The organism is Acinetobacter sp. YH12249 (assembly GCF_013417475.1).
In the GTDB taxonomy this organism is placed as follows: Bacteria; Pseudomonadota; Gammaproteobacteria; order Pseudomonadales; family Moraxellaceae; genus Acinetobacter.
This window is the reverse complement of the sequence record NZ_VPDX01000007.1, coordinates 1-56,455: the sequence shown is the minus strand read 5'-3', so window position 1 is coordinate 56,455 and position 56,455 is coordinate 1. Positions and strand designations below refer to the sequence as shown.

General features: G+C 42.8%; 65 protein-coding genes and 1 tRNA gene (1 of these 66 cut by a window edge). 33 read left to right on the top strand and 33 right to left on the bottom strand.

Going from position 1 to position 56,455, the window contains the following annotated elements; translation table 11 throughout:
• The 7 genes in view from FTV25_RS05845 to FTV25_RS05815 are tightly spaced (at most 51 nt apart) and all read right to left on the bottom strand, a layout consistent with a single transcriptional unit that may run on beyond the window.
• Positions 1 to 399, bottom strand: the 5' portion of a protein-coding gene (locus FTV25_RS05845) for a phosphoadenosine phosphosulfate reductase family protein (protein WP_180003390.1). It extends 387 nt beyond the left edge of the window; only the first 399 of its 786 coding nucleotides appear in the window; the start codon lies at positions 397 to 399; the stop codon falls past the left edge of the window.
• Entirely contained in the window at positions 396 to 995 is a 600-nt protein-coding gene (locus tag FTV25_RS05840) for a restriction endonuclease (RefSeq protein ID WP_180003392.1), read from the bottom strand. Before FTV25_RS05840 ends, FTV25_RS05845 begins: the two co-directional genes overlap by 4 nt.
• The gene (locus FTV25_RS05835; protein ID WP_180003394.1) at positions 995 to 1,780 is read right to left on the bottom strand and encodes a DNA-binding protein; all 786 of its coding nucleotides are present in this window, start codon (positions 1,778 to 1,780) and stop codon (positions 995 to 997) included. Before FTV25_RS05835 ends, FTV25_RS05840 begins: the two co-directional genes overlap by 1 nt.
• A complete protein-coding gene (locus FTV25_RS05830; RefSeq protein WP_180003396.1) occupies positions 1,777 to 2,037 on the bottom strand; it encodes a hypothetical protein in 261 nt (86 codons plus the stop codon). Before FTV25_RS05830 ends, FTV25_RS05835 begins: the two co-directional genes overlap by 4 nt.
• On the bottom strand, positions 2,034 to 2,717 hold the full coding sequence (locus FTV25_RS05825; RefSeq protein WP_180003398.1) for a phage antirepressor KilAC domain-containing protein: 684 nt from the start codon (positions 2,715 to 2,717) through the stop codon (positions 2,034 to 2,036). The genes FTV25_RS05830 and FTV25_RS05825 overlap by 4 nt, the downstream gene beginning before the upstream one ends.
• Positions 2,718 to 2,768: 51 nt before the next feature.
• Positions 2,769 to 3,233 (bottom strand): phage regulatory CII family protein, encoded by a 465-nt coding sequence (locus tag FTV25_RS05820; RefSeq protein WP_180003400.1) that lies wholly within the window; start codon positions 3,231 to 3,233, stop codon positions 2,769 to 2,771.
• A gap of 51 nt (positions 3,234 to 3,284) precedes the next feature.
• Positions 3,285 to 3,488, bottom strand: coding sequence for a helix-turn-helix domain-containing protein (locus tag FTV25_RS05815; protein ID WP_179992044.1), 204 nt, complete (start codon positions 3,486 to 3,488; stop codon positions 3,285 to 3,287).
• Between the two features lie 110 nt (positions 3,489 to 3,598).
• Between FTV25_RS05815 and FTV25_RS05810 the strand changes: the two genes are divergently transcribed.
• From FTV25_RS05810 to FTV25_RS05730, 17 genes are all read left to right on the top strand, one after another.
• Positions 3,599 to 4,264: a S24 family peptidase gene (locus tag FTV25_RS05810; RefSeq protein WP_218947800.1), complete on the top strand. Its 666-nt coding sequence runs from the start codon at positions 3,599 to 3,601 to the stop codon at positions 4,262 to 4,264.
• Positions 4,265 to 4,478: 214 nt separating this feature from the next.
• Complete coding sequence (locus FTV25_RS05805; RefSeq protein WP_180003402.1) at positions 4,479 to 4,814, top strand: hypothetical protein; 336 nt, start codon at positions 4,479 to 4,481, stop codon at positions 4,812 to 4,814.
• Entirely contained in the window at positions 4,804 to 5,157 is a 354-nt protein-coding gene (locus FTV25_RS05800; RefSeq protein WP_180003404.1) for a hypothetical protein, read from the top strand. The genes FTV25_RS05805 and FTV25_RS05800 overlap by 11 nt, the downstream gene beginning before the upstream one ends.
• Positions 5,157 to 5,408 (top strand): hypothetical protein, encoded by a 252-nt coding sequence (locus tag FTV25_RS05795; RefSeq protein ID WP_180003406.1) that lies wholly within the window; start codon positions 5,157 to 5,159, stop codon positions 5,406 to 5,408. Before FTV25_RS05800 ends, FTV25_RS05795 begins: the two co-directional genes overlap by 1 nt.
• Entirely contained in the window at positions 5,405 to 5,911 is a 507-nt protein-coding gene (locus FTV25_RS05790; protein ID WP_180003408.1) for a hypothetical protein, read from the top strand. Before FTV25_RS05795 ends, FTV25_RS05790 begins: the two co-directional genes overlap by 4 nt.
• Before the next feature lies 1 nt (position 5,912).
• A complete protein-coding gene (locus tag FTV25_RS05785; RefSeq protein WP_180003410.1) occupies positions 5,913 to 6,929 on the top strand; it encodes a hypothetical protein in 1,017 nt (338 codons plus the stop codon).
• 11 nt (positions 6,930 to 6,940) lie between these two features.
• Positions 6,941 to 7,780 carry a RecT family recombinase gene (locus FTV25_RS05780; protein ID WP_180003412.1) on the top strand — a complete coding sequence of 280 codons (840 nt, stop codon included), beginning with the start codon at positions 6,941 to 6,943 and terminating at the stop codon, positions 7,778 to 7,780.
• Positions 7,761 to 8,378 (top strand): lambda exonuclease family protein, encoded by a 618-nt coding sequence (locus tag FTV25_RS05775; protein WP_180003414.1) that lies wholly within the window; start codon positions 7,761 to 7,763, stop codon positions 8,376 to 8,378. The genes FTV25_RS05780 and FTV25_RS05775 overlap by 20 nt, the downstream gene beginning before the upstream one ends.
• The gene (locus FTV25_RS05770) at positions 8,375 to 8,608 is read left to right on the top strand and encodes a hypothetical protein (protein WP_180003416.1); all 234 of its coding nucleotides are present in this window, start codon (positions 8,375 to 8,377) and stop codon (positions 8,606 to 8,608) included. The genes FTV25_RS05775 and FTV25_RS05770 overlap by 4 nt, the downstream gene beginning before the upstream one ends.
• The gene (locus tag FTV25_RS05765) at positions 8,605 to 8,901 is read left to right on the top strand and encodes a hypothetical protein (protein ID WP_257218944.1); all 297 of its coding nucleotides are present in this window, start codon (positions 8,605 to 8,607) and stop codon (positions 8,899 to 8,901) included. The genes FTV25_RS05770 and FTV25_RS05765 overlap by 4 nt, the downstream gene beginning before the upstream one ends.
• A gap of 65 nt (positions 8,902 to 8,966) precedes the next feature.
• Complete coding sequence (locus FTV25_RS05760; protein ID WP_180003418.1) at positions 8,967 to 9,200, top strand: hypothetical protein; 234 nt, start codon at positions 8,967 to 8,969, stop codon at positions 9,198 to 9,200.
• Positions 9,193 to 9,402 carry a hypothetical protein gene (locus FTV25_RS05755; protein WP_180003420.1) on the top strand — a complete coding sequence of 70 codons (210 nt, stop codon included), beginning with the start codon at positions 9,193 to 9,195 and terminating at the stop codon, positions 9,400 to 9,402. The genes FTV25_RS05760 and FTV25_RS05755 overlap by 8 nt, the downstream gene beginning before the upstream one ends.
• On the top strand, positions 9,395 to 9,646 hold the full coding sequence (locus FTV25_RS05750) for a hypothetical protein (RefSeq protein ID WP_180003422.1): 252 nt from the start codon (positions 9,395 to 9,397) through the stop codon (positions 9,644 to 9,646). The genes FTV25_RS05755 and FTV25_RS05750 overlap by 8 nt, the downstream gene beginning before the upstream one ends.
• The gene (locus FTV25_RS05745) at positions 9,615 to 9,926 is read left to right on the top strand and encodes a hypothetical protein (protein WP_257218945.1); all 312 of its coding nucleotides are present in this window, start codon (positions 9,615 to 9,617) and stop codon (positions 9,924 to 9,926) included. The genes FTV25_RS05750 and FTV25_RS05745 overlap by 32 nt, the downstream gene beginning before the upstream one ends.
• Before the next feature lie 19 nt (positions 9,927 to 9,945).
• Positions 9,946 to 10,332 (top strand): hypothetical protein, encoded by a 387-nt coding sequence (locus tag FTV25_RS05740; protein WP_180003424.1) that lies wholly within the window; start codon positions 9,946 to 9,948, stop codon positions 10,330 to 10,332.
• Positions 10,319 to 10,678 carry a hypothetical protein gene (locus FTV25_RS05735; RefSeq protein WP_180003426.1) on the top strand — a complete coding sequence of 120 codons (360 nt, stop codon included), beginning with the start codon at positions 10,319 to 10,321 and terminating at the stop codon, positions 10,676 to 10,678. Before FTV25_RS05740 ends, FTV25_RS05735 begins: the two co-directional genes overlap by 14 nt.
• On the top strand, positions 10,665 to 10,952 hold the full coding sequence (locus tag FTV25_RS05730) for an HTH domain-containing protein (RefSeq protein WP_180003428.1): 288 nt from the start codon (positions 10,665 to 10,667) through the stop codon (positions 10,950 to 10,952). Before FTV25_RS05735 ends, FTV25_RS05730 begins: the two co-directional genes overlap by 14 nt.
• A 10-nt stretch (positions 10,953 to 10,962) precedes the next feature.
• Here the strand turns inward: FTV25_RS05730 and FTV25_RS05725 are convergent, their stop codons facing one another.
• From FTV25_RS05725 to efp, 8 genes are all read right to left on the bottom strand, one after another.
• Complete coding sequence (locus FTV25_RS05725; RefSeq protein WP_180003430.1) at positions 10,963 to 11,976, bottom strand: site-specific integrase; 1,014 nt, start codon at positions 11,974 to 11,976, stop codon at positions 10,963 to 10,965.
• Positions 11,977 to 12,118: 142 nt separating this feature from the next.
• Positions 12,119 to 12,195: transfer RNA gene (locus tag FTV25_RS05720), tRNA-Val, on the bottom strand.
• Between the two features lie 47 nt (positions 12,196 to 12,242).
• On the bottom strand, positions 12,243 to 14,240 hold the full coding sequence (locus FTV25_RS05715; RefSeq protein ID WP_180003432.1) for a DUF3488 and transglutaminase-like domain-containing protein: 1,998 nt from the start codon (positions 14,238 to 14,240) through the stop codon (positions 12,243 to 12,245).
• An 11-nt stretch (positions 14,241 to 14,251) separates the two neighbouring features.
• Positions 14,252 to 15,157: a DUF58 domain-containing protein gene (locus FTV25_RS05710; protein ID WP_180003435.1), complete on the bottom strand. Its 906-nt coding sequence runs from the start codon at positions 15,155 to 15,157 to the stop codon at positions 14,252 to 14,254.
• A gap of 12 nt (positions 15,158 to 15,169) precedes the next feature.
• Positions 15,170 to 16,120 carry a MoxR family ATPase gene (locus FTV25_RS05705; protein ID WP_125278423.1) on the bottom strand — a complete coding sequence of 317 codons (951 nt, stop codon included), beginning with the start codon at positions 16,118 to 16,120 and terminating at the stop codon, positions 15,170 to 15,172.
• A gap of 390 nt (positions 16,121 to 16,510) precedes the next feature.
• A complete protein-coding gene (locus tag FTV25_RS05700; protein WP_004782606.1) occupies positions 16,511 to 16,813 on the bottom strand; it encodes a YbdD/YjiX family protein in 303 nt (100 codons plus the stop codon).
• Between the two features lie 10 nt (positions 16,814 to 16,823).
• Positions 16,824 to 18,923 carry a carbon starvation CstA family protein gene (locus FTV25_RS05695; RefSeq protein WP_034702078.1) on the bottom strand — a complete coding sequence of 700 codons (2,100 nt, stop codon included), beginning with the start codon at positions 18,921 to 18,923 and terminating at the stop codon, positions 16,824 to 16,826.
• A 171-nt stretch (positions 18,924 to 19,094) separates the two neighbouring features.
• A complete protein-coding gene (efp, locus tag FTV25_RS05690) occupies positions 19,095 to 19,664 on the bottom strand; it encodes an elongation factor P (RefSeq protein ID WP_004782608.1) in 570 nt (189 codons plus the stop codon).
• 378 nt (positions 19,665 to 20,042) lie between these two features.
• Here efp and epmB point away from each other — a divergent pair, with 378 nt between their 5' ends.
• From epmB to FTV25_RS05675, 3 genes are read left to right on the top strand one after another with little or no spacing between them, the layout of a single operon-like run.
• Entirely contained in the window at positions 20,043 to 21,065 is a 1,023-nt protein-coding gene (epmB, locus tag FTV25_RS05685) for an EF-P beta-lysylation protein EpmB (protein ID WP_004782609.1), read from the top strand.
• 9 nt (positions 21,066 to 21,074) lie between these two features.
• Entirely contained in the window at positions 21,075 to 22,820 is a 1,746-nt protein-coding gene (locus tag FTV25_RS05680) for a GTPase (RefSeq protein WP_180003437.1), read from the top strand.
• Positions 22,802 to 24,967, top strand: coding sequence for an EAL domain-containing protein (locus tag FTV25_RS05675; protein ID WP_180003439.1), 2,166 nt, complete (start codon positions 22,802 to 22,804; stop codon positions 24,965 to 24,967). The genes FTV25_RS05680 and FTV25_RS05675 overlap by 19 nt, the downstream gene beginning before the upstream one ends.
• Positions 24,968 to 25,064: 97 nt before the next feature.
• Here FTV25_RS05675 and rpmE read toward each other — a convergent pair whose 3' ends face one another.
• From rpmE to FTV25_RS05655, 4 genes are all read right to left on the bottom strand, one after another.
• Positions 25,065 to 25,289 (bottom strand): 50S ribosomal protein L31, encoded by a 225-nt coding sequence (gene rpmE, locus FTV25_RS05670; RefSeq protein ID WP_004782616.1) that lies wholly within the window; start codon positions 25,287 to 25,289, stop codon positions 25,065 to 25,067.
• Between the two features lie 203 nt (positions 25,290 to 25,492).
• Complete coding sequence (locus FTV25_RS05665) at positions 25,493 to 26,470, bottom strand: bile acid:sodium symporter family protein (protein ID WP_180003441.1); 978 nt, start codon at positions 26,468 to 26,470, stop codon at positions 25,493 to 25,495.
• 144 nt (positions 26,471 to 26,614) lie between these two features.
• A complete protein-coding gene (gene gloA, locus FTV25_RS05660) occupies positions 26,615 to 27,016 on the bottom strand; it encodes a lactoylglutathione lyase (RefSeq protein ID WP_004782618.1) in 402 nt (133 codons plus the stop codon).
• Position 27,017: 1 nt separating this feature from the next.
• Positions 27,018 to 29,189 carry an MFS transporter gene (locus tag FTV25_RS05655; RefSeq protein ID WP_373683620.1) on the bottom strand — a complete coding sequence of 724 codons (2,172 nt, stop codon included), beginning with the start codon at positions 29,187 to 29,189 and terminating at the stop codon, positions 27,018 to 27,020.
• Between the two features lie 178 nt (positions 29,190 to 29,367).
• Here FTV25_RS05655 and FTV25_RS05650 point away from each other — a divergent pair, with 178 nt between their 5' ends.
• Complete coding sequence (locus FTV25_RS05650) at positions 29,368 to 32,022, top strand: Lon protease family protein (RefSeq protein ID WP_180003444.1); 2,655 nt, start codon at positions 29,368 to 29,370, stop codon at positions 32,020 to 32,022.
• Positions 32,023 to 32,107: 85 nt separating this feature from the next.
• Here the strand turns inward: FTV25_RS05650 and grxD are convergent, their stop codons facing one another.
• A complete protein-coding gene (grxD, locus tag FTV25_RS05645; RefSeq protein WP_034702064.1) occupies positions 32,108 to 32,449 on the bottom strand; it encodes a Grx4 family monothiol glutaredoxin in 342 nt (113 codons plus the stop codon).
• Positions 32,450 to 32,609: 160 nt separating this feature from the next.
• Between grxD and FTV25_RS05640 the strand changes: the two genes are divergently transcribed.
• On the top strand, positions 32,610 to 33,821 hold the full coding sequence (locus FTV25_RS05640) for an aspartate aminotransferase family protein (protein ID WP_034702061.1): 1,212 nt from the start codon (positions 32,610 to 32,612) through the stop codon (positions 33,819 to 33,821).
• Between the two features lie 57 nt (positions 33,822 to 33,878).
• On the opposite strand, the gene FTV25_RS05635 is transcribed toward FTV25_RS05640, so the two are convergent.
• From FTV25_RS05635 to surE, 3 genes are all read right to left on the bottom strand, one after another.
• Positions 33,879 to 34,808, bottom strand: a complete 930-nt coding sequence (locus tag FTV25_RS05635) for a LysR family transcriptional regulator (protein WP_034702058.1) — start codon at positions 34,806 to 34,808, stop codon at positions 33,879 to 33,881.
• A gap of 91 nt (positions 34,809 to 34,899) precedes the next feature.
• Positions 34,900 to 35,739 carry a peptidoglycan DD-metalloendopeptidase family protein gene (locus FTV25_RS05630; protein WP_159123134.1) on the bottom strand — a complete coding sequence of 280 codons (840 nt, stop codon included), beginning with the start codon at positions 35,737 to 35,739 and terminating at the stop codon, positions 34,900 to 34,902.
• A gap of 107 nt (positions 35,740 to 35,846) precedes the next feature.
• Complete coding sequence (gene surE, locus FTV25_RS05625) at positions 35,847 to 36,623, bottom strand: 5'/3'-nucleotidase SurE (protein ID WP_125278414.1); 777 nt, start codon at positions 36,621 to 36,623, stop codon at positions 35,847 to 35,849.
• 108 nt (positions 36,624 to 36,731) lie between these two features.
• On the opposite strand from surE, the gene FTV25_RS05620 reads away from it, so the two are divergent.
• The 4 genes from FTV25_RS05620 (at position 36,732) to FTV25_RS05605 (ending at position 39,554) form a co-directional block, all read left to right on the top strand.
• A complete protein-coding gene (locus FTV25_RS05620) occupies positions 36,732 to 37,103 on the top strand; it encodes an MCR_0457 family protein (protein WP_004782632.1) in 372 nt (123 codons plus the stop codon).
• Positions 37,104 to 37,262: 159 nt separating this feature from the next.
• Positions 37,263 to 37,643: an MCR_0457 family protein gene (locus FTV25_RS05615; RefSeq protein WP_004782633.1), complete on the top strand. Its 381-nt coding sequence runs from the start codon at positions 37,263 to 37,265 to the stop codon at positions 37,641 to 37,643.
• A 128-nt stretch (positions 37,644 to 37,771) separates the two neighbouring features.
• On the top strand, positions 37,772 to 38,920 hold the full coding sequence (dacC, locus tag FTV25_RS05610) for a D-alanyl-D-alanine carboxypeptidase PBP5/6 (protein WP_180009794.1): 1,149 nt from the start codon (positions 37,772 to 37,774) through the stop codon (positions 38,918 to 38,920).
• A 103-nt stretch (positions 38,921 to 39,023) separates the two neighbouring features.
• Positions 39,024 to 39,554, top strand: coding sequence for a gamma carbonic anhydrase family protein (locus FTV25_RS05605; RefSeq protein ID WP_180003447.1), 531 nt, complete (start codon positions 39,024 to 39,026; stop codon positions 39,552 to 39,554).
• 39 nt (positions 39,555 to 39,593) lie between these two features.
• Here the strand turns inward: FTV25_RS05605 and FTV25_RS05600 are convergent, their stop codons facing one another.
• Positions 39,594 to 40,109 (bottom strand): DUF1543 domain-containing protein, encoded by a 516-nt coding sequence (locus FTV25_RS05600; RefSeq protein ID WP_180003449.1) that lies wholly within the window; start codon positions 40,107 to 40,109, stop codon positions 39,594 to 39,596.
• 360 nt (positions 40,110 to 40,469) lie between these two features.
• On the opposite strand from FTV25_RS05600, the gene FTV25_RS05595 reads away from it, so the two are divergent.
• Positions 40,470 to 42,053 (top strand): ATP-binding cassette domain-containing protein, encoded by a 1,584-nt coding sequence (locus tag FTV25_RS05595; RefSeq protein ID WP_180003452.1) that lies wholly within the window; start codon positions 40,470 to 40,472, stop codon positions 42,051 to 42,053.
• Between the two features lie 66 nt (positions 42,054 to 42,119).
• Here the strand turns inward: FTV25_RS05595 and FTV25_RS05590 are convergent, their stop codons facing one another.
• Positions 42,120 to 44,054 carry an acyltransferase family protein gene (locus FTV25_RS05590; protein WP_180003455.1) on the bottom strand — a complete coding sequence of 645 codons (1,935 nt, stop codon included), beginning with the start codon at positions 44,052 to 44,054 and terminating at the stop codon, positions 42,120 to 42,122.
• A 271-nt stretch (positions 44,055 to 44,325) separates the two neighbouring features.
• Here FTV25_RS05590 and FTV25_RS05585 point away from each other — a divergent pair, with 271 nt between their 5' ends.
• The 5 genes from FTV25_RS05585 (at position 44,326) to FTV25_RS05565 (ending at position 48,867) form a co-directional block, all read left to right on the top strand.
• Complete coding sequence (locus tag FTV25_RS05585) at positions 44,326 to 44,811, top strand: NUDIX hydrolase (protein ID WP_179992255.1); 486 nt, start codon at positions 44,326 to 44,328, stop codon at positions 44,809 to 44,811.
• Positions 44,812 to 44,815: 4 nt separating this feature from the next.
• Positions 44,816 to 45,955 carry a tRNA 2-thiouridine(34) synthase MnmA gene (mnmA, locus tag FTV25_RS05580; RefSeq protein WP_180003457.1) on the top strand — a complete coding sequence of 380 codons (1,140 nt, stop codon included), beginning with the start codon at positions 44,816 to 44,818 and terminating at the stop codon, positions 45,953 to 45,955.
• 7 nt (positions 45,956 to 45,962) lie between these two features.
• Positions 45,963 to 46,694 carry a high frequency lysogenization protein HflD gene (gene hflD, locus FTV25_RS05575; RefSeq protein WP_004782648.1) on the top strand — a complete coding sequence of 244 codons (732 nt, stop codon included), beginning with the start codon at positions 45,963 to 45,965 and terminating at the stop codon, positions 46,692 to 46,694.
• A gap of 57 nt (positions 46,695 to 46,751) precedes the next feature.
• On the top strand, positions 46,752 to 48,140 hold the full coding sequence (gene purB, locus FTV25_RS05570) for an adenylosuccinate lyase (RefSeq protein WP_034703634.1): 1,389 nt from the start codon (positions 46,752 to 46,754) through the stop codon (positions 48,138 to 48,140).
• A 91-nt stretch (positions 48,141 to 48,231) separates the two neighbouring features.
• Positions 48,232 to 48,867 (top strand): DUF2238 domain-containing protein, encoded by a 636-nt coding sequence (locus tag FTV25_RS05565; RefSeq protein ID WP_125278405.1) that lies wholly within the window; start codon positions 48,232 to 48,234, stop codon positions 48,865 to 48,867.
• 59 nt (positions 48,868 to 48,926) lie between these two features.
• Here the strand turns inward: FTV25_RS05565 and FTV25_RS05560 are convergent, their stop codons facing one another.
• From FTV25_RS05560 to FTV25_RS05525, 8 genes are all read right to left on the bottom strand, one after another.
• Positions 48,927 to 49,166 carry a hypothetical protein gene (locus FTV25_RS05560; protein WP_159123128.1) on the bottom strand — a complete coding sequence of 80 codons (240 nt, stop codon included), beginning with the start codon at positions 49,164 to 49,166 and terminating at the stop codon, positions 48,927 to 48,929.
• A 62-nt stretch (positions 49,167 to 49,228) separates the two neighbouring features.
• Positions 49,229 to 49,651 carry a hypothetical protein gene (locus FTV25_RS05555; protein WP_180003459.1) on the bottom strand — a complete coding sequence of 141 codons (423 nt, stop codon included), beginning with the start codon at positions 49,649 to 49,651 and terminating at the stop codon, positions 49,229 to 49,231.
• A gap of 108 nt (positions 49,652 to 49,759) precedes the next feature.
• Entirely contained in the window at positions 49,760 to 50,722 is a 963-nt protein-coding gene (sohB, locus tag FTV25_RS05550) for a protease SohB (protein ID WP_159123126.1), read from the bottom strand.
• A 138-nt stretch (positions 50,723 to 50,860) separates the two neighbouring features.
• The gene (locus tag FTV25_RS05545) at positions 50,861 to 51,103 is read right to left on the bottom strand and encodes a hypothetical protein (RefSeq protein ID WP_180003462.1); all 243 of its coding nucleotides are present in this window, start codon (positions 51,101 to 51,103) and stop codon (positions 50,861 to 50,863) included.
• A 205-nt stretch (positions 51,104 to 51,308) separates the two neighbouring features.
• Complete coding sequence (gene pstB, locus FTV25_RS05540; RefSeq protein ID WP_218945514.1) at positions 51,309 to 52,226, bottom strand: phosphate ABC transporter ATP-binding protein PstB; 918 nt, start codon at positions 52,224 to 52,226, stop codon at positions 51,309 to 51,311.
• A gap of 13 nt (positions 52,227 to 52,239) precedes the next feature.
• Positions 52,240 to 53,631, bottom strand: a complete 1,392-nt coding sequence (gene pstA / locus FTV25_RS05535) for a phosphate ABC transporter permease PstA (protein WP_180003464.1) — start codon at positions 53,629 to 53,631, stop codon at positions 52,240 to 52,242.
• Positions 53,631 to 55,010, bottom strand: coding sequence for a phosphate ABC transporter permease subunit PstC (gene pstC / locus FTV25_RS05530; protein WP_180003467.1), 1,380 nt, complete (start codon positions 55,008 to 55,010; stop codon positions 53,631 to 53,633). The genes pstA and pstC overlap by 1 nt, the downstream gene beginning before the upstream one ends.
• Positions 55,011 to 55,115: 105 nt before the next feature.
• Positions 55,116 to 56,144, bottom strand: coding sequence for a substrate-binding domain-containing protein (locus tag FTV25_RS05525; RefSeq protein WP_180003469.1), 1,029 nt, complete (start codon positions 56,142 to 56,144; stop codon positions 55,116 to 55,118).
• Between the two features lie 92 nt (positions 56,145 to 56,236).
• On the opposite strand from FTV25_RS05525, the gene FTV25_RS15975 reads away from it, so the two are divergent.
• A partial coding sequence (locus FTV25_RS15975; RefSeq protein ID WP_218947807.1) for a hypothetical protein occupies positions 56,237 to 56,455 on the top strand: 219 nt, incomplete at its 3' end.

Below are 56,455 nucleotides of genomic sequence, written 5' to 3'. Positions count from 1 at the left end.
CACTAATCGCCCCCCTACAATCACACTGTTATTCACCAGCTTGTCTTGCGGTTGGATCTTGAATCGTTGGCTGCATGAATTTCCTTTTCCGTAAACCACACTTGGAAGAGCCTTGCGATCAAAGCAGTCCTTCTCCAGATTGGTATTTGCGTCTCTTACGGTTTTAATTGCTGGATAACCTTTAGATACAAGCCATTTTGAAAAATATTCAACATAGCTGTACGTGTGAGGCTTCTCGGCACCAGTGTCAGCAAATAGGATCATGTCGATACGAATGCCGCGCTTTACGCACTCGATCAGCAATGCCGTTGAATTGGTGCCACCGCCATAGCTACTGATTACAAAATCAGAAACCAGAGTTGGGATTTCTACAGCTTGAATTTTGGTTAATGCATTCACACCCCACCCCCTGCACTTTTCCCTACGCGCTTCACCATTGCAGCCAATTCAGGCGGACACGGCACACCAGATCTCGGCGCATAGTTATGACCAATCGCTTTAACTTCCGGCTTTTTCCAAAGCTCTTGAGCACGGCCTTGATCTTTCGCTTTTTGCAGATAGTCCTCGTAAATGTCCTTAAATGCTCTGTGAGCAGCTTTTTGCCCTTCCACATCCAAGATATGGCGAACTTCATCTAAAGCGCATTTAGCGAGAGCTGTGATCGGTTTTGATGGGTCTGCTTCAAAGTTCATTGCTTTTGCCCAAGCCTGATCAGCAGTCCACCAGTCAGCCGCAATACACCAGCTACGGAATTCTGGTAGCGATGGACACCATTTCTCGGTCAGCATGCGATCCAAACCGCGCTTGATGTCTTTGGGTGTAAGGCCATTCAAAACAGTGCAAGTGGTTTGCTGTAATTGAACTGGGTCAATAGACCCAAACTTTTTGTCAAACTCAGCACCGTAAAGTTGCTGTATGCGACCTAATACCTGATCCGCCACTTCAACTGGAAAATCCACAGCGAAGGCATTTTGAAATAACTGAATACTGTTCATTAGTTCACATCCTTCATTTGTGGTTGAGCAAAGCTTTGACCAAAGCGATGAGGTTTGTTTTGTTGTCCATGAACAGTGTTTTGATTCTTGATCCACTCCGCCATAAATCCCTTCCATGAGTTCACAACACAGTGTTCAAGGACCTGATTTAAAGTGAGACCAGATTTTTGTTGTTCAGAGATAAGAGACTTGAATGCTGTTTCTGAATTAACGGCTTTCTTCGCTTTGCGAACTTCCATGTATTCAGAGATAAGCTTTTGATCTGCTCCTTGAGAAACTAGAGCGTTGGCAAAGTTGAATTTCCCTTTATATATATTGGTATTCTCTGATGTAGTCTCTGCTGTATTCTCTGTATTAGTTTGAGGTTTTCCCTCTGCCTTGTTTGCGGTATTACCACTTTCTAGTTTGTGGGATTCCCACATACTGGATTGATGCTTTTCCGCATACTGGATTAATGATGAATAAAGCTTTTCGTGTTCAACCTTAAAGTGAACTTTGCAAGGCACACCATGCTTGTGTTCAGACACAAAACCTAAGCTGCGTAGCTTTTTACGTGCAGTTTCCTGCTCCCAGCGTGTAAGGCCGGTTTCTTCTTCCCATTCATCCTGAGTCTTGTAGAAAAAACCATTACGGTCTTTGGTGCGTTTAGACCAATACACCATTTGAGACAGCATGAGAGCGCCATTAATACCGCAACCAAGCGCCACATAGTGACGATTGAACGCGATAGGCTTATCGTTCATAGCATCAATTAAGGCGACCATATGGGGGTTAAGCATGTTCATGCAGCACCCCCTATAGTTGCTTTAATCTCCTCTCTAAGGTCTTTCAGCCACACATAATCGAAGTAAACCTTGTCTAAATCCATGTACGGCAAAAACTCATGTTTCTTTTCGTGGTACAGGTACACATGCCCGTCAAGTATGGAAAAGTATTTTTGCAGTTGAGGAAAATAGCCTTCAGGGCATGGAGCATTTGTCAAAACCAAGGCAGCAATCATTTCAGCAGCGCCTTGCCCACCACACTTCTCAATTAAGCTCATTGCACCACCCCTTCACTTACAAGCTGCTCAATTACCCACTGTTCGCCTTTGTTGGTGAATTTGGATTGTGGATAGCCTTGTTCTGTCTGTTTGACTTCGCCATAACCTTTGTCGATAAACCACTGGGCAAAGGTACGTCCGGCAATACGACGGTCATAAACACCCATATCAGCAAGGTATTGATTGAGTTTTACGGCCGACATACCGACCTTTTTACCCACCTGAGAGGCATTTAAAAGATTTTTAGTGTCGGCTACACGGTCAAAGTACTGAACCTTAGGTGCTGCGAGTTCTAATTGACGCGCCTGATCGGCTGCCAGTTGAAGGGCTTCAGAAAAAGATTGGGGGAGTTGTGCAGCGTTTTGGTTTTCTAGTTCATACCAGCGCTTTACTAATGCTGCGGTGAACTCTGGGCAGAGTTGAGCGACTACGGTAATTGAGTCTAATTTGCCTTGTTCGCCAGAGAAAACATAAACCTCAACATCGTAAATTCGGTTATTAGCCTCCTTTTGCACAACCACACTGTGTGGGCATGCTATTACAGCTTCACGTTTTTCTGTTTTGGCAGACAAAATCTCGATAGTGCGCTTAACACTGTCATGACGTTTTTGACAAAGCTCTGAAATATCAAGGCTTGTCATGCTCTGTTGATTATGATTAAATTGTGTCATCATATTCATGTTCATTTTCCTCTCAGTTAGTGAACAATCCAAAACGCTTGATTTCGCAGATCAGGCGTTTTGCTTTTCTGGGTTATCAATACAAGCTTGGATCTGCTTATCCAGCTCAGCCAATGCAACATGCATCTGGTGAATCACCTTAGACATGTCTTGCACTTCACCTTTCGTGATACGGCCATCCGCCATGATCTCTCGGAACAGGCTCATCACATCACCGCCCTTCATACCAATGCACAGCACTTTGTCAGTCAGTGACATGTCGCGGCATTCAGGAATTTCAGGTAGATCAATTGCAACTTTTTCATGTTCAGCAGATAGGGCATGCAAAATGCGGAAATCACCAGTTAAAGCCATAAGCTTTGAAGCCTCGGCCAGTGTTAAGTGGTGAGTTTCAGTATTTGGATTTACTTTGCTATTAAGTACAGCTGGACTTTTAATTCCCATCCGTGGGGCTAGAGCTGAAGCGCCACCCGGGTAGTCATGAACTGTGTTGTACGCTGCATCCGTTATGTTCATTTAAGGTTCCTTTGAACGTGGTTGTTTAAATTCAAATGCTTAATAATTAGATCAAGCAGTTAGGGGTAACTTTTTTCTACTAAGGGGTGTATGTGTTTCTACATTTAAAAATCGCTGGTATCCGGTTGGGACACCGTTGCTTCTCCAGACAGAAATCGTTCCTTTGGAGCAGCCGAGCAATTCTGCTAATTCGGTATCTGATTTGCAGCCATAACGCTCGCGCAAATCATCAACTGTGAATTGATAAACGCTCATAATATTAAACCTAAATCAATTAAAGTTTAACCTATTAAACAATATAGTTTAAGACTCTGTCAATCAATATGTTTAATATTCCAAACATCAACAAATAGGATTCAATTTCCATGATCGAGACCGTGGCCGATCGCATTGACAAGCGAATGAAAGAGCTAAAAATTAAACAGGTCGATCTAATTAATAAAAAAGTGGCAAGCAAAGGGACTATTTCTTTGTGGCTATCTGGTGGGGCTGTTCCAAGTGGCGAACGATTGGTTAAATTGTCTAATGAATTGAAAGTTGATGCGGCTTGGATTTTGACTGGTCAAGGCAGCATAAATGACCGATTGGACAATAATGTTGACTTAAATCCTTTGGCTACAGTAATTTATGCTCCTGTAATATCGTGGGTTCAGGCAGGAGATTTCACCGACATGGAGTCGATAAGCAATTTAGCGGAATGTGAGAAGCTCCCATTAGTACCAGGCGCAGGCAGAAGAAGCTTTTATCTTGAGGTGAAAGGTTTGAGTAATGCGCCATATTTCGAGGAAGGCGAAAAAATCTGTATCGATCCAGATTATCAACTTGAAGACATTCAGACTGGTGAGATGGTTGTTGTGAAGTGCAATGATACAGCAACCTTTAAGGCATTGATTTCAGAGTCAAACGGATACTTTTTAAAGCCTCTTAATCCAAACTGGAATGAGCAGGTAATCCCATTAAATGAAGATTGTATGCTCGTAGGTAAATACGTAGGCTCATTTAAGCCAGCTAAAAAGTTTAACCTGTTCTAAATCTTAAAAGTTTAATAGCCCGCCTAGTGCGGGTTTTTTATTGTCCAGAATTTAAGTATCCAAACATAAAATTAAAAAGTTGTTTAATTTGTCAAACTTTTATATTGACACCCAAGTTTAATTGTTTAAACTAAATATCACAGGAAATAAAAAGCCCCAGCGTAGCAGCAACTACCTGAGGCGTGACCCACAACCCACTGTGAGTGAAATTATTATGAATACAAAAGTTGATGAAGGCAAGTTGATTAGCGGGAAAGAGGCTAAGAAAGCTTGGGCTAATGGCGAGACTATTGAGTTTCATTATGCGGATACGATTTGGGCTGAACTACCTTCCCGTGCTCAATTGTCGATTTTTGATGATGAAGAGATCAAGTTTCGAGTCAAGCCTCGCACCATCACAATCAATGGCATTGAAGTGCCAAGCATAAAAAAAGAATCAGCAATTTATAGAAGCAATGACACAGTAGCAATTGTTTGCGAAAGCTTTGAGGATGCTGAATTAATGTGCCTAGCCCTTCGCCAAGTATTCGGAGGCAGCCATGACAACTAAATCCAATATTATCAAGTCTGCATTCATTGCAGCATCAATCAGTGCGGGGATAGCAGTAGCTTACGCTTTCCAGCCGGCTAAAACTGCTGATGAATTAGCAGAGCCGCAAATCAACATCGCTGCAAAGCAATACGAAGTTCAAAGCGTGAATTGCAATCAGATCTGTGTCGCTACTGTCAAAGCTGACGAATACAGCATTTATGTTGAATATGCGCTTGATAATGGATCAGTCGAATTCCTAGACATTCTGAATGTCGTGCGTCATGAGGAAGCGGTTAATGCCTATGTTGATCGTTATGAGATTGAAAAGATTAATGCTGCGATTGCGAAGGGAGAGCGCTGATGGGACTTTCTAAATTTTCTGCCGATCTTAAATACACCTCTGATGAAGGTTTTGAATATCAATCTGGTTTCAAGCAAAACCCCAAGAACCCTGACGCAAATAAAGTTCTTCTTGATGTGATTGAGCATCTGGCTTGGATGGGTGCTGTTGATGGTCAGGCTGATGAGGCTAAATTGGCCTTTGATCGTGGCCATATGCAGGGCGTTGAACGCAGAGCATATCTGGATTCTCTAAAGGAGTCTGAAGAATGAACACTTACGCTCAATTCTGTGGATGTGGTGCGGCAATGCGTCCTATTCATCACATCGGCAATCAGTCTTTATTCCTGTGCCGTGATGGTCATAGCACCAAGGTAATTGACTGCAAAGTGAATGAAGATTTCACCCGTGATTTGTACTTCTCAGACCTACCAAGTTTCAAGGTTGATCTGGACATTTCGATTGAAGATAACGTGCTGACTTTTGGTTTATATCGCCAGATTGGTGAAAACCTGTGGGCAACGGCTGATTGTTCAATGCCTGTATTACCTCACACGATGACGCAAATGCGTAGCTCGAATGGTGATATGCGATATGCCGAGTCAGTGGATATTGATTCTTGGCTTGTGGTGAAAGATACACCTGTGACTTTGCTGGATGTTTGGAACTTTGAAGCTGAGGAAGGTCAGACATTTACGCTGACGGATGAGCAGATTAAAGAATTACAGCGTCTTGTGAATGAGTACGCGGAACAACTATTTGAAGAGGTGGTTTGAGATGAATGCAAAACTAGAAATTGTTGCCATCGAGCAGCCTGAAATTATCGAAGCCTTCAAGGTTGAAGGTGGCACCAAAGCTTTATTTGGCCGAGTTTCTGAAAACGCACGTTCTGTTGTTTTTGATATGAGCGTTAAAAAGGATCGTGAATCACTTAAATCCTTTGCTTACAGTCTTGCCCGAATCAAAACCACTGTCGACAACCACGGCAAAGAGCTTGTTTCTGGTATTAAACAACAGGCTGCTCTTATTGATGCTGATCGTAAGTTTTGGCGCGACAACATGGAGTTGCTACAGGATGAGATTCGTAAGCCGCTAACTGATTTTGAACAAGCTGAAAAGGATCGTGTGGCGAAGCATGAAAATGCAATCCTGGTAATTAAAGAGCATCTGCAAGAACTCGAAACTCTTGACGCTTCTCGCATTGTCAATCGTATCGAGCATCTGGAAAACTTTGATGTGGATTACACGTTTGAGGAATACGAAGAACAAGCCAAGCTTGCCAAATTTGAAACACTGGAAGTACTACGCAAAGCATTGGTGACACGCGAAAAATACGAAGCTGAACAGGCTGAATTGGAACGCCTGCGTCAGGCTGAAATGCTTCGCCAGCAACAAGAGCGTGATGCTCAAATTGCCCGCGAAGCTGCTGAAAAAGCTACTCGCGAAGCGGAGGAAAAAGCACGTTTTGAAGCTGAACGTGTACAGCGTGAAAAGGCTGAGGCAGAGCAGCGTGAAGCTCGATTAAAAGCTGAAAAAGAAGCTGCTGAGTTACGTGCTGTGCAGGCTGCCGAGAATGAACGCAAGCGTATTGAAGCGGAGCAATTTGCACAGGCAGAAGGTGCACGTAAAGCGGAAGAAGCACGTTTGGCTGATGTTGAGCATCGTCGAAAAATCAATCAAGAAGCAGTAAGCGCTCTATGTTATTGCGTAGCTGGATTAACAGAGGAAATGGCAAAGGATGTAATCCGAGCAATTGCAAAGCCTGCCGTACCCAATGTCTCAATCAAGTATTAAGGAATAGGAATATGAATGCAGTAGCTCAAACAAATCCAGTATTGCCAGCAAATTCACAAACTTCAAACCTTGTGCTTGATCCGGTGGCGATGCAAAACATGGTGTCTTTTGCAAACTTTATGAGTAAGGCAACTATCACCGTACCGAAACATTTGCAGGGTCAGCCAGGTGATTGTCTGGCAGTAACTATGCAGGCCATGCAATGGGATATGAACCCTTTTGCGGTGGCTCAGAAAACTCATATTGTGAATGGAAACCTTGGTTATGAGGCTCAGTTAATTAATGCGGTCATCATCTCTAAAGCCCCTATTGTTGGCCGTCCCGACTATGAGTGGTATGGCGACTGGTCAAAGGTGGACGGCAAGACTTGCAAAGCTCATGACATTGGCGTCCGCACATGGGTAACCATTAAAGGCGATTCAAATCCACGTGTGCTTGATGTGTCATTTGCTCAAGTCGGAAATGTTCGTAACTCACCTTTGTGGGTGAATGATCCGAAGCAGCAAATCGCATATCTAGCGACTAAAAAATTGGCTCGCCTTCACTTCCCAGACGTGATTTTAGGTGTGTATACAGAAGATGAATTGCTGGATCACGCGCCAATGATGGATGTAGGCCCTGCTGAAAATAATGCTGAGTATCTTTTGTTTGAAGCTGAGCATCTGTCGCATTTTCAAAGTGAAGCTGAATACGGATCTGAACGCTTGCAAGCAGCTTACGTAAGCCTGCCAAAGAGTGAACATAAGCGTATTTTCTGGACCACTCATTCAGTTTCTTTAAAACAAGTTGCTGAACTTGCAGACCAAGCACTAGCACGCCAAGGAGAAACCTATGACCATTCACCAGCGTAGTGAAGACTGGCATGCAGACCGGTGCGGAAAAATCACTGCAAGCCGAATCAAGGATATCGATGCCAAGCCAGTTAAAGGCAAAGCACACAATGCCCTAACCTTAACTATTCTGACTGAGCGCCTAACCGGCGTTCAGGAGGAAACCAAAACCAATAGCCTGATGCAATGGGGTATTGATCAAGAGCCTTATGCGATTGCTGCTTATGAAAATGAAACCGGTAATTTTGTAGTTGGAACAGGTCTGATTGATCATCCGGTTATCAAAATGAGTGGTGCTAGTCCTGATGGGCTGGTGGGTAAAGATGGGCAAATCGAGGCTAAATGTCCAAGCTCTCAAACTCACTTAAATACTATTTTGACTAAAGAGGTGCCTGCTGAATATGTGCCACAGATCACCTGGCAATTGGCTTGTACTCGTCGCAAGTGGTGTGACTTTGTGAGCTATGACCCTCGCCTGCCTGAGCATTTGCAGCTGGTGGTTATTCGGGTGAATGCAGAGGATTTAGATATTGCAGGTATTGAGCAGTCAGTGATTCGGTTTAATCAAAAAATTGACCAGATCATTGCTGAGTTGGATCTGCAGAAGGTGGCAGCATGAAATTCTTAAAAATTGAAAACAAGATTTTGAATGTTGAGCAAATCAAATCTGTTACTGAAAACCTTGTAACTGTGGGTTATTCAAAAGAATCTGATGATTTGCCATTTGGTGATCCAATAAAAGAAGTTCGCGGCATCATGGTCCACATGATCAATAGCTCCGAGTTTGAATATTTTGTTTTTGAAAGCGAAACCATTGAATCATTTTATGAAAAATTGGTGGCAGCATGAAAATTAAAGAAGGTGGTGGGATGAAAGATAACAAATTGTGGGCAGTTAATATTCCCGAAGAGCCCGATTCAGAAGAAATTTTATACCCTGTTCCATCAAAAGAATTGGGTGAGCAAGTTGTTCAGCGTTTGCGTAAAGAGGCTATTGAAGCATTTGAAATAGTTGGTGAATGCATTGCTGAAGCGGTCACTCTTGAGGAATGGGATCTTTCCGCTGATGAGCATTCTAAATACTTGGAAGAAAACCCTAATTGGTGGGATGAAACTACCTTTTTAGATAGTGAGGTGGCGTGATGAATTTTCAGAAAGAAAGAGAATTGTTCTTAGCTCACATGAGAAGCATTGGTTCAGCGGGGTTTATGTTTGAGCTAGATGAAGATGGAAATTTTGATGACATGTCTATGGCTTACGCGTGGTCAGCATGGCAAGCAGCCAAAGCCCAAGCGGTGCCGGAAGGGTTTTTACTGATGCCACGAAAGTGCACAAACAAAATGGCACATGCTGCCAAAGCGGTTGATGGTCGTTTATCTGCATTTAAATATGCTGATGTTTATGACGCTATGGTCGAAGCACAGGAGCCAGCCAATGACTGAAATGAATATTGATTGGGGTATGGAATGCCCAAAATGTAATCATAACGAAGCCAAGATTAATTCAACAGCTGAACCAAATAGCGGCTACGAGTTTATGGATGGGGATGTCGTAACTTGCTTAAAGTGTGGCAATACCGGCGAAATGGATGCGCGTGGTGAAGATAGTGATATTTGCTGGAATGAGGGTGAAGCCAATGACTGAATACAAAATTACAAGTCTAAAGGATCTACTAAACATCCCTGTGGATCGAATTGATGATTGCTTGGATGAGTTAAAAGATGGCCTAAAGTTGATGCATGCTCAAATGGCAGCTTTTGAAATCCCTGTGGGTGACGCTGTATTTGATAGCTTCACTTGGAAAGATGATGGTGCGAAAGATATGACCAGCAATGCGCATTTTTCTTGTGGTGGTGTTGTTCAGGTTAAGGTGGATCGAAATGACTGAAATTCAATTAACCAACGTACAGTTCGCCCAGCTTCAAATCGACAACCTTGTGGCCAGAGACAAGCCATATATTGAAACGTGGTCTGCCGGTGATGTTGGTTCATTCAATGCGATTTTAAATGCGGTGGATTATGACAATGAGTTCACGTATCACATGCGCGGTTGGTCACGTCAACGTGTTAAGTCTGGCACTGGCGGGATTATCACGGTAGATGAAAGCAATGCGGATAAGTTGTATCACCTGTTCACCTGCTATTTGAGCAAGTTAGTGGCGTGGTAAAGGTTTTGGGAGAAGTGTCTTGAAAGCGAATGAATTTGTGAGAAAGCATGGTTTAGTGAAAGCAATAGAGGTTGTAAAAAACAAACCTCCCATGAATTCATCTAGATACCGGGCTAGAGATAACAAATACTCAGCCACTATTAGCACTGGCGAGTCTGTATCAACTATCGACCTAAAACGCCTTGTTGAAAGTCATGAGTTGGTAAATGAATTTTTCAACTTAGAAGCCCTTGGCTTTGACAAAGCTATCGAGCTTGCAAAGAAGCAGATCGAAGAACTGGAAGACAACGAGACTGTTGAATTTTGGCACCGCTGGGATGATGACCTATCCTGCACTGTCGCCAGAATGAAACAAGCCATCGCAGATGTAGAAAGCTGTATGGAGGTGACCGGTGAATCTAATTGAACAGTTTGGATATGAAAAAGCAAAAGACGCCCTAGACCAACTTAAGCGAGAGAAGAAGGATTTATTAACGGTAGGCAAGACCGTGCTTGTTAGGGCTGAAATTGAACAAAATCTTTTAGAACACCGCCGCCAGCACAATATTTTTGAGGTTGGGGATAGGGTTGTATTTAAGGATGTGGAGAAATTTAAAGACAATATGCTGCAGGTTGCACATGTTGAGCTGCAGAAAGTCTTGGATATCAAATCTGGATTGAATGGCTATACAAGCTTTGATGAGATTCGACACGCTGAGCCGGAAGAATTGGAAGCAGGTAAAAGATTGGAGGTGAAAAGTGGGAGCACTTAAGTACACCATTACTGTTGAATCGGACGCACCTCCACAGCTTTTCTTGGGTGCAATCATTGGTGGTGCAACGGTAGTGGGAATGCAGCAAGAGAAGGTTGAATTGATCTCTGCTGCTGAGATAGCACAGAGACATGGTATATCGACTGCTACGGTTCGCAGAAAGCTAGCAACCATCAACCAGGGTACGGAAGGTAAGTTTTTATATGATCCTGTGGCAGCATCGCAGTTGCTCAAGGATTCAAAAACTAAGCGTGGCAGGAAGAGAGCTAACTAGGCTCTCTTTTTTATGAGTTAAACATTTCAACTAATTCATCAGCGTCTGGATTGTAATAGACGTTCACCAACACTTCGATTTTCTTATGACCTGTAATTTTAGCCAGCACTTCAACTGGTAATTTCCGCACCTTCACCATTCTTGAAATGGCCTCATGCCGCGTATCGTGGAAGTGCAAATCCTCAATACCTGATTCTAGTTTTCTTCTTTCCCATAATTTACGGAACGCATCTGCCGACTGAGGGATAATTTTTTCATCTTCATGCGGTATTAAGGCCAGTAGGTCTTTTGCGAATTTCGATAGCGGTACATTACGTTTTGACCCATTCTTAGTTTTAGGTAAGTGTACATAGCCATCATAAATTTCAGAGCGCTTCATGCTGAGGATTTCACCTTTACGCATAGCAGTCTCAATGGCAAATAAAAATCCCCATGCAACATAGTGTTGTGGCAAAGTCGGTACCTGCCCTATTTCATATTCCAGCAGTTCAAGCATTTTATCTATTTCATGCTGAGCGATTCTACGGTAGCGTGATTCAGGCTTAATGGGTTTGGTAATCTGCATCCAGGCGTTTACATCAAGCAGGAACATTTCCTTTTGAGCATAAGTAAACATGGCGGAAAATAAAGAGATTTCCTTAAGCACTGTATTTTCTTTCACCTGAGTGCTACGCCGATTACGCCAAGCGGTTAAATCCTGCGGTGTAATGTCGTGAATATTCTTATGGACCAGATCGCCAAATTTGGTTTCAAAGGTTTTGTACTGGACTAGAATCCAATCTTTAGACTTTGAATGTTTACCGACCTTTTCAAAATACTCATCAAATAATTGCTTGAAGGTGAAGATCGGCTTTGCTTCTTCTGCTACCGATTCGCCAGCATTGGCCTTGAGCTCCAGTATCTTTAAAGCAGCCCATTGCTCGCATTCTTTTGGGGTATCTCGGGTGGCTGAATAGCGCTTACCATCAAACATAAGTTCAATTCGGTAAGCATCACCTCTTTTTCTAGGCTTAGGTAATTTCATCGTATGGGTCTTGGCGTAATCTTGGCGTAAATTATGGCGTATTTTCACCAAAATGCACAACATTTGCGCCAACTGCGACAAATAGTAGATATTAAAAAAGGCCTACAAGTCATTGAATTGCTTGTAAGCCTTTGTTTTATCTTGGTAGGTATATCCAGACTCGAACTGGAGACCTCTACGATGTCAACGTAGCGCTCTAACCAACTGAGCTATACACCTAGAATGCTTGGCATATTATAAATTTTTCGATCTCAAAACAAGTCTTTTCATTTAATTTTCAATATATACGTACAAGTTTTAAGCAAATCTTTGAATTGTTTCAGATCTTGGTCTGAGAATTCCCTGCCTGAATAAATTGATTTTTCAAATAGTCTAATTGCTTCAAAGAATACAGTCTGATCTTTGTCCTGAACTTGCTGAGATAGCCTTAACATCCACTGATGAAAAGTTTCCGCAGACTGTTTTCTCAAATCTTTTTTTAAAGACTGATTAAACTGCTGAATGGAATAATCAAAAGGCGATTTTAACTGCCGGTTTTTAAGATAGATTTTTAAAATATAAAGCAATATGAGTATGCCAATACCGGATATGAGAATGATCACACTGGAATAAACTGAACTTAGACCTAGCTTCGCTAACCAGCCTTGTTGAGATTCAGCATTATAGCCCACGACCTTACTTTGCCATTGATAACTTGCATAATCACTCCAGACTCTTAATTTAGTCAGCCATGCATTACGATGTGATGTCCAACCAGAATTACTTGCCCATACTCGCTCATCTTGTGAGATTAAATTTTGCATCCCATCATCAATACGTTGCGGGGCTACCATTGCGGTAGGATCAAAACGCTGCCATCTTTGGTCAATCCAGACTTCTGTCCAGGCATGAGCATCCAACTGACGAACCTCCCAACTTTTCCCATCGGGTGCCAATTGTCCACCTTGATAACCTGTGACCACACGAGCCGGAATTCCCACATATCGCATCAGCATCACAAAACTGGAAGCATAGTGTTCACAAAAACCTTGCCGTGATTTAAACAGAAATTCATCAATCCGGTTTTTACCGAGTACGCCCGGTTTCAGGGTATATACAAAATGATTTTGCTGGTACCAGTTCAAGACTGTTCGGATATAACGTCGTGGATCCTCCTCACTTTGTAGATATAAACGCTGTGCCAACTGTTGTGCCTGAGTATCCAAATGGGCTTGAGTCTGGGTATTAAGTCGCTGAACAAATTGCTCCGGTAAAATACTTTCAGTATTTTGACTACCTAGCCATTGCAGATGAATCGGTTCTACTCGTTGGGTTAAACGCCTTGGTACGATACTCCAGTCCTGACGATTATAATAACGGCGTTCCAAAGGCATTGATTTTTCCAGGCCCATCACCCAGAACACAGAAGGATCAGCAGCCAGATATTGGTAATTCCACCCTGATGTGGATACTGGAACAACTTCTCCAGGCTGACGGATTAAAGGCTGTTGATTAATAAAGCTACTGGTCCAGCGCTGTCCATCATATTCATCTAGCACCAATGCCCGCCAATACAACTCTGAACGTGGCGGCAGTTTACTCACATCACCAATAATCCTGAAAGCTAGAGCATTAGATTGAGATAATTCAGCAATATCGCCCGGTGACATACTGTCACCGATTCCGGTTATACCTTTATTTTCTGGAATTGGGATATGCCAAAGCGGTGGCAAACGCGGAAAGAAAATGAATAACAAAATAAAAAACGGCAGAGCATAAAGCACAAATCTGCCGACATATTTGGCATCTTGCTGTAAGGCTATACGTGGTGATTGCTGACTCTGCTGAAACTCACTGGTCTGAATCCGGTATAAGCCAATTAGACAGCTTAATAAGCATAGAATAATCACAACAGCCATGCCAAAAGATTGGCTATATAGAAATGAACTGGCCGCAACAAAAAGCGCAAAATTAAACAGAATAATCAGATCCCGCCGGTTTTTCGTTTCCAGTGATTTGGCAAATAAAAAAGTGGAAAGAACTGCAACACCTGCCTCCACTCCAATAAAACTTTGGTGGCTAAGATAAATACCACCTAATGCTAAGGCCGTGAGAAGAAAAGTTCCTATTTTAGGAAATGGCTTTTGCCGTTTAAGAAAAATCCAGATACACAGTAAGCTAATGACAAAGATAATGCTGAGCAGCACCGGGATGAAAGCTACTTGGGCAAGGATGATCAAGCCTAGGGTCAAGACGATCGAAATTCGGATTTTTCCATCAATCATAGATTCACCCGTTATGCCTGAGCCAATAATTGTTTGGCCTTACGTAACTGTTCTTCACCTGCTCCCTGCGGCAATTCTGCCTGAGGTAAATGCAGTGCATATGCACATTGCTGCTGCTCACATTGCTCAATCAGTCCCATCATCAAGCCCAGTTTCTCCTCATGCGACTGGCTAGGCATGTGTTCATAATGAATCTCAAAGCTATGTTCATCCTGATACTGTTCAAAGACTTTGACATACAAGCCTTGCCCACGTGCAAACTGTTTCCAGGAAACCGCCTGCAATGAGTCTCCAGATTGATAATTTCGTAATTCACGGAACTCATCCATATCCGGTTCAAAGCTATTCTGATAAATCTTGTTTTCTGAAGTATTGATTTGAGCTTTAGGTGCCACCCAGGCAAACTGATGATGATAAAGATAGGTCCAGGCTCGAACCAGGCCAAAGGGATAAACCGAATAGATCTGAATCACCGGATACTCAAATTTACCGCGACGTTCCGCATAAAATGGTAGCATCCAATGCTGCTTTTGTTCAGTCAGATAAACTTTCTCCAGCTGATTGCCCGCCTTGATATACAGATAACGTGGCTGGGCTGTCGCTTGCTGAAAATAAAAATGCAGATTAAGTGCATGACCCACCTGCCCGACGTCTTCAGCAATCATTTCAATATCCAGATCATGCAACTGTTTAAAGGTCAGATAGAAGCTGACACATAGCACTGCACTAATCAGAAAGCAGAAACCTAAAATCAGGTTATTGGCATAGTTCACGCCAGCGATAAAGGTGATAAAAATCAGAACCAGATACAGATAGCCCTGCTGATAAATAAAGACCAGTACATCCTTTTGAGAAAGTCGTTTTTGCTGTGAAAATTGAAAGCGTTTCGCCAGCCAGTTTTGCCAGGTTTTATCCAAGAGCGGACTCCTTTAACTGACTGCGACCTGTTGCATCACATTTAATGTTTCTGCATCGCTCAGCCCCAGACGATGGGCGGCGACTGCCACAAAAACGGCTTGTACATCGTCCGGAGTTACGAAGCTACGTTGCTGAATAATGGCATTCGCCTGTGCTGCACGTTTAAGCGCCAGCAAACCTCGTGTTGATAAGCCTTGGCGTTTCTTACGGGTTTCTTCCGCAAGATCTAGCATATATTCCTGAACCGCTTCACTGATAAAAATCTGCTGGGTCAACTGCTGTAATTCCAGCACTTCATTTTCAGTAAATACATGTGCCAAGCTAGCGATCAAGGCAAAACGGGATTCTTGCTGTAATAACAGTTTTTCAGCATGTCGGGATGGATAACCTAAAGACAGACGCATTAAAAAGCGGTCTAGCTGAGATTCAGGCAAGGCATAAGTGCCACTTTGAAATAAGGGGTTCTGGGTCGCGATTACCCAGAATGGCTTAGGCAAAGCATAACGTATCCCATCGACAGTGGCATAGCCTTCTTCCATCGCCTCCAGCAAGGCACTCTGAGTTTTGGGACTGGAACGGTTAATTTCATCTGCCAGCAAAATCTGGGTAAAAATAGGCCCCTGCTTAAACTCGAATTGATGTTCTTTCTGGTTAAACATATTGATACCGATCACATCACTGGCCAGCATGTCATTGGTAAACTGAATCCGCTGAAATTTCAGTCCTGCGAGATGGGCTAGGCTGCTTGCCAATGTTGTCTTGCCCAAACCGGGTAAATCTTCAAACAAGACATGCCCGCCTGCAATCAGACAGCATAGTGCTAATCTGGTCTGTGCATGTTTATCCAGAACAATGGCATTAATTTCTTGGAAAAATTTTTGAATCTTGGGTGCATAATCAGCCAGCTTCTGTTCAAGCTCATCATTGTTGTGCGCAATATCCAGCTTTTCTTTTTGTTTCATGCCCCAGATCACAATATTTTCCCTAATAAAACATGCTGTAGGATTAACATACACTGTTTTTTAAAATTCCCCAAAGATCAGTCATCTGCCGACTTTATTTCTGCAGAATAAATTAGGAATTTTAGAAATTTTATATGATTAAATTTCCTATAAGAGCCAATTGAAGCTTTAAGATTAAAGTTTAGAAAAATTACATTTTGATTGGCATATTTATTAGAGAAAACAGGTTATTAAAAACCTTTGAGATCTGAACTTATACCTAAAAGGTAAAGACTTTTAAAAATTTAAATTCCCAATGTCAAAATAGATCATAATTTTGTTTTATCTTGTTTGAATCCTAAAATTTGCCCATAAAAAAGCGCCCCGAAAGGCGCTCATTTTATTCATCCATTAGCATGGACACTTCTTCATATCTCCACCGGCAGAGGGATAACGCGAATCTACACAGTGACGATAAAATGTTTTAGGGTCCATCGCTTCCAGATCAGGATGGTGCTTTTTCATATGCGCCAGATAGGTCTGATAATCCGGCACACCCACCATCAGGCGGAAACTCTGCTGTAAACGCTGCCACAACGTTGCAATCCGTGACCAGTTTTTCGGGTTCAGGATTAAGTCTTTTTGTGACATCACGGTCATCTTGATGATTTTATAGATAACCGCTTTTCCACCTTTAGCAAACTTCAAGTTCATGCGCTGCTCCTTAATGTCCTTTTGCAGGCTGAATTTCTTCAGGATCGCGATATACTGCTTCTGCTTCATTTACGGTTGGTACCGGGCTCGCCAGGGCACGACGGATCACGCCAATCGCAGCAAATAGCATTACAAACGCTACGATCATGAAGAAGCCACAAAGTGCTGCGTTGATCTGGTTCGACATTGCGACAGTCTGCATTTCAGCCAGGGTTTTCGCTGGTGCCAGAATTTCATTATTCGCAATTGCCGTATTGAAACGCTCTGCCTGTGCCAGGAAACCGATCTTTGGATTTTCATGGAAAATCTTCTGCCAGCCTGCCGTCATTGAAGTAATAAACAGGAATACGGTTGGAACAATGGTTACCCACACATATTTCTCTTTCTTCATCTTGAACAGGATGACTGTACCCAGAATCAATGCCATTGCAGCCAGAATCTGGTTACCAATACCGAACAGTGGCCACAAGCTGTTAATACCGCCTAATGGATCAACAACGCCCTGATAAACGAAGAAACCCCAGCCAGCCACAGCAACGGCTGTACCCAGCATATTACCGAAGAAGTTATGAGATTGTTTTACCGCAGGAATCACGATACCAACTGTATCCTGAACCATGAAGCGACATGCACGAGTACCCGCATCTACCGCTGTCAAAATGAATAAAGCTTCAAACAGAATTGCAAAGTGATACCAGAAGGCCATCATTTCACGGCTGTTAAAGATTTCGGTAATGATATGCGCCATACCAATCGCGAAAGTTGGTGCACCACCCGTACGTGACAGAATCGAGTTCTCACCTACTTCCTGAGCCAAGAGAGTCAGCGCTTCAGGCGTTACCACAAAACCAAGATTACGTACTGCTTCAGCTGCAGTATCTACGGTTGTACCTAGTAGTGCTGCTGGTGAGTTAATCGCGAAGTACACACCTGGATCAAGAATCGCGGCACAGATCAAAGCCATGATCGCAACAAATGATTCCATCAACATACCGCCATAACCGATTATCCGGATATCGCGTTCGTTGTTGACCAGTTTCGGTGTCGTACCTGAAGAAACCAGTGCGTGGAAACCGGAAATCGCACCGCAGGCAATGGTAATAAACAGAAATGGGAACATTGAACCAGCGAATACTGGGCCTGTACCATCAACAAATTTGGTAATCGCTGGCAATTTCATTTCCGGCATCGCGAACAGAATACCAATCGCCAGACCGGCAATTACACCAATTTTCAGGAAGGTCGATAAATAGTCACGTGGTGCAAGTAATAACCAGACGGGCAATACCGATGCAATAAAACCATAAATGATTAGTGCCCAAGTCAGCTCAGTACCCGTTAAGGTAAATAGCTGCCCCCAGTATGGATGCTGTGCAACGTTTTCACCATAGATAATGCCAAGCATCATCAATACGAAACCAATGATCGAAACTTCTGCAATTTTACCCGGACGGATAAATCGCATGTAGATACCCATGAAGATGGCGATCGGAATCGTAGCTGCAATACTGAATACGCCCCATGGACTATTGGTCAGTGCTTTGACAACCACTAGCGCCAATACTGCAAGGATGATGATCATTACGCCCAGCGCACCAAGCATCACGATAATACCAGCAAAGGTACCCAGTTCCTGTTTTGCCATTTCACCCAGTGAACGGCCGTCACGACGGGTAGAAATAAACAGTACCAGGAAGTCCTGTACCGCACCTGCCAGTACCACACCGACCAGTAGCCAGATCGTGCCTGGCAGATAACCCATCTGCGCTGCAAGGATAGGACCGACTAAAGGACCCGCACCGGCAATCGCGGCAAAATGGTGACCGAATAACACGCTTTTATTGGTCGGCACATAATCCAGACCATCACCCAGACGATGTGCGGGTGTTAAACGGCGTGCGTTCAGTTCAAAAACTTTATTGGCAATAAATAAACTGTAGAAACGGTAAGCGATGCTGTACACACAGGCTGCGGCCAGTACCAGCCAGACTGCATTCACATGCTCACCACGACTGAGTGCAAGTATCCCGAAGGAGACTGCCCCGACTATGGCTACCAGGAGCCAGATGATTTTCGAAGTCATGGTTGACTTCTGTTGTAAAGTTTCCATTCAATCCCTCATTTTGTGAAGCATATAAATCAGCGTGATTTTTTTATTCGAGGTACTGCTGTTTTCCCTTGCGACTTTACGCTTGTTCCTGTCTAATTCCTCTAAGACTTTGGCATAAAAAAAGGGGATGATTTTAGTCATCCCCTTTGATAATAGTCTATTTTCCGACCATTATGCACGTTCTAAATAGTCACCAGTACGGGTGTCTACGCGAACGCTTTCTTCTTGCTGAACGAATAATGGAACACGTACTACTGCACCTGTTTCAAGTTTCGCTGGTTTACCGCCACCGCCAGAAGTATCGCCACGAACGCCTGGATCAGTTTCAACGATTTTTAATACTACGAAGTTTGGTGGGCTTACTGTTAAAGGTACGCCATTCCATAACATGATAGTACATTTTTCATTTGAATCGTCTTTTAACCATTTTGCAGCGTCGCCCATTGCTGTTTTATCAGCAGCGATCTGTTCAAAGGTTACAGGATCCATGAAGTTCCACATTTCGCCATCGTTGTACAAATATTCCATTTCTACTTCTACGATGTCTGCAGCTTCTAGAGAATCACCAGATTTAAAAGTTTTTTCCAAAACTTTACCACTGCGAAGGTTACGTAATTTAACGCGGTTGAACGCCTGGCCTTTACCTGGTTTAACGTATTCGTTTTCCATGATTGAACATGGGTTACCATCAAGCATAACCTTCAGGCCAGACTTGAAATCGTTCGTAGAATAATAGGCCATGATTGGCTCACTCCAAACTTACTAACTTTAAGCTATTGATGCTATGGGCTGTTGCAATGTCATTTAGCAAGTCTGACACGAACATGAGTTGCCACATGCACATTCATTTAATGTTGCGTATTCTAAATGAGCAATACACCAAGTCGCAACGAAAAAATCGGTTTTAACTTGCTGACACTGCTTAACTTAACATCAGCTATTCCAATACTGGTGCACAACCAGTCTTCCAAGCACATAAAAGTCTCTATGCTTTTGCATACCATAGCAAACTGATCGTGTTTAGAGAAATTTTAGCCAGCTTTCACATTCCCATCTGTAGACAAACTGCTAAACTGCGCACTTCTGGCTATCGCCTTCATCTTTTTTTGATCTTCCGGCATGACACAGTATTTATATCAAGAAGCAAATTGGCAATCGCAACTGAGTGATCTGATCACTGATCCACAGGAATTACTGCAAATTCTACAGCTTTCTCCAGATCAGCTGTTATCTGGTGCTCTGCTGGCCTCTCAAGCCTTTAAACTACGTGTGCCGCGAGCTTTTGTTTCCAGAATGCAGCCAGGCAATCCTTTAGATCCACTTTTATTACAAGTGTTACCACATCATCTGGAACTGGAAGATCATCCGGGATTTGTCACCGATCCCCTAGGTGAAGAACAAGCCAACCAGCAGCCTGGTGTTCTACATAAATATAAGTCACGTTTTTTACTGACCTTAACCGGTGCCTGTGCAGTCCACTGTCGTTACTGTTTCCGCCGCCATTTCCCTTATCAGGAAAATCTGCCTAAAAATGAAGACTGGATTAATATCAAACAATATCTGGAAAGCCAGCCAGATATTAATGAAGTAATTCTAAGCGGCGGCGATCCACTGACCTTATCTAACCGAAAATTAAAAACCTGGATTGAACGACTAGAATCGGTACCACATCTCAAATTTTTAAGAATACATTCACGAGTTCCTATTGTGATCCCAAACCGGATCGACGAAGAGCTACTAAGCATGTTAAAAAACAGTAGGCTACGTATTATTCTAGTGGTACACTCGAACCATGCATCAGAGCTGGATGACCTGACCTGTAAGCAGCTTAATCAGCTGGTTCAGCATCAGATCACGGTACTCAATCAGGCAGTTTTATTAAAAGGGGTTAATGATTCTGCTCAAGTTTTGATTGATTTAAGCTATCGCTTGTTTGATGCTGGCGTGATGCCCTATTATTTACATGTACTTGATAAAGTAAAAGGTGCGCATCATTTTGATTTACCTGCTGAGCACATCAATGAGATTTATACAGAAGTTTTAGCGAACCTGCCGGGGTATCTGGTTCCTAAACTAGTTCGAGAAATAGCGGGCGAGAAGAATAAGACACCGCTTTTTGGGGTTTCAACATTTTTGAGTTAAATAATAAAGATGAGTAAGCATACTGCAGACATTTTTCAGACAACGGCTGAACTCACCATAGAACAGCTAAGTTTTTGTCCCACAAATGCCAAAGCATTGCAGGAATGGGTCGCAGGAATTTCAATCCTGCAATTGGGGAATTCATCCAAGTCTCTGTTCAGTGCTTTACTGGAAATTTCCGAACTGAAATGTGCGGAAACCTTGCGTTTTGACCTGATTCAGGTATTGCACCCTACCCTTGAAAATGTTTTGGCCAGTCTTGAGAAACATTTCGTCAATCAGGGTCTGATCACGACAGATCGCAATGACCAGATTATTGAGCTGGCTATGCTGTTACGCAGCTATTTTGCCAAAATCTATATAGATATTGCCAAACGCTGTAATCATCAGCTGAATCATCAAAAGTTTTCACTATTTTCCTTGGGCAAAAAGAAAAGCCTGCAAAGTGCCCGGATGGTGTCTATTTACTATGGCCTGCAACAGTTAAGTCTCCTGCTCTATCAACAGCATATGCTGTATAGCACACCTGGCGCCGGTCAGTGGTTGGCAGCACATCAGTTGCTTGAATGTGCGATGGAAAATAATTTCTATCAGACCAACATCAATCAGGTTCTTGGCACCCAGCACGAAATCCAGAATATTACCCAAGCCTATGCACGACTGATTTTGCTGGATATTTTCAATACTCATCAGATCCGCCCAGCTGAGATTCAGGGATTATATTTATGCAGTGCGGACTGGGCGAAACTGGTTCAGATTCTGCCAAAAGAAACCACACTGTCACGTTATGTGGTTGATGCCAGCAAAGATCATCCGCCTTTACTGAATTCTCATCAGGGTCAGCATTTCCAGCCAAGTTTCTATATTTCGACACAAAACCTGATGGAACACCTGACCGGCACTCAAAGCAAAAATGCCCAGTATCTGTCACGTAATGAAAAGCTGTTCCTGACACCTGCCCTGCATTTTCATATCTATAACCTGCTTTCGAATAATGTCGAACGCCGTCATGAACGTTATGAATATTCCGCACAGATCAATATCTGCTTTGGCTTAACGGTGGCGCATTTTTATCTGTCTAAGGGTAAAAACTTTAATGAAACGCTGGAACTGGAAGGTAATTATGGTTTCCAGAGCGAAAGCAGTTTTGTCAGCTCAATGCATAATGCCGTTCCAAGCGGATTCAGCAGTATCAAGGCGCTCGATCGCGAAGCCAAACAGATTCATACCGCTGAAGTTCTCGATATCAGTGTCAATGGTTACCGGATTAAATGGTCAGGTATCACGCCTGCCAATCTGAAAACTGGCGAATTTATTCTGGTTCAGGAAAAGTCTCAAAGCCAGTGGCGTGGCGGAGTCATTCGCTGGATCAAACAGTCAGCAGATAAAAGTCTGGAAATTGGCCTGGAAATTCTGGCACAGGAACTGTTTCCTTGCGCAGTTTATGCCCGTACCGACAAACACAGTATCAATTATCAGCCAGCTATTCTGGTACAGATGCCCCAACTCGATCAGGTCTCAACCAGTATTATTGTCTCTGGCTCACAAATGTTTAGGGAAAAACAGACCATTCATTTACGTCTTGGCCAAAAAGAACTCAGAATCTACCTGACCAAGGCACAGCTCATTACACAAAGTTTTATCCGTTTTGACTATGAATTATTAAATGATCAAGAAGAAGATGTCATCGAAAACTTTATACATAAGCAATTGAATGAAACTAGAAATCACGATTTATGGGAAGCATTGAAGTGAGAAATCCATTATTGTCTAAAAAGTTAAAACGTACTGAAACACGTTTACTGATCATTGATGATAATCAAATTAGATATAACCAAATCCGTGATCTCTTAACCAGTAATGAATATCAGGTCGACGCCGTTCTGCTTGATGATCTGCAATCTTTTGAAAAACAGTTAAACTTTAACTGGGACCTGATTATTTTTGGTCGTGCTTATGATCTGAAATATGAACAGGCCTTAAGTCTGGTTCAACTTTCGCAGCAACCTGATCTTCCTATTCTTTTGTTAAAGCCGGAAGATTATCAGGCTGAACAATATGCCCAATATATCCGTAAAGGCATTTTTGACATTCTGAATCTGGATTATCCAGACCGCTTCTTCCTGAATCTGGTGCGTGCCCTTTCCTTTAGCCGTACCATGCAAGCCCAGCGCCATTTAATGGAAGAACTGGAAACTGCACAAAGCCAGGCACAATCACTGGTAGAAGACAGTAACCGTGCAGTCGCAACCATTCAGGAAGGCATTCATATTCAGGCCAATGCCGATTATCTCAAACTGTTTGGACTCAAAAGCGAGGACGATATTATCGGTCTGCCACTTTTAGACCTATTACAGCCGCAAGATTTAAATGATTTTAAATCCCGCTTTAAAAAGATTTCTCAGGGTCAGTTTGATTTAGGCCGTTTTGATATTACTTCTTCGAATCCAAATGTGGCTGCTGCCAACCCGCTAAAACTGGAATTTCTGGCATCTAGCGCTGAAGAAGATGCACTTCAAATCACGATTGATACAGCGACTAATCAGGCGAGTGCCTCTTCTGAAAAAGTTGCAAACAAGCCAAATACCTTACAGTCACTTAAGCGTGAACTCAATCGTGAACCGGCCAAAGCCAATGCATTGATCACGTTCTCCTTTGCTGCGTATGAGCCGCAAGTCCTGAATGGTGATTGGGCGACCTACTTAGGTTATTTCCATGAAGTTAAGAAATTTCTAAAAGAGCAGGTTCGTATTCCACTCTTTAAACTGGAACATGATGTTCTGGTGGGGATCATTCAGGCAGATGCGCAAGACATTCTGGAATCCAAACTTGTTGGGTTAGGTTCATTGACCAAACCACAGCTTATTACAGTGAATCAGCAAACTTATCCGCTCAATCTACGCATCGGTTATACCCTGCTTGACGGTGAGTTGCGTGATGAAAGCCATTGTAATGAATTAGTCGGTCGGGCCTTCTCTACTCCTTTACCACAAGCACAAAAAACGTCTGAATTTGTTCTGGATATTCCTGCAACGACTCAGGAATCGATTTCAATGCCGAGCATTGACTTCACGGTTTCAGAACCCGTTATTCCAGCGTCTGAGTCCATACCGGTCAGTCCGGCAGTCAGCACTGTACCACTCACAACCTCTCCAGTATTAAAAGCACTGCGTGAATGTCTGGAACGTGGTGAAATTCATCTGAAATATCAACAGCTCTATGATAAAGAAGATACCAACCTCTATATGTATGAGGTGACTAGTGGCTTTATCTTTGAAAATAAATGGCAGGATATTTCTTCCTTGATGGAACTCAATGAAGATGATGAATTGTCTATTAAACTCGATCGCTGGATTCTAGTTGAATCAAGCAAACAGTTGCATAACTTCATTACCCAGTATCCGGATGCCCGTTTAATCGTGAACCTGAACCGTGCGGTGCTATTTAAAGACCGTACTTTCCCTGAATTTATTTCCAAACTAATTACCATTATTCGCAGTAAAGTCGAGCATCCTTTAACTTTACAGTTCTCTGAAGAGGATATCCTGATGAACCAGCAGGATGCGCAGAAATATCTACGTACTTTACGTGAACATGGCGCGCGGATTGCGATTCGTAACTTTGGTCACTCAATGTATAGTGAAACCTTGCTACGTGAGTTCGATATCAATGGTCTGAGCCTGGATAGCAAACTAACCAAGATGCTGAACAACGATGCTGAAATTGAACAGCTACAGGAAAAAATCACCACGTACAATGAAATCAAACCAGTGAATATCATGATTCGTGAACTGAATGACATGACCTTATTTGCGAATGCCTGGAACGTGGATGCCCGCTTTATTCAGGGTGATTATTTCCAGAAAAAACTGGATCATCTGATTGATGTACAAGACCACTAAGGTCTTGTACTCGCCTTTCAATCTAGAAACGTGAAATGATTTTCTAAATTGCAGGCACAAAAAAACGGGCATAAAGCCCGTTTTTTCATTTTGGGTATTAACGTTTAACAGAACGTGACATACCAGCAAAACGTTGTTTGAACTTGTCGATACGGCCGCCAGTGTCAACGTTCTTTTGCTTACCAGTGTAGAATGGGTGGCAAGCTGAGCATACGTCTAGGTAAAGAGTTTCTTTACCAACAGCTGAACGAGTTTCGATTACGTTACCACATGAACAAGTAGCAACTAGTTTTTCGTATTTTGGGTGAATATCGGCGCGCATCGTCGATTACTCCATTAAGATGAAAGAAGGTTTTGCTGTCATCGCAATTGATCACTCTCAAATATTGAGGAAGGGCCAGAATCAGGATTCAGGCAGATCAACACCACAACAGACCATTCTTTTGGCCCACCGAGACGGATACCGTCAGAGCTAAGCACAACAAGTTGGGCAGTATTATACGGCAAACAAAAGCAATAAGCGAATTATTCTTCTGTATGTACCGCCTGTTTGGCCCAGAGATTCGCAATCACGCCGCAGGCCATCAGCTGGATTTGATGGAAAATCATAATCGGTAAAACTATCATGCCAAGTGGCTGACCTATAAATAGAATCTGTGCCATCGGTACACCACTGGCCAGTGTTTTTTTGGAACCACAAAAGAACACCGTTTTCTGGTCGGCGCGATTAAAGCCCAGCCAGCGTGGGATAAATAATGACAACAGCATTACGATGGTCAATAAAACCGAACATGCCAGCAGCAGTAAGAGCAAAGTACTTAAGCTGACTTCACGCCAAAGCCCAGCCACCACCGCACTGCTAAACGCCCCATAAACCACCATCAGAATTGAGCCCTGATCGAATACCTTGACGATCTTGGGCATTTGCTGCATTTTTGGGAAAATCCAGGGACGCAGTAACTGGCCTAAAATAAAAGGCACCAATAACAGCAGTGTAATCTGTAGAATCGATGCCGTAGGATCGAAGCCATGCTGGGATTGCCCAAGAATAAAGAATGCGACCAGCATCGGGGTAATGAACATCCCGATAATATTGGAAAAAGAAGCACTACAGATCGCACCGGCAATATTTCCCTGAGCCACTGAGGTAAAGGCGATCGAAGACTGTACGGTTGATGGCAGGAAGCACATAAACAGGAATCCCCAATATAATTCCTGCCCCAGCATTGGTAATAATATCGGCTTTGCCAGCAAGCCTAAAATTGGAAAAAGTGCAAAGGTCAAGGCAAAGACCAAAGTGTGTAATTTCCAGTGCATCAAGCCTTCAATTACGGCTTCACGCGAAAGCTTGGCACCATGCAGGAAAAACAGGATCGCAATGGCTGCTGTCGTAATCCAGCTAAAGACTTCAGCTGCCTGCCCTGACACTGGCAATACACTGGCCAGTAACACCATAACAAAGAGCAAGATCGTAAAGCGGTCCAATGCCAGCAGTTTAAGCATCTGATGTCCTTCCCTCAAAATTTTATTATTCGATAAAAAATACCCGGCTATCTTAACAGATGCCGGGTCCATGTTATGCATTCAGATTGAAGGAATATTTTCATCCATACATGAATACATTTCACATATATCGCTTTATAACACTTAGTTATTACGTGCGTTGTTGTCTTGCTGGATTAGCTCGATTTTATAGCCGTCTGGATCTTCCACAAATGCAATGACAGTGACACCGCCTTTCATTGGGCCAGCTTCACGAACAACATTGCCACCACGTGCCTTGATTTCTTCACATGCTTTATAAGCATCATCTACCGCAATCGCAATATGACCGTAGCCATTGCCCAGGTCATAGCTTTCTGTATCCCAGTTATGGGTCAGTTCAAGCACAGTGTGATTTTCCTCATCGCCATAACCCACAAAAGCCAAGGTAAAACGACCTTCTTCATAATCACGCTTACGAAGTAAAGTCATACCAAGAACTTCAGTATAGAACTTGAGTGATTGTTCCAGATTGCCTACACGTAACATGGTATGCAGCATGCGCATATTAATCATCCTTATTTACAGATTGTTTTTGGTGTTCACCGAGCAATTTTGCCACCCAAACGACCAGAATCAGGATTGGAATCCCGATTAAAGTGGTCATCAGGAAGAAATTCGGATAACCGATATTGGTCACTATAGTACCCGAATATCCACCTAAAATCTTAGGAGTCAAGGTCATGAGTGAGCTAAAAATAGCATACTGAACAGCGGTAAAGGACACACTGGTCAGACTGGACAGGAAGGCAATAAAAGCAGCGCCTGCGAGACCTGCGGCCAGATTATCGACAATAATTGCAAAATATAGCCACCATGAACTATACGGTTTAATCACCTTACCTTGAATTTCAACATTCTCGCCTGTTCCAATTGTAATCGGCTGAATATCAATATCCATCGGATTGGCCTGTGTCTGCGACAAGTCCACAGCATATGAATGCTGCTGGGTCACTATTGGCTGCTCCTGCTGCATTAAGCTTGCATTGATTCGCTTCACAGGTGCAGTAATCAGTTTCTCGGCAGGAATAGCAGCACTAAAGACACGCTCTTCATCCAGCTTGGCATCGAATTTATCGCCATTCAGCTCTAATACAATTTTTTGCTCTGCAGTTAAATCCGGCCCTAGATACTGACCGCGAACCACGATGCTATTCTCCTGCTCATTGGCACTGATCAGGTTATCTGTGGTAACAGGCAGAAGCTGTAATTGTGCTGCTTGCGAAGCATTCTGTTGCAGATAAGGCAGGTTGACTTGTACTGCATCTGCCGGATGATTCAGATAATGTGCACGAACCTGAATCTGTTCGGCCTCTTTAAAAGCAGTAGTGGGCACATTCAGTTTCCAGTAACCGACTTCATCTGTATCTGCCTGAAAGGTTTGCTGGCCTACCTGAACTTCGACCTGTCCCAGCTTTTCACCAGACTTTACTAAGCCAATAAAAATCAGATTGGTTGAACAGGCCAAAATCGCGCCTACAAACATCAGTTTCATGATGTTCATTTTCTGAGCCAGCAAGCCACCTAAAAAACCGCCAAGCAGGGAGAAAATTACCCCATACACTTTCACAGCTTCAGCAATCTGTTCCTTGCTAAAATTCAGATCCTGATAGAACACATTGGAAATCACACCGGCAATAATATCGGAGACCCTATAAAAACCGATCAGCAATAACAACACCAAAGCCAGTTTTAAACCATAGCGATCAAAGAAATCTGCTACGGGATTGACCCAGGTTTCGAATGCCATTTGCTTATTCACAGCACCCATTTTGACCAGAATCGTACCCACACCGAAAGCGACAGCACCTGAACCGATAAAGCGTAAAGCCTCAAAACAGAACAAGGCAAAAGTATCCTGAATTGCCCACTGTGCAGTGATACTAGATACCAAGTCACCGGAATAGACATAGCTCAGAACAAAGCTGATAACTGCCACAAAAAACACGCCGACGAGACGGAAATAATCACTGCGCTGATAATCTTTACGTGCCCGATCCACTTGAGGCTCACGGATGACCAGTGTGGTAATAATCCCGACCAGCATAACCGCTGCCATCGCCAGATAAGTCCATTTCCAGGCATCATAGATATAGTTGCCTTTGGCTGTACCTAAATACGCCGCCAGAAACAGAGCTCCAGCCCCAGCCACAATCATCCCGATCCGGTAACCCGCGTTATAGGTGGAAGCCAGTACGGTCTGCATCTGGGTTTCGGCCAGCTCGATACGGTAAGCATCAATGACAATATCCTGTGTTGCCGCCGAGAACCCTAGCAGTACTGCACCCAATGCCATCTGCTGTAAATGTGCCTGCCCCAATGCCGGATCTGAAAAAGCCATAATTGAAATCGCAGTTACAATCAGGATCTGAGCAATCAATAGCCAGGCTCTTCGTCTACCCAAAGCTTTAGTCAAAAATGGGACAGGTAATTCATCGATGAGTGGCGCCCAGACGAACTTGAATGAATAGCCAAGGGCAGCCCAGCTGAAAAAGGTCACGGCACTTTTACTGATTCCGGCTTCACCGAGCCATAAAGACAAACTGGAAAAAATCAAAAGAATCGGGACACCGGCTGAAAATCCGAGAAACAGCATGATCAGGGCACGTCGATCCAGAAATGCTGTAAATGCGGATTTCCAACCCGTCGTTTGTGTTGTCATTGCCTTGTTATTTTCCACGAAAACCAATTGCTGCTATTCAATCCTTTAATAACGTATCTTTCAACAAAATTTATATATTTCTCGCATGCCCGATTTTTTATTTTGTGGCAAAACTGACATGTTGGCTTGAATTTTTCAAGTAAATCTGTATACCTTAAACCTTATCCACGTCATATTTCGTTTTGGACTTTCAACAGTGACTCAGAGACTCGATCAAATTCATTCTTCAATTTCAAGTAATACAACTATATCTCAACAAAACATCAGCTCCGACCTACTTATCTCAGCCTTTGAACAAAGCGAAATTACACCAACCCTTGAAAAGACATGCCTGAAACCGGTACAACTGACGCGTATTGCCGATCCGGATAAAATCCCGGCATCAACCAAGCGAATCAAGCCTTTAAATAATTTTTTAGGCCAGGACCGTGCCCGTGCTTCGGTTGAAGCCGGTATTGCCCTGCCATATTCAGGCTATAACATCTTTGCCGTGGGTACAGCTGGACTCGGTAAACGCACCATGGTGAAGCGTTTGCTGCAGCAACATGCCAAAACCATGCAAACGCCAAATGACTGGGTCTACGTCAATAATTTTCAGAATCCTCGTCAGCCTATCGCACTGGAATTTCCAGCCGGTCAGGGGCCCAAGTTTCAGGCGATGCTGCATCAAAGCTGGCAATCCATTCTAAAACAGCTTGAACGTCGTTTTACTGCGGAAAGCTATCACAACAGGATTGAAATGATTCGCCAGGAAACGGGTGATGAACAGCAACTCGCCTTGATCGAACTAACCCGTGAAGGTGAAGAACTCGATCTGAAACTGATTTCCCGCAATGATGAACATTGTTTTGTGCCAATTCATCTGAAAGATGACAAAGTACAGGAAATGTCTCAGGAAGATCTGAATGCTTTAAGCAATAAAGATCGTGCTGAGATTGCTTCTAACATGCGTTACATGGACAAGAAACTGGAACGCCTGGGACTTCATTTGGGTGACCTGGAAGATGATGCGCGTGACCGTGTTCAAGTATTGAACCGTGATATCGCTAAACAGGTAGTCATGCCACGCGTTGAGCAGATGCTGACTAAATTCAAGCATGTCGAAGGTCTGGAACAATATCTGAAGCAATATGCTGAAGACATTATTAATAATGTTGAAATTGTACTGGAACAGGAAGAAGACGATTTTACCCCTGCCCAGTTTAGCCGCGTACCAGCGCGCTTCCAGGCCAATGTGATTGTCACCCATAAGCCAAATAGCGGTGCACCCGTTATTTTTGAAGATTTCCCGACGCATTACAATCTATTGGGTCATGTGGAACAGTTGACCCAAAATGGTACGATTACTACAGATTTCACACTGATCCGTCCCGGCTCCTTGCATAATGCCAATGGCGGTTTCCTGATGCTTGAAGCTGAACAATTACTGGAACAGCCATATGCATGGCAAGGTCTGAAACGTGCCCTGAAATCTGGGCATCTCAAGCTTTCATCTTTAGAGCATATGCTGACTCTCACCGGTAGCATTTCCATTGAACCAGCTTCTATTCCGCTGAATATCAAAGTGGTGCTGCTGGCAGAGCCAGAAATTTATTATGAAATTCTGGAACTTGAACCAGAACTAGGCAGTATCTTTAAAATCCGTGCTGATTTTACCGATACCTTGCAACGTAATGATGAAAATGAGCAAGCCTATATGCAGCTCATTGCTGACTATGTGCAATCAGATAAATTATTACCATTTGACCGTTCTGCATTATCTGCCCTGCTGACCGACTCAAGTCGTCAGGCTGAAGATCAGAGTTCCCTGTCACTACATGCATTAACGCTGGGCGACCTGATTCGTGAAGCGCATCATCATGCATTCGAAGCGGGTGATAAGATGGTGTCGGAAAAGCATATCAATACCGCACTGGATCATCGTAAATATCGCTTAGGCTATTTACGTGAGCTATTCTGGCAAGATCTGACCCGTGGCACTCAACTGATTGAAACTCGCGGTCATCGTCTAGGCCAAATCAATGCGCTGTCTGTGATTCATTATGCAGATGTTGAATTTGGTCTACCTTCACGCTTAACTGCTTCTGTATATCAAGGTGGCGGTGATATTCTGGATATCGAACGTAGTGTAGAACTTGGCGGTTCTTTGCATGCTAAGGGCGTGCTATTGATGGCCTCCTTTCTAAAAGCCCATTTTGGTCGTGAACAGACCCTGCACTTCTCTGCCGCTTTAGCTTTCGAACAAAGCTATGGTCAGGTGGATGGTGACAGCGCGACAGTTGCTGAACTTTCAGCGCTGATTTCTGCGATTAGTCAGTTACCGATCGACCAGTCCTGGGCGATTACCGGTTCTATGAACCAGCTTGGTCAAGTACAACCGATTGGTGGTGTCAATGCGAAGATTGAAGGTTTCTTCGATGCCTGTAAGTTGCAAGGCCTGACAGGTAAGCAGGGTGTGATTATTCCACGACAAAATATGCAGCATCTGATGTTACGTAAAGATGTCATTGCTGCAGTCGAAGATGGTCAATTCCATATTCATGCCATTGATAATATCGCGCAGGCTTTGGAAATCCTGATGGCACGTCCGGTCGGGACTATGGACAAGAAAGGTCGTTATAGCAAAAACTCGATCTTTGCTGCTGTGATGGAACAACTCGAATACTGGCAAGCCATTGAAGATGGTGCCGAGTTTGAGGAAGAACCTAAGAAAAAGAAAAAAAAGAAGAAAAAGAAAAAAGATAAGGCGCCTATAAAGGAAGTTCTGACCGATCCAGATACCTTAGCTGAGGCCTTGGTTGCTGAATCAAAAGAACTAGAAAAATCTGAGGGTCAGCAGGCAGAAGATTAATTCTGCCCCCTGCCTCACTATTCACCCATAAAAAAAGCGCTTCTCTCGGAAGCGCTTTTTCACATCTATCAGTTTAATCCAAGGATTAAGCTTCAGGTGCTGGACTGTATTGCTCTACTAAAGGCTGTAATTCACCTTTTTGGAACATTTCGAGCATGATGTCACTACCACCGATCAATTCACCATTGATCCAAAGTTGTGGGAATGTCGGCCAGTTCGCAATTTGTGGCAGAGTTGCACGAATATCCGGGTTTTCCAGAATATTAACATAAGCAAATGGACGACCAATTTGACTGAGTGCTTCTACCGCACGTGCAGAAAAACCACATTGTGGAAATTGTGGTGTGCCTTTCATATAAAGAAGTACTGCGTGCTTGGCAATTTGGTCACGAATTAACGCTTCGGTATCGCGTGCTTGTTCAGTCATTGATAAATCCTCAACTAATCTGTCTCGCATTATACCCAAAATAGAGAAAAACAGTACGTCTAAAGTAATAAATCCATTTTTATTTACAATTACCCTTTAAATCTGACCAAGTTTTTGCTTATATAAGTTTTTCTTTCCACCTAACAGTAAAGAGTTAGTCATGAACAATATTACCCTCGCTCCGGTACAAACTGATCAACCTTCACATTTGATGCCAGTCTTTGGTCGTCAACCGATCAGCTTTGTCCGAGGACGAGGTGCATATCTTTATACCGAAGATGGTACAGAGTATTTAGATGCCTTAACTGGGATCGCCGTTTGCGGTTTGGGTCATGCTCATCCAGTGATTGCTGAAGCAATTGCGGAACAAGCTGCAACCCTGATTCATACCAGCAACCTTTTTGAAGTGCCTTGGCAAACTGCTGCTGCACAGAAACTGGCTGAAGTCGCTGGCATGGAAGAAGTTTTCTTCTCCAACAGTGGTGCAGAATCGAACGAAGGCGCTATCAAAATTGCGCGTAAATTCGGTCATATGCAAGGTATTGCGTCACCAAAAATTATTGTAGCTGACAAATCTTTCCATGGCCGTACGCTGGCAACCCTATCTGCAACGGGTAACAAAAAAGTTCAACAAGGCTTTGGTCCATTGGTTGAAGGTTTTATTCGTGTACCTTTTGGTGATATTGAAGCCATTGAAGAAGCTGCAATTAACCATCCGGATATCGTGGCTATTCTGGTTGAACCGATTCAGGGTGAAGGTGGTGTCAACACTGCACCGCAAGGCTTTAGCTACCTAGAAGAAATCCGTCAGATCTGTAATCAGCACAACTGGTTAATGATGCTGGATGAAGTACAAACAGGTAATGGCCGTACCGGTAAATATTTTGCTTATCAGCACACCAATATTGTGCCGGATGTACTGACCACAGCTAAAGGTCTGGGCAATGGCTTCCCGATTGGTGCCGTGATGACTCAAGGTCGTGGTGTCGGTGTTTTGACTGCGGGTAACCACGGTTCGACTTATAGCGGTACTGCATTGGGTTCACGCGTGGTTTATACCATTATCGATATTATGCAAAAAGAGAATATCGTGGCCAATGCCGCTGAAAAAGGTGCATATATTGTTGAGCAGTTACGTAACCAGCTTGCAGATCATCAAGTGACTGTACGCGGTTTCGGTCTGATGATCGGGATTGAGTTGCCTAAAGACTGCGGTGAGCTGGTGGATATTGCACGCGATGAATACAAAACCATTATCAACGTGACTGCAGGTAATGTCGTTCGTCTGTTGCCTACCCTGAACATTACTCAGGAACAGGCCGATCAACTGATCGAACGTTTAGTGAAAATGATCAAGGCTTATCTTGCTTAAGTCTATCTTGAACAACAAAAAAGCCGCTTTAAAGCGGCTTTTTTGTTTATAGGGAATTTATGATGCGACTTGTAACAAACGTCCACCAGAGATCTGGCTAAAATATTGTTTCAATGCCTCCAGACAGCGCAGGACTTTAGTCGGTTGCTGTTCTCGATTAGGCATAACTGCATAAAGGGTGACTGGCGGAAGTTTCCATTCAGGCAAGACTTCAATCAGTGAACCATTTAATAAATCTTTTTTAACATCAAGATATAAAATCTTAGCAACCCCATTGCCTTGCAGGCACATGGCTTTTGCAACCAGGCTGTTATTGGTACTAAAGCGTGAGCTCAGTTCAAATTCAACCTTTTCTGCACTATGCACATGCTGAAAACTGAAATTCTGATGATTTTTAATATGCGTTAAAGGCAAAACATCATGATGTTTCAGGTCTTCAGGACGCGAGATAATGGCGGTCTGGTTAATATAGCTTGGCGCAGCAACAAGAATCTGTTCAATCTGCATTAATGGCACAACCTGAAGGTTGTGATCATCATCGTTCTGGTCAAATCGCAGGGCAATATCAATACGCCCTTCCAACAAATCAACCTCATGATTGTTTGTTTCCAGGTGGACTGTCAGGCCACGGTGTGCGGACATCCAGTGAGAAAGTGCAGGAATCACATGATTCGCACATACTTCCGGTAAGGATACAATACGAAGTTCACCAACAAGATCATCACGTAACTCGTTAATGCGAACCTTTCCACGCTCAGCAGCAGACAACATTTCCTGGCAGCTGTGAAAAAAAGCTTGTCCCGCTTCGGTCAGACTTAATTTTCTCGTAGAACGATTTAGAAGTACAACTTCCATATCCTGTTCTAAAGAGCGAATTTGTTGACTCACGGCGCTGGTTGTAATCCCTAGCTCACGTGCAGCACCGCTAAACGAGTTCTTTTCCACAACACAAGCAAAGACACCCATTGCTCGAAGTTGATCTAACATAAATTCCCCTCTAAACTTATGAGATGCTTCATCTTTTGATAAAAGCAACTCATTGTATTATACGGTGAAATTTACGTTTTGCATTATTTATTTAATTATTTGGTAAAACTGCTGTTGGATTAATCGGTTTTCCGTCTAAGCGAACCTGAAACTCAAGCATAGTACGGGTTGTACCAGTCGCCCCCATCTCGGCAATTTTTTGACCAGCCGTTACATTTTGGCCACTTTTCACGCTTAATTTACTGTTATGCGCATAAGCGGTGATATAGCCATTAATATGTTTAACTAATACCAGATTACCATATTCCTTCAGGCCATCTGCTGCATATACCACCTGCCCATCTGCTGCAGCAAAGACCGGATCTCCGACATTACCGCCATAACGGGTACCTTTGATATTTGCAGCCAGATCATAGTTTTGTAATACCGGACCATTTGATGGCTTGACCCAACGTAATCCCGCTGCTGTCGATACTGGGGTAATCGGTGCAGAAGTAGTGGTGGCAGGTTTTGGCGTAGTCTTAACAGTCGTTGGAGCTGGAGTGGTTGGCGCTGAAATCGCAATCGTTTGACGCTGAATCGGGGCAGCTTGGGTAACAGGTTGAGTCGCTGTAGTACGGCGCGCAGTAGTGTTATTTTTCAGGCGAATCGACTGACCCACATAAATACGATACGGTGGAGCAATATCATTCATCTCTGCCACACTGATATAGCTCAGACCATAACGTGCTGCAATGCCACTCAAAGTATCCCCAGAGCGTACCGTATAGAAGTCAGGCGCTGCGGCATAGCGGGTCATATTATTGACCTGAGGTTTAGTGGCACAACCAGTAATAATCATTGTGGAAACAACCACAGTGGACAAAACCAGAGTTTTGATGAAGCTGGATGGTGAAGCATGAATGAAGTATTTCGGTGACACCAAGGACATTATCTTCCTCTCTAACATCTATACGGTTGCAAAAACCCAGTAAGATTAGCAAAGTTTTACTACAATATACTTGTAAGCTTTCATTTTTCACAAACTTATAACATTCATTAGATTTTATTTAGAATCTGGGCTTGCAAAGTGTGAAGTGTGTCATAGTTTGTGGCATCCATCTGAATTGGCGTCACGCTTACATAGCCATTGGCAATTGCAAAAAAGTCTGACTCGATTTCAGTTCCTTTATGTTTTGGCATTGCGACTGCTTCACCCGATAGCCCAATCCAGTAAACCTGACGACCACGTGGATCTACATGACTGGTAATCGGCTTGGACTGGCTACGGCGTCCCTGAAAGGTCACTTTAGTTCCTTTCAGCTCAGCCACATCAGGAATATTCACATTAAAAATATGACGCTCAGGCAAAGTCGGCAAACCTGCCGCAATAAAATCATGTACCCATTGCGCTGCAATGCGATAATCTTCTGGTAAGGTATAAGATCGAACGTTTTGCCCACATAGAGAAACTGCTAATGCAGGTTGTTTGGCCAGACGGCCTTCAAATGCAGCCCCCACCGTACCCGAGTACAGCACATCATCTCCCAGATTGGCACCACTGTTAATGCCGCTGACCACCAGATCGAATTCAACATCAAATAAGCCGTTCATGGCCAGATAGACACAGTCAGCCGGCGTGCCATTAACCGCCCATACATCGGGAGAAATCTGGATCGGTCTTAATGGTCGGTCTAAAGTCAGTGCACTGGAAAATCCGCTACGTTCACTTTCTGGAGCTACCACCACAACACGTCCTAAAGGCCTCAAGGCCTGCGCCAGTGCCTGTATACCTGGTGCAAAAACGCCATCATCATTGGAAATTAATATATTCACTGCAAAATCTCGTTGAGCTAAAAAATGACTCGCTAGGACATTTCATTGTATTAGTTCAGGAATTATATATATTTGTAGCACGATATCCATTAATACATATGGCTTAAGATGATGAAAAAATTCTCTCTTTGGGGTACTTTGGCTTTAAGTTTGGCAACTTTTGTTTCTCCTGCAGTTATTGCCAATGATTTGACAGCTGAAGAAAATGACATGATCGTGAAAGAAGATGTCGCATCTGCACAGGTAATGATTGAAGTATGCCCGGGCATTATTGGTCAGAATGCAAAATTCGATACAACGATTCAGCAGCTGATTCAATCTTATCTAAAAGAATACTCAGACAAATCGATGACCTATCAAAAACTTCAGGCAGACAGTGAATACAAGACTGTGCTTGAAGAAGCACGTCAAGGTGCAAAACAGACTGCAAAAGACGAACAAAAAACAGCGTGTGAAGACGTTTTAGCTTATCAGGAATAAGGTCTTTCTCACTGAAATGAGACGATGCCAGCATCGTCTTTTTTCTCTTACACATTTCTTCATAATTCTACAGCTTCACTACATTTCCCCTCTTTTCAATTTTGAAAATATCTTTAAGCTAACAAATTATTGTTCTACATGTAATTTTTGAGTTTTTTGATGAAACATACATTAATTAAAAGTTTAAGTTTATCTGTTGTTGCTGGTATGACACTTTGGGGAAGCTCGGTTTATGCAGCAAATGAAAATATTGAAGTCACCCCGAGTCAGGAAATCACCAAGCAAGAATTAGCTGCAATTTATGTCCTTTCTGAAATTTGCCCAAGCATGGTCAAAGACAAAGCAAAATTCAATCAGGGGTATAACCAGCTGGTGACTGAATATTTGCCCGGCCAAAAAAATCCGGTTGAGCGCCTGAACCAGATGGTAAAACAGTCAGATTTCCGTAACATTCTGGCCGAAGCACAGAGTGATGCCAAAAAGGCTGGCAAGAAAAAGAATCAGGCCATTTGCAATGAGTTGGTGAGCTACAGTAAATAATCCACTTTTTGCGTGATTGCTTACAATACTTTTGAAATAACCCCGGGTTTCCCATAGAAGTCAGCCTAGCTTTGTCCTAAAATGCTAGGCTCTTCGTGCTTACATCAAGATATTGGAACCCACTAGAAATGACCCAAAAAACTGCCCTTGCTGCATTATTATTAATTCCTAGTTTTAGCTTTGCAGCAACTGTCTTATCTGCACCACCAGAATTGAATAATAAATCTTATGTGCTAATGGACTACGAGACAGGGCAAATTCTCGCATCAAAAAATGAAAATGAAAAATTAGCCCCTGCTTCAATGACCAAGATGATGACCAGTTACATCATCGAGCAGAAGTTATTAAGTGGTGAGCTGACTGAAGATGAACAGGTTCGCATGAATGAATCTGCATGGTGCCGTGGTAGCAGTGCAGAATCATGTATGTATGTGCCTTTAAATGGTACGGCGACTGCACTAGAAATGTTGCGCGGAATTATTATCCAGTCTGGTAACGATGCATCTAAGGCGATGGCTGAACATATTGCAGGGAACGAGGGTACCTTTGCACATATGATGAACCAGGAAGCAAAACGGATCGGCATGACCAATACCAGCTTCATCAACTCAACTGGTATGCCAGCTGAAGGCCATTATTCAACTGCGAAAGATATGGCAATTTTGGCTCAGCACATCATCAAAGACAGTTCAAAATACTATCCAATCTACTCTGAAAAAGAGTTTACTTTTAACGGGATTAAGCAAGGCAACCGTAATGCCCTGCTCTATACTGATCCAAGTGTAGATGGTTTGAAAACTGGTCATACTGATGAAGCCGGTTACTGCTTAACGACCTCTTCAAAACGCGGTCCGACTCGTCTGATTTCAGTGATTTTTGGTGCACCAACCATGAATGAACGTGCATCACAAACACGTGAACTTCTGGCTTGGGGTTATGCGAACTTTGAAACCAAAAATGTTCAACCCGCTAAACAGGTTCTAGCCAAGTCTAAAGTCTGGTTTGGTAAGGAAAATGAAGTTCAGATCGGACTTGCAGAAAACTTTAACGTGACTATGCCTAAAGGTCAGGCCAATGCCATCAAGACTCAATTGGTCGTTCAGCCTAAACTGACTGCGCCTTTACAACCAGGTCAAGTCGTAGGTAAATATGTGGCGACTTTAAACGGCAAAGTGATTGCTGAGAAACCACTTGTTGCACTGAAAGCAGTTGAAGAAGCTGGTTTCTTTGCCCGCATGCTGGATCATATCAAACAATTCTTTAGTAACCTGTTCTAATATTTATTATCAATATTAGATCTTACTAAAGCCAAAGCACACATTCATCGAATGTGTGCTTTTTTATTTTATAATGCTTATAAACTTTCAGGATGATACTGACATGAGCCAAAACATTCGCCCTTATCTGGATACTCGCCCGCAAGTCGCTGACTCTTGTTATATCGATCCGATGGCGGTGGTCGTAGGTGATGTCGTTTTAGGCGAAAATGTATCTGTGTGGCCTTTTGCCGTAATTCGTGGTGATGTGAATCATATTCGTATTGGCAAGAACTCGAATGTACAGGATCATTCTATGTTGCATGTGAGTCATAAAAAGGCGGATAAACCTGAAGGTTCACCACTGATTATTGGTGAAAATGTGACGATTGGTCATCATGTAAAATTACATGGCTGTACCATCGGTAATCGTGTTTTAGTGGGTATCGGTACAATTATTCTCGATGACGTGATTATTGAAGATGATGTGATGATTGGAGCAGGTTCACTGGTACCACCGAATAAGGTATTAGAAAGTGGATACTTGTATGTAGGCAGTCCAGTCAAAAAAGTGCGTCCACTGACTGAAAAGGAAATAGCTTTCTTGCCTTATTCAGCACAAAACTATGTGAAAGTCTCAGGCCATTACAAATAAATCGATAAATTAAGGCTACTTTACGTAGCCTTATTTAAATCAAGGAATAACCACATAATCATTCTTAAAACTATTGGCTTTAAAGTCTCCCTCTACCAGATGCACAAATTTCTGGTCAATCTTGTTCAGTTCTAAACAATCATCCACATCAATCACGGCATCGGTATGAGGTTTAAACCAAGTTTTTTCAATGGCCAGCTTGCCTTGTGCTTTAGCCTCAGTCTTATTTTTAGCAGCAACTACCAGATATTTATGGATTTCACCAAACTGATCTGGCACATAAGCACCTAAATTGATCAGGAATAATTTTAAATCCTGTTTTACAGGTATATCCGTCACCTGAACCTGATAATTCAGATCCTGATAGCTAACACCATTGATCGTCATCCAGCCATCGACATGCAGGCCTTTTTGCACACCAAACCATTGTTCCTTCAGATATGGAAAAGCTGTCTTAATATCTGAACTAATGACCGGAACTACATCATGTACTTCTACATTGGCTTTTTCATGCTTGCCGCCCAATAAAGTAATGTAGAGCTTGAGTTCAGACATAAAAAAATCCTTTAAAAGCAAAATAGAGAGACTTTAGCCGCATAGTGTAAATGAAACTTACTCGTTCAACTTCAAGTCAATCATCTCATATTTTTAAAAACCTGAAATTTACTTAAATCAGCATCAACATATTGGATAAAAAAATCCTAATTTGATCTATTTTTAAGCAAGCTTATTTGTATTAAAATAAGGTCCGAATTCCCCTTCTCTTATAAGTGAGTCACGCCAATGAAGTAAGTCTATTTTTCTCATCAACGATTATTTTTAGATTGATGTGCAAAATAGATTGTCTGGCTTGATCTTTCTTCTAGAAAAAAATCCCTTGTTTATTTTGTGCATCCTGTATTTATGAGGTTATTTATGACTCAGCAGGCATGTGTAATATCCAGTCTGACTTTAGAATTCCCTTCCAAAGTCATATTTCAGAATTTAAATTTTACCCTTCCTAAAGCTCAGGTCAGCGCTTTAATTGGCCGTAATGGACAAGGTAAGTCTTTGCTCATGCAGCTTTTGCATCAGACTCAGCATTCTTCTCCACATTGCTCAGGTCAAGTTTCCTGGCAAATGCATCATGCCTATCTACCACAATTGCATCGGTTAAAGGCAGCCACAATTGCTGAAGCACTCGAAGTAAGTCAATTACATCGTGCTTTTAAAAATGTTGAACATGGTACAGCCAGTTTCGAGGATTATGAGCTACTTGAGGATAGTTGGCATTTGCCGCATGAATGGCAGCAACTGTTGAGTTCAGCACAATTACCCACCGATCTGGACTTTCCCGTACAATATTTGAGTGAGGGCCAAAAGACCAAACTTGCTTTATGTAGCTTGTTCTTAAAGCCTGAATATTATTTATTGCTGGATGAGCCGAGCAACCATCTGGATCGTGAAGCACGAACATGGTTAATAGAGCATTTAAAGTTACATCCTGCTGGTGTGATGATCATTAGTCATGACCGGACTTTGCTAGATCAGGTTGATCATATTTATTATTTAAATGAGCATGGATTACAGCACTCTACAGGAAACTATGCGGAGTTTTTTGAACAGTATCAGAAAAATGTCACTTCACTCGAACAGTCAATTCAGCAGAGTCAGCGTGATATTAAACAGATGAAGCACAAGCAGCATGACGTTTTAATGAAAGCACAAAAGCGGGAACGTGCCGGAAACAAATTACGTGATTCGAATTCCCAAGCCAAAGTGCTTTTAGACTTTAAAAAGGAACAAGCTGGTCAAAGTATAGGTAAAGTTCAGGCACAGCACCAACGGCAAATTTTGAATGAACACTCTGAGTTAAAAGTTCAAAAGCAGCAACTTGAAAAGATAAAACCTCAGTTATTTCAATTTCCAGATTTTAAACCACAGTCTGGTGAAATTCTGCGGGTTAAAGAGTTAAAGCTTCCTTTTGGTACTCCACAGCCTGTGAATCTTGCTTTAAGTGCAGCTGAAAAAATTCATATTGTAGGCCGAAACGGAATTGGTAAATCCACTTTGCTGAAACTGATCGCCCAACAAAAGCAGCAACCTCTAGATCAAATCTTTCTGGCACGAAGCTGTTTTTATCTGGATCAAAATTTTAGTTTTCTCAATGAGGCACTAAGTGCGATTGAAAATTTAAGACAGATGAATCCTGATATTCCGGAAGTGGAATGGCGTAATCTGTTGGGCCAACTCAGAATTCGTGGTGATAAAGGTACTTATCCTTTGTCTCAGTTAAGTGGTGGTGAAAAACTGAAAGTGGCGTTATTAGGTCTTAGCCAGGTCTCTCCTCAACCCGAACTTTTATTATTGGATGAGCCAGAGAATCATCTGGATATTGAGTCTAAAGCTTTGTTGGCAAGCGCAATTCGGTCTTATGCCGGCGCTGTGATTTTAGTTTCACATGATGAACAATTTGTGCGTGATTGCGAGATCACTGAAATATTCAAAATGAATGAATAATTTTGATTAAACTTATATACGTAAAAGCCACCTCAACAGGTGGCTGAGCAATCTCAGGAAATAAGCTTATTGTTTTGTAGTCACACCCTGAGAATATAAATTTAATAAGTATTTTGACAGTATGGTATTCCCTACAAATAAAGAGCCTGATTCACTTAAGTGACCATAATCTACCTGGAGCAGGTCTTCTCCTTGAGCTGCCCGAATCCGACATTTGTATTGCTGTTGAACATCATCTTTTTTACATAGATGGTCAATAAGAGATATATAGGTAATTCCCTGAGGATATTGTAATTTTTTCATTTTCTCGTCTACCTGAACTGCTCTTAGATCCAGTCCGGCATCAAATATAAAATCTTCAGCACTATTCCAGTTTTTCGGTTTCACCATCACTTTCGGAAGCGAAGGTTTCCATTGTGAAATTGGCCCCACAATGACGATATTGGATACGCCAAGCTGAAGTAAACTTTTCCCGATGTTTTCCCAATTGGTTTTGTCATGCTTCAAGGCTTGGGTGATAACCACAATTTTGGGCTTAAGTTCTGCGATGCTCTTTAGCGCCAGTTTATTGGAATAATCACAGGCTTCTTTATAAGCTCCTTTATGATAGTTGATCTCGGTTAGCGATGCCCGGCAAATGGAAGAGGTTTTCTGATAAAAAGGGATATCATTGGATTTCAGTAATGTCCTTAGCCCTAAAGAAAGTGCTTCAGCATGAGAATCTCCCCATAAGAACACCCCGCCTTCCTTTTGTTTCGTGATACAGACCGGATCAGGATCATAACTATTATGCTCGGTCAGGCTCACGTAAGTATCACATTTTAGCCAGTATGCATCCCTTAAATTTTTGAATTTCTCATTATAATAATCTAAAAATTTTGCCTGTTCTGAGGCTGCACCTTGGCGCAGATCTGTATTAAAACCATTAAATATATTTAGAGTAACGCCTAAGCTCATGAGCACTAGAGAAAAATAAAGTGGTTTTATACGATAAATATCTTTCCATTGATGATATGAAGGTAATTTAATCTGCTCAATATACTTATAGCTCAGAAAACCTAACACTATAGAAAGTACTATTCCGGCATACACATAATATTCAGGTAATGAGTAAATATAGATCAGAACCACCAAAGGCCAGTGCCAGAGGTAAATAGAATAAGACCAGGTTCCTATTTTTTGAAATACAATATTATTGGTAATAACGCTGTCATTTCGATGTGCGTGTATCATCAGAAAAGTGCCGATAACAGGAAAAACTGCCAGATAGCCAGGCCACAAATCTTCTGCTGAAATGAAGAAATAAGACCCCAGTATAAGTGCCAATCCCGTTCCTTCCAGCAACCTTTTCTTATTTTCCTGCAAGGTCAAAGGGTAAAGATAAGCAATTCCCCCGATCATCATTTCCCAGGCTCTGGTAGGTAACAGGAAATAAGCCGGATTTGGCCATTTGTAGGTAGCGATCACAGATAGAATGAATCCTAAAATCGTTCCTGCCAGCAGCACAAATTTCATGGTCTGGATGGACATGAACTTGCGCATGGCAATGAGAACGAGTGGATAAATCATATAGAATTGCCATTCTACGGAAAGTGACCAGGTATGTAATAACCACTTTTCGTGAGTGCCTGCCTCAAAATAACCGGATTCCTTCCAGTAACTGATATTGGATAAAAAAGTCATGCTACTCGCGGCATGCTTACCCAATAACTTGTAATCAAAAGGCGTCAGATAAAACCAGCCAAAAATCATTAATACCAGACACAGCGCGGCCAAAGCCGGAATAATCCGATTCGCACGAGCCACATAAAATTTCAGAATAGAAAATTTTTCATGTTCTAAATCTTTAAATATGATTCCAGTCATTAAAAAGCCTGAAATCACAAAGAAGACATCTACTCCAACAAAACCGCCAGGTATCCAGGCCGCATTAAAATGAAATAGCATGACTGCAATCACGGCAATTGCTCTGAGGCCATTGATGTCTGTTCTGAATTTCATTGGAATCCTGTCCTATAAAGCCTGTTATTTATTTTAATTGTTATGAAATACTGCTAATTTTTATTAAATTTTATTTTAAATCAAATTCTTATATTAAAGCGTAGAATGCAAATATTACTGTTTTAGTATTTTATGTACTCATTATATTCTACGTTTTCTTTTTCGCCAAATACCTTTATTGTTAATCATCTAAATTAAAATCCCGAGTATCGACATAGCCACCGCCGCCTAAATTTTGTAGAATACAGTTTTTATTCCATGGTGCTCCTTTATGACCGCTTGGACTGCTCACGTCACTGTTGCAACTGTCGTCGAAAAAAATGGAAAATTCCTGTTCGTTGAAGAACATACTGAAGGTGTCACCCATACCGTATTCAATCAGCCAGCAGGCCATGTGGAGGCAGGTGAAACCATTGTCGAAGCAGCTATTCGTGAAACCATGGAAGAAACCGGCTATCAGGTTAATGTCACTGATCTGATCGGCATCTATACCTATACCCCACCGATGTTCCCGGATCGTACCTATTTCCGTTTCTGTTTGAGAGCAGAAGCCATCAGCCATGATGAAAATGCTGAACTGGATACCGGTATTGTCGGTGCAGTCTGGATGACGCTGGATGAACTGGTTGAAACCGCACGTGCTCGCAGCCCATTGGTGATTAAAGCCGTGCAGGATGCCCAAGCTGGCAAACGCTATCCTTTATCGCTCATTTACGAGCACCAAAATTCTCCCTTAATTTCAAATTTGGATGCCTAATCCTATGCAACAACGTGTCATCGTCGGTATGTCTGGTGGTGTAGATTCATCTGTGTCTGCAGCTCTCCTCCTTCAACAGGGTTATCAGGTTGAAGGTCTTTTCATGAAAAACTGGGAAGAAGATGACGGCACAGAATACTGTACGGCAATGGAAGATCTTGCCGATGCACAAGCCGTTTGCGACAAGATCGGGATTAAACTGCATACTGCCAACTTCGCGATGGAATACTGGGATCGCGTGTTCGAGCATTTCCTGGCTGAATATGCTGCTGGCCGTACGCCAAACCCGGATATTTTGTGTAATAAAGAAATTAAATTCCGTGCCTTCCTGGATCATGCGATCAATCTCGGCGCCGACTTTATTGCCACCGGTCACTACTGTCGTCGCGGCGAGACCATGACCAATTCACATGGTGAGCAATATGCTCAATTACTGCGTGGTTATGACAATAATAAAGACCAGACTTACTTCCTGCATGCGGTTCATGGTCGTGAAATTAATAAGACCCTGTTCCCTGTCGGTGAAATTGAAAAACCACAAGTACGTAAAATTGCAGAAGAATTAGGTCTGGCAACAGCCAAGAAAAAAGATTCTACGGGTATCTGTTTTATTGGGGAACGTCGCTTCAATGACTTCTTAAAGCAATATTTACCGGCTCAACCTGGAAAAATCGTGCTGGAAGATGGCAAAGAGGTTGGTGATCATCACGGCTTAATGTACTATACGCTCGGTCAACGCGGCGGGATCGGTATTGGCGGTATGAAAGGCGCGGAAGAAGGTGCCTGGTTTGTGCTGCATAAAGATATCGAAGGTAACCGTCTGGTGGTCGGTCAAGGTCATGAACATCCACTGATGCAAAGTACCATATTGTGGTCTGAAGCGATTGACTGGGTAGCCGGTGAACAGGATATTCCTGAATCAGGTTTCCGCTGTACGGCAAAAACCCGCTACCGTCAGCCTGACCAAGCGTGTACTATTTTCAAGGATCCAGAAACACCAAATGGTGTTCGTGTTGAATTTGATGAGTCGCAACGTGCTGTGACCCCGGGTCAAAGCGTTGTATTCTACTCAGGTGAAGTTTGTTTAGGTGGTGGCGTGATTCATCATACCAATGCGCCTAAACCTGATTTTATTAAAGGATGATTTCGGCATGACGGAGTTACCGTTTCAACAAGCCACAACGTTGAATGTTCGTCAAAATCGTGCATTGGCGCTGGCAGGGGTTTTTCAGGCCACCCAGCTGACGCATATGACTGCATTGACGGGACAGCAAAGCATTGGTGAAAGCGGTAATTTCTATTTTGAGCAGTTGATTAAAGCCAGTTTAAATATCCGTCCAAGTGGCAAGTTAAATGCCCAGACCTTAGACTTCTTTAATCAGCTGGCCGATATTTCCCTCGGTTTAAAAACCCTGGAAAGCAGCATTACCCAACCTTTTAATACGTCCCCAAAATCCAGACTTCCAAAACTTTCATCGACCAAACTTCCAATGTCCTATGCCATGGCACTTCTTCAGTTAGAAAAGAAGGTCTATAGTAATCCCAAGTTTGTTGAAATCATCGAACAATCCCAGCAAAAAATCCTCAGACAGCTCTCCTTCTTCGATAACAATTACATGCATCCCAGCATCATTGCCAACCTCGCTCAGACCTATGTCGATACCGCCGGACAGATCAATCCGCGGATCATGGTGCGTGGCAATGCTGAAGCCTTTAAAGATTCCGGTCATACCAACCGCATCCGTGCTTCACTATTTACTGGACTGCAGATGGCGCACTTATGGCGTCAGCTTGGTGGCAGTTCATGGGGCATGATTTTTGGCAAGCGCAAGCTGCTACAGGATATCCAAAATCTCGCGCGCTTACAGTTTCAGGTGATCTAAACCATGTTGTTGTACGCGCACCGTTTTTCGTTTAATTCCAAAATTTAGGGAATCGATATGAACGCTTTAACTGCACTTTCTCCATTAGATGGACGCTACGCTAGCAAATGTGATGCGCTGCGCCCTTTTCTTTCTGAGTTTGGTCTGATCCATGCTCGTGTGACTGTTGAAGTGCGTTGGTTACAAGCGCTTGCCAACCGTCCTGAAATCACTGAAGTGCCAGCTTTCTCATCTGAAACCAATGCTGCACTTGATGCGATTGTTGCAAACTTCTCTGAAGAAGATGCCAACCGCATTAAAGAGATCGAACGTACTACAAACCATGACGTGAAAGCGGTTGAGTATTTCCTGAAAGAAAAAATTGCAGGGATTGAAGAGCTGAAAAATGCGGGTGAATTCATTCACTTTGCATGTACCTCTGAAGACATCAATAACCTGTCTCATGCTTTAATGCTGAAAAATGGCCGTGATGTTTTAATCGCGTCTATGCAACAAATTATCGATTCAATCGTGGCTTTGGCTGAGACTCACGCTGAACAGCCAATGCTGTCTCGTACTCACGGTCAAACTGCCAGCCCAACCACTTTGGGTAAAGAAATGGCGAACGTGGCTTACCGTCTGGCTCGTCAAATCAAACAGTTCAAAAATGTTGAATTGCTGGGCAAAATCAACGGTGCTGTAGGTAACTACAATGCACACTACTCTGCTTACCCAGAAATCAACTGGCCTGCTCACTCACAAGCTTTCGTGGAATCTTTAGGTCTGACTTTCAACCCGTACACCACTCAGATCGAACCGCACGACTATATGGCGGAACTGTTTGATGCACTGCGTCGTTTCAATACCATCCTGATCGACTTTAACCGTGACGTTTGGGGTTATATCTCTCTCGGCTTCTTCAAACAAAAACTGAAAGAAGGCGAAGTGGGTTCTTCTACCATGCCGCATAAAGTGAACCCAATCGACTTTGAAAACTCTGAAGGTAACCTGGGTATTGCAAATGCCGTATTGGCTCACCTGGGCGAAAAACTGCCTGTATCTCGCTGGCAGCGTGACTTAACTGACTCTACTGTGCTTCGTAACATGGGTGTTGGTTTTGCACAAAGCTTGATCGCGTTTGAGGCATGCTTAAAAGGTATCGGTAAACTTGAACTGAATGCTGCTCGTATTCTTGAAGATCTTGACCACGCACAAGAAGTTCTGGCTGAACCAATCCAAACAGTAATGCGTCGTTATAACGTTGAAAAACCATACGAAAAACTGAAAGCACTGACTCGTGGTCAAGCGATGACTCGTGACATGATGGTGAGCTTCGTGAATGGTAATGAGCTTGAAGCAGTTCCTGCTGCAGACCGTGCACGTCTGGCTGAAATGACCCCTGCAACTTATACAGGTAATGCTGCTGACCAGGCAAAACAAATTAAAGACTTAATTTCTAAAATCTAATTTAGATAATTAAGACCAAAAGCGAGGCTCCGGCTTCGCTTTTTTTATTTATAATTATTTTCAACTTTAAAACAAAACGACAGATAACAAGATGATAGATCATCGATTGAGCGGCAAACATTTGATCAGCCTGGGGGTTTTGGTGGCTGCGATCATTGTTGCCAGCATTCAGCCTCTGGAAATGCAATCCTATTTACTGCATCAGACCGGTACCCTATTTATGATCGGTATGCTGATTTTCTGCCTGTATAAAATCGGACTCAGTTTTCTTAGTTTTAATCTGTATATTCTGTTTTTATTCATCCATATCGTTGCAGCACATTATCTATATTCTTATGTGCCTTATAATGACTGGATTCAGACACTGTTTGGCTTTGACCTAAATGCTCTCATAGGCTGGTCTCGCAACATGTTTGACCGTTTTGTGCATCTGGTTTTTGGCCTGTTGCTCTATCCTGTTTTTTATCGACTGTTTCAGGTCTGGTTACCCCAGCAAAAACCATTCACCATTTTTCTTTTAGTCATTCAATTTGTGATGGCAACCAGTCTGATTTATGAATGGATTGAATGGCTGATCGCCATTGGCTTATCACCTGAACAGGCGGAAAGTTATAACGGCCAGCAAGGTGATATGTGGGATGCCCATAAAGATATATTATTAGCGACAGTTGGGGCGATGTTTACTGGTGGATTGATGTTAATTCCAGCAAATAAAAAAGCCCACTAAAGTGAGCTTTTTTATTTGCTGGAATTAAAGACTTAGATTTTATATTTTCTTATTTTAAATTATGGAAGTGGGCAATATCGCTGCCAATCATCTTTCATTTTTTGCAATTCATTACCCGTCAATATCTCGCTGTAATAAATATAATAGGTGGCATCGGGATATTGAATCTCATGTCTGTACATAATTCCACGTAGAGAAACAGGCAACTCTTCTGGGAAGTCATCCGCTAAATTCAGTTCCTCAAATTCATAGTTAAAATAACAATTTTGGATTGCTAAAAATGCTTCAGCCACGGTCATCTTTCTGCTCTTAATGGAAATATGCTTCATTTTAGCTGATGAGCAGTAACAATGGCTGATATTTATGAAGGTTCAATCCATTTAACCAGCTTAGATTCTGCCAAATGCGGATATTTGAACTTATCTAAATATTCAAAGCAGGCTTTTTGACCTTGAGGAATTTTCTTTAGATGCTTATCAAAAAATAGATGACGATTATGTTGAGTATCATCAAAGCGGATGCTGACACGCTCAAAGTAACCACTCCGACGAGCATTGAATTGGTAAAATTGAATCACGCCACAGTCCTGCGAAGGAATAACAGGTGGAGCATCTGGCTTTAAAAATGCGTAAAGTAAAAAGATTGAAGTGCCCGGAAGAAAGCTGAGCCAAAATAAAATTTTCTTCGATTCGTCAGTGGTTAATTTCGCTTCAGAATAGAACATACATAGCATCGGAATAAAAATGATACTGAAGAAGCCGAATAGTAAAAGAAACGTGAGCATATAAATGAGAAACCACTATAAGTCAGTTATTTATAGCACAATTGTTTGATTTTAGATCATAAAAAAGCCCACCGAAGTGAGCTCTTAGATTCATAACTGAATAATGAATTAAAGTTTAGGATCGCGCATCTGAACCAGATTTGAATTGGCTTTGGTTAGCGTATCTACCACTTTATTCATCACCGCTGGGATAAAAGAATCTGCAATTTGTGCTGCTTGCAAACCTAGTTTTTCGCCCAGCGTTGGTTTTTTACGGGTCTGGATTAAATACACATCATGTTGTGGTAATAGGCCTAGCAGATATTCATCGGAAGTTTGCAGTTTATCCACCAGATTCAGATCTAGGGCATCCTGACCATACCAGTGTTCACCCGTTGCCACTTTTTCAACATTTAACTGTGGACGATATTTTTCCACGAAGTGTTTAAACAAGGCATGTGTCTGTTGCAATTCTTCTTCAAACTTGGCTTTGCCTTCTTCGGTATTTTCACCAAACATGGTCACCGTACGTTTATATTGACCCGCAGTATAAAGTTCAAAATCGATCTTGTTTTCTTTCAGCAGACGGTTAAAGTTCGGCACCTGTGCCACTACCCCAATTGAACCCACAATCGCAAACGGCGCAGAAATCACTTCATTTGCAATACACGCCATCATATAACCGCCACTGGCTGCCACTTTATCGACACAGATGGTCACATGGAAACCCGCTTCACGTAAGCGCACCAGTTGCGCAGCTGCAAGACCATAACCATGCACCATACCACCCGGACTTTCTAAACGTACAATGATACGGTCACGACCAGCTTTCGCTGTAGATAGAATCAGGGTAATTTCTTCACGCAGGCTTTCTACCGCAGACGCAGCCATATCGCCTTTAAAATCGAGTACATAGATTTTCTGGTTAGTTTTCTTACGCGCACGCGCTTCTTTTGACAATTGCTGGCTCAATTGCAAAAGTTCCAGTTTAGATGAAGTTGTTTGCGCTATTTTTTTTCGTTGCTCGTTAATGCGCGCATTCAAGTGACTAATACGGATTTCAGCGGGTAATTTGGGGGTATGAAATAACATAAAAATCGGGTCTCAATTATTTATATAGGTTTCAATTTAAGATAAGGTCAAATGATTTTTTTTCAATAGAATATTGTTGTTTAATTGCTGAAACAGAGCAGTATCCATGGGGCTCTAGTAGAGCAAAAATAATTTGTACTATAAAAGATTAATGCCATGTTGATAACCTGCCCAGAGAATAACACCCAGCAATACAGCAGAATTCGCATATAAGGCTTTTTCCTGCTTTTTAAAATAGAAATTCAAACTGAGTCCATACAGCAATCCAATCAGTGTATAAAACATGCTGCCGCCTTGTAATTGATGCCACAAACCACCAATGCCTAAACTTAATGCGATCAGCAGCATCAGAAAAACTGACATCTTTTTGAGTGTTTCCATAGCGGATGCAACCTTTTCTTAACATCTATCTTTTGACAGCTCTGCCATGTCAAAGACGGCATATTCTATAAGAATTTAGGGCACAATAGGATTCGGTTTATTTTTCCACATTTCACTGATTCAATTGATATATCTTCTATTCTTTGGTTACTTTTGGATATAAAAAAAAGAGCTTTTTAGCCCTTCTTTCTTGAGATAAAACTTCTTAACCAAAACGCCCTGTAATATAGGCCTCAGTGAGCTGATGATCTGGCTGGGTAAAGACTTTCTCGGTCGAGTTGACTTCGATCAGATCACCTAAATGGAAATAAGCGGTACGATCAGAGACTCGCGCTGCCTGCTGCATGGAGTGAGTCACAATAGCAATGGTGTATTGGGTTGAAAGCTCGGAGATCAGTTCTTCAACTTTGGCTGTTGCAATCGGATCGAGTGCTGAACAAGGTTCATCCATTAGAATCACTTCAGGAGAAACGGCAATCGTCCGTGCAATACATAAACGCTGCTGCTGACCACCCGACAGCCCCGTACCCGGCTGATTTAAACGGTCTTTGACTTCATCCCATAATCCCGCTTTACGCAAGCTGTTTTCTACAATTTCTTCCAGATCATATTTATCCCGTGCCAGACCATGCAATTTTGGCCCATAAGCGACATTGTCAAAAATCGATTTTGGAAAAGGGTTTGGCTTCTGGAACACCATCCCCACCTGCGCACGCAGCAATACCACATCCAGATTCGGATCATAAATATCCTGATGATCCAGCAACACCTTACCGGTCACACGACAGCGATCAATCGTGTCATTCATCCGGTTTAAAGTACGCAGGAATGTTGACTTACCACAACCTGAAGGACCGATAAAAGCAATCACTTCATTTTCATAGATGTTCAGATCAATGCCTTTAATTGCTTCTGTTTCACCATAGTAAACATGTACATCTGAGGTACTGATTTTGACCTGATCTGACTTTTTCGGTGCTTTGTTTTCAGCCTGAGTATCAAACTGGGAAACAAAAGCAGTCGCCGGCTTTTGGGTTACAGAATCTTGGATAAATTGTGTATGTTGTGGATTCACAGACGGATCCTTTTCTAAGGCATTTATAGTTGGATTTGCTGTATTCATATTCTGCCCCTCCTTACCAACGGACTTCAAATTTCTTACGTAACCAGATGGCCAAGCTGTTCAGGCTGATCATCATGGCCAGAAGTACAATAATGGCTGCTGCAGTACGCCCTTCGAAGAAGTTACGCAGCTCATTGCCTTGCCACAGGAAAATTTGCACCGGCAATGCCGTGGATTGATCAAAAGGCGAAGCCGGAACACTCGCCACAAAAGCACTCATCCCGATCAATAATAGTGGGGCCGTTTCACCCAGTGCTTGTGCCACACCAATAATCGCCCCAGTCAAAATACCCGGTAGTGCAAGCGGTAAAACATGGTGAAATACGGTTTGTAAGCGTGATGCACCTAAGCCTAATGCTGCCTGACGGATGGATGGCGGTACGGCTTTGAGTGATGCACGCGTAGTAATAATCACAGTTGGTAATGTCATCAAGCTCAGTACCAGACCACCGACCAATGGTGCTGAAAGCGGCAAATGCATCCAGCCAATAAAAATCGCTGCACCGAGCAAACCAAAGACAATGGAAGGAACTGCCGCAAGGTTATTAATATTCACTTCTACGACATCGGTAATCCAGTTCTTCGGCGCAAACTCTTCCAGATAGATAGCCGATGCGACCCCGATCGGAATCGAAATAAAGATCACGATCAGCATCATGAACAATGAGCCCATAAATGCGCCTGCGAGACCTGAGGTAGCAGGTGAACTGCGCGAGTCCGGACTGGTAAAGATATTGGTATTAAAGCTACTTTCTATGATTCCGGCAGCTTTCATATCATCCGCAAGCTGACGGACTTCAAGACTGAGCTGTTGCTGTTCATCGGGCAGATCGCGGTCAATATTGCCAGCCAGCCAGACATCAACATTGGCATCTGCCAGAATTTTCACGTCCTGAGTTTGACCAACCAGAGCCGGATTATTCAGTACCATATCCCGCAGACGATACGCTTCTGAACTGGTATATAAATAGCCCAGTTCATAACGCTGGCTTTCCAGCTTACTGTTTTTGGCAATCATGCCATTTACAATCAAGGCATCCCAGTCGACCAGACCGACCTGCATTTGCCAATCCACCATACGCTGTTCAAATTGTGCCTGGGATTCTCCCGCAGCCTGTTTAGGTTTAGGATTAATATTGACAATGGCTGGATCAAAATGAATCGGCAAGCTCATACTGCTTTGCCAGAATGCCGGCAAACCTTTGCCCAAAATACTGCCGAAAAGAACTACCACAAAGAACAAACCAGCCAATACGGCAGAAAGCCCCATGACACGAAAGGTTTTTTCTTTGCGATGACGTCGTGCCAGAGAGCTTTGAATGGTCTTCCTGCGCTTTTCACGTTGCTCAGCAGCCACAGATGGATCAATAGGCTGATCTACAGGCGTTGTATTTGAAGTACTCATTAGTCGTATTGCTCTCGATATTTACGCACGATGTACAGTGCAACAATGTTCAGCCCTAATGTAATGACAAACAGGGTAAGACCCAACGCAAAAGCCACCAGCGCCTGCGGACTGGCAAAGTCAGTATCACCCGTAAGCTGATTGACGATAGTAATGGTCACTGTTGAGACTGCTTCCAGCGGATTGGCATGCAGTTGCGGACTGTTTCCTGCTGCGAGTACCACAATCATGGTCTCACCAATGGCCCGCGATGCCGCCAGCAAAAAAGCGCCAATAATGCCGGGTAAAGCGGCTGGTAATACGACCTGACGAATCGTTTCAGATTTGGTCGCGCCCAGACCTAAAGAACCATCCCTCAAGGCACGTGGTACCTGGGTAATAATGTCGTCTGATAAAGATGACACGAATGGAATAATCATGATGCCCATGACGAAGCCAGCAGTAAGCGCACTGGTGGCATTAATATCAATACCGACCAAAGCACCTAGACTTTTAAGAAATGGCCCCAGAATCATTAAGGCGAAAACACCGTAGACAATCGTTGGAATTCCAGCCAAAACCTCAATGGTCGGCTTTGCCCAAGCTCGGAAGCGTGGTGATGCGTACTCGGCCAGATAAATCGCAATCATCAGTCCTAAGGGGACTGCAACAAGTAATGCAATCCCGCTGACCATCAATGTTCCCCACAGCAATGGCAATAATCCATAACTGCCTTCGGCATGACCCGTGGTGCTAAAACCCGGATCCCATTCGGTGCCAAAGAAGAAATCCAGTGGACTGACAAAGCTGAAGAATCGCATGGCTTCGCCAAACATCGACATCACAATGCCGAGTGTGGTCAGGATGGCTACTCCAGAACACAAGGCCAGCCCGATATTCATGATCTTTTCGACCTGATTCCGTGCACGAAAATTCTGGCTGATCCGTTTTTTTGCCCAGACCAGACCGGCCAAAGCCACAGAAATGACAACTGCCAGTTTGGCAAAAGTACCGATGGTAGAAAATTTAGCTAATTGTTCTGCTGCTGCAAGTTCATAAGCAGCCGGCTGATCACTGACACCGAAACCGGAAGCCAATGCCTGTACACGATCTATGACCACACTCAGACTGGCTTGATCCAGATGAGTCAAAACATCATGAGGCAGGTGTTTAATTACGACCTGTTCCAGCAGGCTAGGTTCAACAATGTTCCATGCCATCAGAATCAAAAATGCAGGAAGTCCACACCACAAAGCTACGAGCGCGCCATAATATCCAGGACGTGAATGTAGCATCGCAGAATTATTGCCCTGACCTGCTAGTTTCCGGCTTTTACTTAATCCGATTTGATAGGCGATGGCAATTAAAGCCAGTAACACACCTATAAGTAGCAGATTCATGTATTCTCCATGGTTCTTTTCAGGATTTTAGTCTGTGAAAAAACTTGCTTGCCATGAAAAGCCGATGACAGGTCGACTGTCACCAGCATTTCCCTAAATCCTGTTTTATTTCACTACTACGGCTTTTGCAGCCTTAAAATTTGCCAGCACTGCTGCACGTTCTTTGTCTGACATTGAAATCAAGCCGGCTTTTTCCAGCTTGGAACCCTTACCCGATACCTTTTTATTCAGGAAATACTCTGTGAACTGTTGCAAACCTTTGATTGATTTCAGGTGTTCGCCTTTGACATAGAAGAACAATGGACGAGATACCGGATAAGCACCGTTTAAAATGGTCTTTTCAGAAGGTGCCACGTTATTGACTGTAGCTACACGCAGACGATCACGGTTCTGGTCATAGAAGCCCAGACCAAAGACACCGACTGCACTTGGTGAGGTCTTTAAACGTGCCAAGGTTTCAGTATAGTCACCTGATATTTCAATGACGCGTCCATCCTTACGGAAGGTGCTACACGCCTTTTTCTTGGCATCTTTATCTAGAGACTTAATTGCAGCATACGTTTCACAGCCTGCATCCACCATCTTCTCCTGGAAGACTTCACGTGTGCCATGATTTGAAGCCGGAATCACTAAAGTGATGGGTTCATTCGGCAAAGCTGGATCAATCTGGTTCCAGCGGGTATATGGATTAGCCACCATTTTCCCTTTAGAAGGTAACTGCGCAGCTAAAGCAGCATAAACATGCTGAGGTCGTAATTTATAAGCGGCTTTATTCGAATTAGATGCAAAGACAATCCCGTCATACCCGATCTTGATTTCTAGTACCTTGTTGACACCATTCTTTTTACATTCTGCCAGTTCGGCACTTTTGATTTGACGCGAGGCATTGGCAATATCAATGGTATTGTCCCCTACACCATTACAGAACTGTTTTAGGCCGCCAGATGAACCACCTGAACCAACGACTGGTGTTTTAAACTGAGGGAAAGTATTGCCAAATTCTTCAGCGACAATACTGGCATAAGGTAAAACAGTAGAAGAACCTGCGATTTGAATAGTGTCACGTGCTGCATTCGCTGTCGTGGATGCCGCTACCCCCGCTGCAATTAAGATTGCTATATTTGTTAAGCGCATTCTGGATCTCTCTCATTTATTAAAATTTCGAGTACACCACTTTTGATTCAGTTGAGTACCTGTTTTCGATACTCACATTTTGATTTTGGAATATGACAGCCGGGTTACAGCTTTATGACGGTTTTATGATAATTAATCCGTCACCTGATCAAGACAATATAATAGAAAAAAGACCCTGTTCAGGCATTGCTGTCCCACAATTTTTCACAAGAGGAAGCTCAAATGAGCTTCCTCTTGTTTTATGGGTATTTTATCGGGTGAAAATAAAGCTTTTAAAGTTTTTCTTTCAAACAAATTCACTTGAATTATTC

Coding starts and splice junctions, on each gene's coding strand:
- FTV25_RS05815 (WP_179992044.1), bottom strand. CDS start 3,488: ATGAGCGTTTATCAATTCACAGTTGATGATTTGCGCGAGCGTTATGGC.
- FTV25_RS05765 (WP_257218944.1), top strand. CDS start 8,605: ATGAAAATTAAAGAAGGTGGTGGGATGAAAGATAACAAATTGTGGGCA.
- FTV25_RS05755 (WP_180003420.1), top strand. CDS start 9,193: ATGACTGAAATGAATATTGATTGGGGTATGGAATGCCCAAAATGTAAT.
- FTV25_RS05525 (WP_180003469.1), bottom strand. CDS start 56,144: ATGCGCTTAACAAATATAGCAATCTTAATTGCAGCGGGGGTAGCGGCA.
- FTV25_RS05615 (WP_004782633.1), top strand. CDS start 37,263: ATGAAACATACATTAATTAAAAGTTTAAGTTTATCTGTTGTTGCTGGT.
- FTV25_RS05605 (WP_180003447.1), top strand. CDS start 39,024: ATGAGCCAAAACATTCGCCCTTATCTGGATACTCGCCCGCAAGTCGCT.
- FTV25_RS05630 (WP_159123134.1), bottom strand. CDS start 35,739: ATGTCCTTGGTGTCACCGAAATACTTCATTCATGCTTCACCATCCAGC.
- FTV25_RS05790 (WP_180003408.1), top strand. CDS start 5,405: ATGAACACTTACGCTCAATTCTGTGGATGTGGTGCGGCAATGCGTCCT.
- FTV25_RS05800 (WP_180003404.1), top strand. CDS start 4,804: ATGACAACTAAATCCAATATTATCAAGTCTGCATTCATTGCAGCATCA.
- FTV25_RS05640 (WP_034702061.1), top strand. CDS start 32,610: ATGAACAATATTACCCTCGCTCCGGTACAAACTGATCAACCTTCACAT.
- epmB (WP_004782609.1), top strand. CDS start 20,043: ATGACACAGTATTTATATCAAGAAGCAAATTGGCAATCGCAACTGAGT.
- FTV25_RS05750 (WP_180003422.1), top strand. CDS start 9,395: ATGACTGAATACAAAATTACAAGTCTAAAGGATCTACTAAACATCCCT.
- purB (WP_034703634.1), top strand. CDS start 46,752: ATGAACGCTTTAACTGCACTTTCTCCATTAGATGGACGCTACGCTAGC.
- FTV25_RS05555 (WP_180003459.1), bottom strand. CDS start 49,651: ATGCTCACGTTTCTTTTACTATTCGGCTTCTTCAGTATCATTTTTATT.
- FTV25_RS05830 (WP_180003396.1), bottom strand. CDS start 2,037: ATGAGCTTAATTGAGAAGTGTGGTGGGCAAGGCGCTGCTGAAATGATT.
- rpmE (WP_004782616.1), bottom strand. CDS start 25,289: ATGCGCGCCGATATTCACCCAAAATACGAAAAACTAGTTGCTACTTGT.
- FTV25_RS05835 (WP_180003394.1), bottom strand. CDS start 1,780: ATGAACATGCTTAACCCCCATATGGTCGCCTTAATTGATGCTATGAAC.
- FTV25_RS05820 (WP_180003400.1), bottom strand. CDS start 3,233: ATGAACATAACGGATGCAGCGTACAACACAGTTCATGACTACCCGGGT.
- FTV25_RS05560 (WP_159123128.1), bottom strand. CDS start 49,166: ATGACCGTGGCTGAAGCATTTTTAGCAATCCAAAATTGTTATTTTAAC.
- FTV25_RS05840 (WP_180003392.1), bottom strand. CDS start 995: ATGAACAGTATTCAGTTATTTCAAAATGCCTTCGCTGTGGATTTTCCA.
- FTV25_RS05590 (WP_180003455.1), bottom strand. CDS start 44,054: ATGAAATTCAGAACAGACATCAATGGCCTCAGAGCAATTGCCGTGATT.
- hflD (WP_004782648.1), top strand. CDS start 45,963: ATGACGGAGTTACCGTTTCAACAAGCCACAACGTTGAATGTTCGTCAA.
- grxD (WP_034702064.1), bottom strand. CDS start 32,449: ATGACTGAACAAGCACGCGATACCGAAGCGTTAATTCGTGACCAAATT.
- FTV25_RS05635 (WP_034702058.1), bottom strand. CDS start 34,808: ATGTTAGATCAACTTCGAGCAATGGGTGTCTTTGCTTGTGTTGTGGAA.
- FTV25_RS05725 (WP_180003430.1), bottom strand. CDS start 11,976: ATGAAATTACCTAAGCCTAGAAAAAGAGGTGATGCTTACCGAATTGAA.
- FTV25_RS05760 (WP_180003418.1), top strand. CDS start 8,967: ATGTTTGAGCTAGATGAAGATGGAAATTTTGATGACATGTCTATGGCT.
- FTV25_RS05825 (WP_180003398.1), bottom strand. CDS start 2,717: ATGAATATGATGACACAATTTAATCATAATCAACAGAGCATGACAAGC.
- FTV25_RS05600 (WP_180003449.1), bottom strand. CDS start 40,109: ATGTCTGAACTCAAGCTCTACATTACTTTATTGGGCGGCAAGCATGAA.
- FTV25_RS05715 (WP_180003432.1), bottom strand. CDS start 14,240: ATGATTGATGGAAAAATCCGAATTTCGATCGTCTTGACCCTAGGCTTG.
- FTV25_RS05775 (WP_180003414.1), top strand. CDS start 7,761: ATGACCATTCACCAGCGTAGTGAAGACTGGCATGCAGACCGGTGCGGA.
- FTV25_RS05700 (WP_004782606.1), bottom strand. CDS start 16,813: ATGAACTTGAAGTTTGCTAAAGGTGGAAAAGCGGTTATCTATAAAATC.
- FTV25_RS05675 (WP_180003439.1), top strand. CDS start 22,802: ATGGGAAGCATTGAAGTGAGAAATCCATTATTGTCTAAAAAGTTAAAA.
- FTV25_RS05585 (WP_179992255.1), top strand. CDS start 44,326: ATGACCGCTTGGACTGCTCACGTCACTGTTGCAACTGTCGTCGAAAAA.
- FTV25_RS05795 (WP_180003406.1), top strand. CDS start 5,157: ATGGGACTTTCTAAATTTTCTGCCGATCTTAAATACACCTCTGATGAA.
- dacC (WP_180009794.1), top strand. CDS start 37,772: ATGACCCAAAAAACTGCCCTTGCTGCATTATTATTAATTCCTAGTTTT.
- FTV25_RS05695 (WP_034702078.1), bottom strand. CDS start 18,923: ATGGAAACTTTACAACAGAAGTCAACCATGACTTCGAAAATCATCTGG.
- FTV25_RS05620 (WP_004782632.1), top strand. CDS start 36,732: ATGATGAAAAAATTCTCTCTTTGGGGTACTTTGGCTTTAAGTTTGGCA.
- efp (WP_004782608.1), bottom strand. CDS start 19,664: ATGGCCTATTATTCTACGAACGATTTCAAGTCTGGCCTGAAGGTTATG.
- FTV25_RS05705 (WP_125278423.1), bottom strand. CDS start 16,120: ATGAAACAAAAAGAAAAGCTGGATATTGCGCACAACAATGATGAGCTT.
- pstB (WP_218945514.1), bottom strand. CDS start 52,226: ATGAATACAGCAAATCCAACTATAAATGCCTTAGAAAAGGATCCGTCT.
- sohB (WP_159123126.1), bottom strand. CDS start 50,722: ATGTTATTTCATACCCCCAAATTACCCGCTGAAATCCGTATTAGTCAC.
- FTV25_RS05770 (WP_180003416.1), top strand. CDS start 8,375: ATGAAATTCTTAAAAATTGAAAACAAGATTTTGAATGTTGAGCAAATC.
- FTV25_RS05595 (WP_180003452.1), top strand. CDS start 40,470: ATGACTCAGCAGGCATGTGTAATATCCAGTCTGACTTTAGAATTCCCT.
- pstA (WP_180003464.1), bottom strand. CDS start 53,631: ATGAGTACTTCAAATACAACGCCTGTAGATCAGCCTATTGATCCATCT.
- pstC (WP_180003467.1), bottom strand. CDS start 55,010: ATGAATCTGCTACTTATAGGTGTGTTACTGGCTTTAATTGCCATCGCC.
- FTV25_RS05780 (WP_180003412.1), top strand. CDS start 6,941: ATGAATGCAGTAGCTCAAACAAATCCAGTATTGCCAGCAAATTCACAA.
- FTV25_RS05565 (WP_125278405.1), top strand. CDS start 48,232: ATGATAGATCATCGATTGAGCGGCAAACATTTGATCAGCCTGGGGGTT.
- FTV25_RS05810 (WP_218947800.1), top strand. CDS start 3,599: ATGATCGAGACCGTGGCCGATCGCATTGACAAGCGAATGAAAGAGCTA.
- FTV25_RS05785 (WP_180003410.1), top strand. CDS start 5,913: ATGAATGCAAAACTAGAAATTGTTGCCATCGAGCAGCCTGAAATTATC.
- FTV25_RS05545 (WP_180003462.1), bottom strand. CDS start 51,103: ATGGAAACACTCAAAAAGATGTCAGTTTTTCTGATGCTGCTGATCGCA.
- mnmA (WP_180003457.1), top strand. CDS start 44,816: ATGCAACAACGTGTCATCGTCGGTATGTCTGGTGGTGTAGATTCATCT.
- FTV25_RS05680 (WP_180003437.1), top strand. CDS start 21,075: ATGAGTAAGCATACTGCAGACATTTTTCAGACAACGGCTGAACTCACC.
- FTV25_RS05665 (WP_180003441.1), bottom strand. CDS start 26,470: ATGCTTAAACTGCTGGCATTGGACCGCTTTACGATCTTGCTCTTTGTT.
- gloA (WP_004782618.1), bottom strand. CDS start 27,016: ATGCGCATGCTGCATACCATGTTACGTGTAGGCAATCTGGAACAATCA.
- FTV25_RS05805 (WP_180003402.1), top strand. CDS start 4,479: ATGAATACAAAAGTTGATGAAGGCAAGTTGATTAGCGGGAAAGAGGCT.